The 57,671-nt window shown below is 46.4% G+C and carries 43 protein-coding genes (1 of these 43 cut by a window edge); 19 read left to right on the forward strand and 24 right to left on the reverse strand.

Annotated elements, in window-relative coordinates; genetic code table 11:
- Nucleotides 1–65 precede the first annotated feature (65 nt).
- Together DP923_RS12020 and DP923_RS16725 are read left to right on the forward strand one after the other, a co-directional pair.
- Entirely contained in the window at nt 66–1,565 is a 1,500-nt protein-coding gene (locus tag DP923_RS12020; RefSeq protein WP_165838186.1) for a carboxypeptidase regulatory-like domain-containing protein, read from the forward strand.
- 13 nt (nt 1,566–1,578) lie between these two features.
- Entirely contained in the window at nt 1,579–1,815 is a 237-nt protein-coding gene (locus tag DP923_RS16725; RefSeq protein WP_165838187.1) for a hypothetical protein, read from the forward strand.
- On the opposite strand, the gene DP923_RS12025 is transcribed toward DP923_RS16725, so the two are convergent.
- Nucleotides 1,772–2,992, reverse strand: coding sequence for an MFS transporter (locus tag DP923_RS12025; protein ID WP_165838188.1), 1,221 nt, complete (start codon nt 2,990–2,992; stop codon nt 1,772–1,774). The two genes, DP923_RS16725 and DP923_RS12025, sit on opposite strands and share 44 nt — an antisense overlap.
- 120 nt (nt 2,993–3,112) lie before the next feature.
- On the opposite strand from DP923_RS12025, the gene DP923_RS12030 reads away from it, so the two are divergent.
- Nucleotides 3,113–3,406: an HNH endonuclease family protein gene (locus tag DP923_RS12030; protein WP_112306096.1), complete on the forward strand. Its 294-nt coding sequence runs from the start codon at nt 3,113–3,115 to the stop codon at nt 3,404–3,406.
- A 25-nt stretch (nt 3,407–3,431) separates the two neighbouring features.
- Here DP923_RS12030 and DP923_RS12035 read toward each other — a convergent pair whose 3' ends face one another.
- Nucleotides 3,432–4,919 (reverse strand): nicotinate phosphoribosyltransferase, encoded by a 1,488-nt coding sequence (locus tag DP923_RS12035; protein ID WP_112306097.1) that lies wholly within the window; start codon nt 4,917–4,919, stop codon nt 3,432–3,434.
- 143 nt (nt 4,920–5,062) lie between these two features.
- On the opposite strand from DP923_RS12035, the gene DP923_RS12040 reads away from it, so the two are divergent.
- Complete coding sequence (locus DP923_RS12040; RefSeq protein WP_165838189.1) at nt 5,063–6,124, forward strand: DUF6687 family protein; 1,062 nt, start codon at nt 5,063–5,065, stop codon at nt 6,122–6,124.
- Between the two features lie 67 nt (nt 6,125–6,191).
- Nucleotides 6,192–7,046, forward strand: coding sequence for a universal stress protein (locus DP923_RS12045; RefSeq protein WP_112306098.1), 855 nt, complete (start codon nt 6,192–6,194; stop codon nt 7,044–7,046).
- A gap of 41 nt (nt 7,047–7,087) precedes the next feature.
- Here DP923_RS12045 and DP923_RS12050 read toward each other — a convergent pair whose 3' ends face one another.
- From DP923_RS12050 to DP923_RS12095, 10 genes are all read right to left on the reverse strand, one after another.
- Complete coding sequence (locus tag DP923_RS12050) at nt 7,088–7,495, reverse strand: hypothetical protein (RefSeq protein ID WP_112306099.1); 408 nt, start codon at nt 7,493–7,495, stop codon at nt 7,088–7,090.
- Nucleotides 7,496–7,532: 37 nt separating this feature from the next.
- Nucleotides 7,533–8,372, reverse strand: a complete 840-nt coding sequence (locus DP923_RS12055) for a thermonuclease family protein (protein ID WP_112306100.1) — start codon at nt 8,370–8,372, stop codon at nt 7,533–7,535.
- An 8-nt stretch (nt 8,373–8,380) separates the two neighbouring features.
- Nucleotides 8,381–10,372 carry an ATP-binding protein gene (locus DP923_RS12060; protein WP_112306101.1) on the reverse strand — a complete coding sequence of 664 codons (1,992 nt, stop codon included), beginning with the start codon at nt 10,370–10,372 and terminating at the stop codon, nt 8,381–8,383.
- Between the two features lie 135 nt (nt 10,373–10,507).
- On the reverse strand, nt 10,508–12,406 hold the full coding sequence (locus tag DP923_RS12065) for a tetratricopeptide repeat-containing sensor histidine kinase (protein WP_165838190.1): 1,899 nt from the start codon (nt 12,404–12,406) through the stop codon (nt 10,508–10,510).
- A 444-nt stretch (nt 12,407–12,850) separates the two neighbouring features.
- The gene (locus DP923_RS12070) at nt 12,851–16,498 is read right to left on the reverse strand and encodes an AAA family ATPase (protein ID WP_112306103.1); all 3,648 of its coding nucleotides are present in this window, start codon (nt 16,496–16,498) and stop codon (nt 12,851–12,853) included.
- 32 nt (nt 16,499–16,530) lie between these two features.
- Entirely contained in the window at nt 16,531–17,757 is a 1,227-nt protein-coding gene (locus tag DP923_RS12075) for an exonuclease SbcCD subunit D C-terminal domain-containing protein (RefSeq protein ID WP_112306104.1), read from the reverse strand.
- A gap of 153 nt (nt 17,758–17,910) precedes the next feature.
- Complete coding sequence (locus DP923_RS12080) at nt 17,911–18,312, reverse strand: rhodanese-like domain-containing protein (RefSeq protein WP_112306105.1); 402 nt, start codon at nt 18,310–18,312, stop codon at nt 17,911–17,913.
- Between the two features lie 63 nt (nt 18,313–18,375).
- Entirely contained in the window at nt 18,376–18,681 is a 306-nt protein-coding gene (locus tag DP923_RS12085) for an ArsR/SmtB family transcription factor (protein WP_112306106.1), read from the reverse strand.
- Nucleotides 18,682–18,896: 215 nt separating this feature from the next.
- Entirely contained in the window at nt 18,897–20,408 is a 1,512-nt protein-coding gene (locus DP923_RS12090; RefSeq protein WP_112306107.1) for a catalase, read from the reverse strand.
- Between the two features lie 117 nt (nt 20,409–20,525).
- On the reverse strand, nt 20,526–21,476 hold the full coding sequence (locus DP923_RS12095) for a YeiH family protein (RefSeq protein ID WP_112306108.1): 951 nt from the start codon (nt 21,474–21,476) through the stop codon (nt 20,526–20,528).
- A gap of 11 nt (nt 21,477–21,487) precedes the next feature.
- Here DP923_RS12095 and DP923_RS12100 point away from each other — a divergent pair, with 11 nt between their 5' ends.
- The 6 genes from DP923_RS12100 (at nt 21,488) to DP923_RS12130 (ending at nt 29,867) form a co-directional block, all read left to right on the forward strand.
- Nucleotides 21,488–21,676, forward strand: coding sequence for a hypothetical protein (locus tag DP923_RS12100; RefSeq protein WP_125047717.1), 189 nt, complete (start codon nt 21,488–21,490; stop codon nt 21,674–21,676).
- Between the two features lie 408 nt (nt 21,677–22,084).
- Nucleotides 22,085–25,108: an amidohydrolase family protein gene (locus tag DP923_RS12105; protein ID WP_112306110.1), complete on the forward strand. Its 3,024-nt coding sequence runs from the start codon at nt 22,085–22,087 to the stop codon at nt 25,106–25,108.
- An 83-nt stretch (nt 25,109–25,191) separates the two neighbouring features.
- Nucleotides 25,192–26,511 (forward strand): amidohydrolase family protein, encoded by a 1,320-nt coding sequence (locus DP923_RS12110; RefSeq protein ID WP_112306111.1) that lies wholly within the window; start codon nt 25,192–25,194, stop codon nt 26,509–26,511.
- Nucleotides 26,512–27,261: 750 nt separating this feature from the next.
- Nucleotides 27,262–28,353, forward strand: coding sequence for a flavin-containing monooxygenase (locus DP923_RS12120; protein WP_112306113.1), 1,092 nt, complete (start codon nt 27,262–27,264; stop codon nt 28,351–28,353).
- Between the two features lie 61 nt (nt 28,354–28,414).
- Nucleotides 28,415–29,272, forward strand: a complete 858-nt coding sequence (locus DP923_RS12125; RefSeq protein WP_125047719.1) for a hypothetical protein — start codon at nt 28,415–28,417, stop codon at nt 29,270–29,272.
- 118 nt (nt 29,273–29,390) lie between these two features.
- Nucleotides 29,391–29,867: an META domain-containing protein gene (locus DP923_RS12130; protein WP_112306115.1), complete on the forward strand. Its 477-nt coding sequence runs from the start codon at nt 29,391–29,393 to the stop codon at nt 29,865–29,867.
- A 50-nt stretch (nt 29,868–29,917) separates the two neighbouring features.
- Here the strand turns inward: DP923_RS12130 and DP923_RS12135 are convergent, their stop codons facing one another.
- From DP923_RS12135 to DP923_RS12145, 3 genes are all read right to left on the reverse strand, one after another.
- Nucleotides 29,918–30,325: a hypothetical protein gene (locus DP923_RS12135; RefSeq protein WP_112306116.1), complete on the reverse strand. Its 408-nt coding sequence runs from the start codon at nt 30,323–30,325 to the stop codon at nt 29,918–29,920.
- Between the two features lie 347 nt (nt 30,326–30,672).
- Entirely contained in the window at nt 30,673–32,802 is a 2,130-nt protein-coding gene (glgX, locus tag DP923_RS12140) for a glycogen debranching protein GlgX (protein ID WP_112306117.1), read from the reverse strand.
- A 109-nt stretch (nt 32,803–32,911) separates the two neighbouring features.
- On the reverse strand, nt 32,912–33,190 hold the full coding sequence (locus DP923_RS12145) for a GNAT family N-acetyltransferase (RefSeq protein ID WP_112306260.1): 279 nt from the start codon (nt 33,188–33,190) through the stop codon (nt 32,912–32,914).
- A gap of 227 nt (nt 33,191–33,417) precedes the next feature.
- Here DP923_RS12145 and DP923_RS12150 point away from each other — a divergent pair, with 227 nt between their 5' ends.
- Nucleotides 33,418–33,852 carry a hypothetical protein gene (locus tag DP923_RS12150; RefSeq protein WP_112306118.1) on the forward strand — a complete coding sequence of 145 codons (435 nt, stop codon included), beginning with the start codon at nt 33,418–33,420 and terminating at the stop codon, nt 33,850–33,852.
- A 21-nt stretch (nt 33,853–33,873) separates the two neighbouring features.
- Here the strand turns inward: DP923_RS12150 and DP923_RS12155 are convergent, their stop codons facing one another.
- Complete coding sequence (locus tag DP923_RS12155; protein ID WP_112306119.1) at nt 33,874–34,368, reverse strand: VOC family protein; 495 nt, start codon at nt 34,366–34,368, stop codon at nt 33,874–33,876.
- Nucleotides 34,369–34,573: 205 nt separating this feature from the next.
- Here DP923_RS12155 and coaA point away from each other — a divergent pair, with 205 nt between their 5' ends.
- Complete coding sequence (coaA, locus tag DP923_RS12160; protein ID WP_112306120.1) at nt 34,574–35,533, forward strand: type I pantothenate kinase; 960 nt, start codon at nt 34,574–34,576, stop codon at nt 35,531–35,533.
- A 47-nt stretch (nt 35,534–35,580) separates the two neighbouring features.
- On the opposite strand, the gene DP923_RS12165 is transcribed toward coaA, so the two are convergent.
- Both DP923_RS12165 and DP923_RS12170 read right to left on the reverse strand, forming a co-directional pair.
- Nucleotides 35,581–35,817: a DUF3820 family protein gene (locus DP923_RS12165; protein WP_112306121.1), complete on the reverse strand. Its 237-nt coding sequence runs from the start codon at nt 35,815–35,817 to the stop codon at nt 35,581–35,583.
- A 2-nt stretch (nt 35,818–35,819) separates the two neighbouring features.
- Complete coding sequence (locus DP923_RS12170) at nt 35,820–36,266, reverse strand: GNAT family N-acetyltransferase (protein ID WP_112306122.1); 447 nt, start codon at nt 36,264–36,266, stop codon at nt 35,820–35,822.
- 466 nt (nt 36,267–36,732) lie between these two features.
- On the opposite strand from DP923_RS12170, the gene DP923_RS12175 reads away from it, so the two are divergent.
- Nucleotides 36,733–38,823, forward strand: a complete 2,091-nt coding sequence (locus DP923_RS12175) for a PAS domain-containing sensor histidine kinase (RefSeq protein WP_239021020.1) — start codon at nt 36,733–36,735, stop codon at nt 38,821–38,823.
- A 40-nt stretch (nt 38,824–38,863) separates the two neighbouring features.
- Nucleotides 38,864–39,265, forward strand: coding sequence for a response regulator (locus DP923_RS12180; protein WP_125047721.1), 402 nt, complete (start codon nt 38,864–38,866; stop codon nt 39,263–39,265).
- 163 nt (nt 39,266–39,428) lie between these two features.
- On the opposite strand, the gene DP923_RS12185 is transcribed toward DP923_RS12180, so the two are convergent.
- The 4 genes from DP923_RS12185 to DP923_RS12200 form a co-directional block, all read right to left on the reverse strand.
- Nucleotides 39,429–41,627 (reverse strand): M3 family metallopeptidase, encoded by a 2,199-nt coding sequence (locus DP923_RS12185; RefSeq protein ID WP_112306124.1) that lies wholly within the window; start codon nt 41,625–41,627, stop codon nt 39,429–39,431.
- Nucleotides 41,628–41,831: 204 nt separating this feature from the next.
- Nucleotides 41,832–42,965: a sensor histidine kinase gene (locus DP923_RS12190; RefSeq protein WP_112306125.1), complete on the reverse strand. Its 1,134-nt coding sequence runs from the start codon at nt 42,963–42,965 to the stop codon at nt 41,832–41,834.
- A 185-nt stretch (nt 42,966–43,150) separates the two neighbouring features.
- The gene (locus tag DP923_RS12195) at nt 43,151–43,378 is read right to left on the reverse strand and encodes a hypothetical protein (protein ID WP_112306126.1); all 228 of its coding nucleotides are present in this window, start codon (nt 43,376–43,378) and stop codon (nt 43,151–43,153) included.
- Between the two features lie 121 nt (nt 43,379–43,499).
- The gene (locus tag DP923_RS12200; protein WP_112306127.1) at nt 43,500–43,691 is read right to left on the reverse strand and encodes a cold-shock protein; all 192 of its coding nucleotides are present in this window, start codon (nt 43,689–43,691) and stop codon (nt 43,500–43,502) included.
- A 247-nt stretch (nt 43,692–43,938) separates the two neighbouring features.
- Here DP923_RS12200 and DP923_RS12205 point away from each other — a divergent pair, with 247 nt between their 5' ends.
- Nucleotides 43,939–44,439 carry a hypothetical protein gene (locus DP923_RS12205; protein WP_239021021.1) on the forward strand — a complete coding sequence of 167 codons (501 nt, stop codon included), beginning with the start codon at nt 43,939–43,941 and terminating at the stop codon, nt 44,437–44,439.
- Between the two features lie 140 nt (nt 44,440–44,579).
- Here the strand turns inward: DP923_RS12205 and DP923_RS12210 are convergent, their stop codons facing one another.
- Together DP923_RS12210 and DP923_RS12215 are read right to left on the reverse strand one after the other, a co-directional pair.
- Nucleotides 44,580–47,807: a VPS10 domain-containing protein gene (locus DP923_RS12210; RefSeq protein WP_112306128.1), complete on the reverse strand. Its 3,228-nt coding sequence runs from the start codon at nt 47,805–47,807 to the stop codon at nt 44,580–44,582.
- 173 nt (nt 47,808–47,980) lie between these two features.
- Nucleotides 47,981–51,178 (reverse strand): VPS10 domain-containing protein, encoded by a 3,198-nt coding sequence (locus DP923_RS12215; RefSeq protein ID WP_394341177.1) that lies wholly within the window; start codon nt 51,176–51,178, stop codon nt 47,981–47,983.
- 930 nt (nt 51,179–52,108) lie between these two features.
- On the opposite strand from DP923_RS12215, the gene DP923_RS12220 reads away from it, so the two are divergent.
- The 3 genes from DP923_RS12220 to DP923_RS12230 all read left to right on the forward strand — a co-directional run.
- Nucleotides 52,109–55,114 (forward strand): SusC/RagA family TonB-linked outer membrane protein, encoded by a 3,006-nt coding sequence (locus DP923_RS12220; protein ID WP_112306129.1) that lies wholly within the window; start codon nt 52,109–52,111, stop codon nt 55,112–55,114.
- A gap of 18 nt (nt 55,115–55,132) precedes the next feature.
- The gene (locus DP923_RS12225) at nt 55,133–56,617 is read left to right on the forward strand and encodes a RagB/SusD family nutrient uptake outer membrane protein (RefSeq protein ID WP_112306264.1); all 1,485 of its coding nucleotides are present in this window, start codon (nt 55,133–55,135) and stop codon (nt 56,615–56,617) included.
- Between the two features lie 552 nt (nt 56,618–57,169).
- On the forward strand, nt 57,170–57,671 hold the beginning of the coding sequence (locus DP923_RS12230; RefSeq protein ID WP_112306130.1) for an NACHT domain-containing protein. The gene runs 1,298 nt beyond the window's last position; the window shows 502 of its 1,800 coding nt (coding positions 1–502); its start codon is at nt 57,170–57,172; its stop codon lies beyond the right edge, outside the window.

Genomic DNA, 57,671 nt, shown 5'->3' on the forward strand with positions numbered 1-57,671 from the left:
TATACTTTCTTTGGCTGCCTGATCAGGTTGGCTTTTTTACGATTATGTTCTTTAAACTTTGGCCCATGTTTAAAACAGCTTTGCCTTTCAAGCTTGTTTCTTTTTTATTGCTTTTTGGCATTTTAGTTTCCTGCAACGAAGATACCGTCGAACCGATGGGCGAAGGATCTATAGCCGGAACGGTGATTACCGCAGAAACAGGAGAGCCCATCCCGGCAGCAAGTATAACCACCACACCAGCCACTACAGCCATTGTAACAGATGCTGCCGGTAAATTTTTACTGGATGGCATACCCGGCGGCGACTACAATGTGAGCGCTAAAAAGAATGGCTATAAAACCGAAGCTGTAAGTGTAGCTGTAATGGATGGCAAGCAAAAGCAGATCACGATTGTATTAGGGCGCTCAAAAGATACCAACAGCGTACCAAACCTGCCAGCCAAACCATCGCCGGCAGTAGATGCAACCAACCAGCCAACCACTGTAACGCTTAAGTGGCAAGGCACCGACCCGGACAAAGACCCGCTTACCTACGATGTGTTTTTGTACGAGCCGGGCGCAACGCAAAAAAAAAAATTAGCCGAGGGCCTAACTGATACCAGCTTTGTAGCCACCGACCTGAAGTACGGTACTTTATACTTATGGCAGGTTGTGGCAACAGATGAAATTGGCGGCTTAACTAATGGCCCGGTATGGAGCTTCTCTACTTTGCCGTTGCCAGATACCCGCTACTTATTCGCGCGCGCTGTGGATGGCAACTATGATATTTACAGCTCCACCGGCACCGAGGCTGGTATATTTAAATTAACGTCTTCTTTTGCCCGCGAATGGTGGCCGGTTATCAGCCCGCGCCGCGATAAAATAGCGTATTCATCAAATGTAACCCTGGATCCTCAGATCTGGATCATGAGCCGTAATGGTGCCGATAAGCGCCAGATCACAACGGTACCGGTAGCGGGTTATCACAACTTAGGTATTGGTTTTGCCTGGTCTCCGGATGGTGGCTATCTGGTGTATGCGAACTATGATAACCTGTACCGCATCGATAGCGACGGAGCAAACCTGCGTCTGTTGGCAAAAGCACCTGCCAACCGCCACTTCCGAATGATCGACTGGTCTGCTCAAACTAACAGAATAGTAGTACAAACGATCGGTTCCAACATAAACGATTCTGAAATTTATACGATGAATGCCGATGGCTCTGATATGAAACTGGTGGTAAACAACCTGCCAGGCCGCATCGAAAGCCCGTCTTATTCTATAGATGGAAACAGCATTGTGTACACCCGCGATATTGATGGATTTGAATCAAAGGAAGGACGACAGCTGAATGCGCATATCTTTGTTCAGAAGCTGGATGGCTCCGGTGTAATTGATATTTCGGCTAACAAACCGGCCGGTACCAACGACCTTTACCCACGTTTTTCTCCGGATGGCTCCAAGATTATTTTCGTGAATACCTCAAACGATGGTATCAGCCAAATGGATATCTGGATGGTAGATGCGCTGGATGGCAAGAACCGCGTGAAACTTTTCTCGAACGCCTCGATGCCGGAGTGGAAATAACAACTAACGCATTTTGAAGTATAAAACAGAAAAGCCGCTGGAAAGCGGCTTTTCTGTTTTATACTTCGTTTTATACTTCGTTTTATACTTCGTTTTATACTTCGTTTTATACTTCGTTTTATACTTCGTTTTATACTTCGTTTTATACTTCGTTTTATACTTCGTTTTATACTTCGTTTTATACTTCGTTTTATACTTTTCTGCAGTTATCCTACGGTTTTCAGGTAGCGCACCACCCAGATCGCGATAAGTGTAATACCGCAGGCAATGTAACCCACCCAGTTAAAATGCTGCAATTGCCCGCTGGCAGATTCGGTTACGATAAGGCCGGCAGCAAAAGAACCGATACCCGCACTCAACTGCTGCACCGAAGAGTTGATACTCATGAAACTGCCTCTTAAGCGAGGCGTAACACTGGATGTGATAAGCGACATGGCGGGTACAAAACGCGCCCCAAAAAACACAAAGAACACCGTAGAAACCATCAAAACTATATAATGCTCTATAGCCGGCAGGTTTGTGATAACCAATATGGCCGGAATAGAACCCAGTGCTGCAAAAATAAAGACGCGTTGCTTGCCATACTTATCTGCTAAACGGCCTGCCCATTGCGATGTGAAAACAGTTGCCAAACCACCAAACAGGTAAATGTAACTCAGTTCAGCTTCCGTAAACCCAACGTTGGCAACCATGTACGGGCTCAGAAACGGAATCACGAAAAAGCCAGCCATGGTTAGCGTAATGGTAAGGGTAGAGGCCCACAGCAGGTTTTTATTCTGAAGCATTTCCCGAAGTATAACAAAGCCTTTCTCGCCGGTAGCGCTGGATAAGTGGCCACGCATAGTTGGCAGATATTTGACCGCAAACAGCAACACCAGAAAACTAAGTCCGGCCAGCAGGAAAAACGGTGCATGCCACGAGGTTGTGCTGGCCAGGTATAAACCAATCGGAATGCCGCCAATAGAAGCCACCGAAAAAGCAGCCATAACTTTACCTGTTGCCGCACCGCGCCTGCTTTCCGGAATGGCATCGCCAATCACAGCTAAAACCAGGGCCCCAAGCAAACCACCAAAACCACCGGCAATAATACGGGCCAGCATCAGCAAACCAAACGTAGGCGCCAGGGCACACGCCAGCGTACCCAAACTAAAACCTAAGTATAAAGCCAGCAACGCATGTTTCCTGTCGAAGCGGTCGATGAAAAGGGAGCCGGCAAAGCCAGCAATAGCGGCACTAAACGTATAAGCAGACACCAGCAACCCAAACTCTTTCGGGGTGATGTTGAAAACGCGCATAAGCTGTGGGCCAAGCGGCATCATAATAACAAAGTCCATGACGTGGGTGAAGTTGATGGCTGCCAGCACAAAAATGAGCAGCCCTTCCCGGATCTGTACTTTCGGCACGATTGCATCGTGTTCTATATTCATAAAGAGTAGGTATAAACAATTTGAAGATTGCAAAAGTATAAACTTTATACTTAGCGAAAGGTTTCTTTCTCAGGAAGAAGACAACCGCATTCAGAAAATAAAGGGGCAAATAGTGCAGGTATGGCCAGGCAGAAAACGGATTTAATTTGTGAGTTATGTGGCAGAGAAGTTGATAGCCTGTCGCGCCACCACCTAGTTCCCCGCGAGGAAGGCGGCCGTTATGGTGCCACCGCAGAACTCTGCCAGCCCTGCCATAGCACCATCCATTTAGTGATGACCAACCAGGAACTTGCCACTTTATATAACTCGGTAGATGCGCTGCAAAAAGCGGAGCCGCTCCAGAAATACCTCAGGTGGGTAAAAAATAAACGCCTCGAACGGATTGCCAACCGAAGAGGCAGACGAAACCGTTAAAGTAGCCTGATCCGAAGTATAAATTTTAGAACTCGAAGGTAGTTTTTTGCTGACGCAGCTTTAGTACCAGGTCGGTTTTATACTGTAGCAAGCTTTGCTCCAGGCCGGCAGGGTAGGTATGCGGATTTACAAAACGGCGTATACTTTCGTGCAACTGGCTTATTTCTTCTTTCACTTTCTTTTTTATACTGATCAGGTCCGGCGAAGTATAAACCAACTTTCCAGCTTTAAAAACAGGCACAAGCAAATCAGAATAAGGCATTTGAGCAGCCAGTTTTTTGCGACGTGTAATATCCAGCGGGTCAACGATCTCGAAATCTCCGGTTGGCAATGGCTCTGCTTCGTTAAAGATCATATCTGCTACGGCGGTTCCGTTCTCACTTAAAAAGCGCCTTACCTGCAAAATGCCTGGTGTAGATGTTTTGGCGAGTTGCTCGGAAAGCTTGATCTTATAATCCCAGTTGCCCGCTGCGTTGCGCAAAGCTGCCAGTTTATATACGCCGCCCAAGGCTGGCTGGTCGAAGGCTGTTACCATCTTGGTGCCTACGCCCCATACATTTATTTTAGCGCCTTCTTGTTTCAGGCTCGTGATCAGGTGTTCATCCAGGTCGTTGCTGGCTACAATGTTGGTATAAGTAAAACCGGCTGCATCCAGCAACTTACGGGCTTCAACGCTCAGGTAAGTCAGGTCCCCGGAATCGAGGCGGATGCCGTTCAGTTTGAAACCCGTTTCTTTTAGTTTGATTGCTGTATTGATGGCATGTTGCACGCCCTGCAAGGTATTGTATGTATCCACCAGGAAAACAGAATCCACAGGAAAAGCCTCGCCATAGGCCCTGAATGCTTCTTCTTCGGTGGCAAAAGCCTGTACCCAACTATGCGCGTGTGTTCCTTTAACGGGGATATCATATAACTTGCCGGCGAGCAGATTAGATGTACCCGAAGCGCCACCGATAAACGCTGCGCGCGCAGCCGCCAACGACCCATCTATACCTTGCGCCCTTCGCATTCCGAACTCTACAACAGCATCGCCTTTAGCTGCATCCGTAATGCGGGCCGCTTTGGTAGCGATCAGGGTCTGGAAATTAAGGATGGTAAGCAGCGGTGTTTCGATGAGTTGGGCCTGCAGCAACGGACCGGTAACACGTACAAGCGGTTCGTTCGGGAACACAACGGTACCTTCCGGAATGGCATCTACGGTGCAGCTAAATTCCATTTCGCGGAGATAATCCAGGAACGCTTTTTCAAACAAAGGGCCGTTGTTTGCATCTTTCAGGCTCCCGAGATAAGCAAGGTCTTCTTCCCTGAATCGCAGTTCTTCCAGGTAATCAATTACATGTTCCAGGCCGGCAGCTACCGTATAACCTCCCTGAAATGGATTTTTGCGAAAGTATAAATGGAACACAGCTTCCTGCTCGGCCATGCCTTCGCGCCAATACCCATAGGCCATCGTAAGTTGGTAGAGGTCGGTGAGCAACGAAAGCGAAGTGGCATAAATATCCTGGAGTTTCATAATGCTGATGTAAGTTTCTGGTTACGCGGGCCGGTAAAAGATGGTTAAAAAGTATGGCAAGTATAAGTATAAATCGAGGCACAGATAATAATCGCTTTTAAAACTGGTAAGTGTTTAGCCGTATTTTTACCTTTAGCGCCACTATGAAAAGAAAGTTTATACCTTTTGCTGACATAAAAACTAACAAAGCCATTGTAGTGGATAGTACCCACCCGAATGGTTTTATGCTGTCTCACTGGCGTGGTGCCCCAACTCCGGCTGCCGTCCGCGACGATACCAGTGCTGCCATTGTACTCAACGCCATCCGGTTACAATTACCCGAACTTGAGCTGCCATTTGTAACGGCCAATCATTTTGATATAGATGGTTTTATCGGTGTCTGGAGTTTGCTAAACCCGGAGCTTGCGTTGGAGCACGAAGAAATGTTGCGGCAGATGGCCCTGATCGGCGATTTCAGGGAGCTGGACCTGAACCACCCGCTGGCCGGCGAAGCCCTGAAACTGGTGTGCTGGATCAATGCAAAAGAGCGCGAGTTGTTTTACCCGCCTTTTGGAGCGGAAACGCTGCCCGAAGCCGAAGTTATACTTTGCGCCCAGAAATTCAGTTACTTTTTAAGAGAGTTTAACAACGTACTGCAAGACCCGGATTGGGAACGTGGCGCCTGGGAAGACGAAGTGGCCAGTGTGTTGCTCGGCTACCGCGATATGTACAAACCCGAAACCAAGCTGAGCCGCTTCCCGGAAATTGGCCTGATCGTTATCGAAACGCCGCATCCGCTGCATTATTACGCGTTATTCAGCCGTACGCAGGGTTTTGATATGGTGCTGATGTGTTACGACCAGAACAAGTATGAACTGGAATATAAGTATACCACCTGGGTAGACATTGCCACGCGGCCTACTTTGCCCCGTTTACCCATGGCCCAACTTGCAGCCCGGCTCAACCAACTGGAAACATCCGGCCGTACCTGGACCTTTGAAAACGTAACCGAAACCGGGCCACTGCTGCGCCTGGATGGGGCCAACCTGAACCGGGAAGAAGCCTATAACAACCCGACAGAGCGCGAAATTTATACTTCCTCGATACCAGTTTCCACGTTAAAAGAAATAATTGTAACTTACTACAGGCAGGCCTACCAGCACCTAAAGCCAAAGTATAACTGGACCTGGAAAGAAATTAAAGCGCTCAGCAAAGTGGCTGATTAACGCGTAGGCCAGACTTACAGGTGCTGCCCTTATCACGCTAAATACGACATCACTCAACCTTAAAACCATGAAAAAGATACTTTGCCCTACAGATTTCTCCGATACATCAGAAAAGGCAGTAGCCTATGCCGTTGCGATAGCACAGCAGGCAGGCGCGCACCTTTTATTGCTGCATGTCGTGCACTTACCGATTGTGGATACATCTGAAACGGCACTTGTTGCAAGCGAGCTGTTAAGCGAACAAATGCGCTTCGCAGAAAACAAACTAAGTGCCATGTGCAGCCAGATAAACAGTGTTGTAGGGGCAACTGATTCAGCAGGCTTTACCTGCGACTATGTAGTGAAAGAAGCGCTGTTAACCGATGTGGCCAGGCACCTTACCAAAGAGCAGGGTTATGACCTGATTGTTATGGGAACCACCGGCTGTGATAATACCGTAGAAGAACTGCTAATCGGGAGCAATACCGAGGCAGTGATGGAAGAGGTAAAAAGCCCCGTTTTATCTGTACCGACCACTGCCGTAATGCCTCCCGTTTTTAGAAAGATAATTTACGCTTCAGATTATGACCAGGAAGACAAATTAGCCATTGCTGAAGTAATAAAATTAGGCAGTTTGTTTAACGCCGACATTGATGTGGTACATGTTATAAAAGAAGCGGATGAAACCATAGAGGAAAAGGACGCCGCTGTTTTAAATGACCTTCACGAGTCATTTCCGGGGGTGCCGCTTAGCTTCCAGGTTGTGGTAAACAAACGCCGGGACGATGGCCTGCGCGATTATTACAGCAAAGCCAATGGCAATATGATGGTGGTTTTGAGACGGGAGAAGGGCTTTCTAAAAGAATTGTTCTCTCAGAGCCTGGCCGAAAAATTAACTTACCAAGCAGAGGTTCCGCTTTTGGTTTTGCACGGTAAAAAATAGACGTTACACAAAAAAGCCTCCTGTAGTAAAGGAGGCTTTTTTTATCTCACCATGTTCTCATCAAAAATATGAGCGAGGTCTTTGCTGCAAACATCGCAGTTGTAGCGGCCAAAATATTCGATAGCGCGGTGTATGGATATATTCCGGAAAGTGCCCTTGCCTTTACAGGAAACTAAGTTGGGGCAATCATTCTTTACATGGAACACATCTTCTGTTTTGCTTCCATCACATATCCAGACGCGCTGCTTGTCCAACTCTTCCGGAATGATAAAAAAGACAGGCGCTGGTCTTAATGTTACCGTATCAACTTCAGCCTGAAGCGTATCAGTAATTAATTCCTCCGCATTTTCAGCCTTCAATTCTGATTCCTGATTACAGGAAAACAAAAGTATGGTTAGGCCTAAAAGTATGCGTTGCACTGCAGTAAGTATAGAAAGTCGTTGGTTCATGTAGCAAGTATGATTGGATAGCATCAGCAAGTATACGTTAGCTGCAGGTTTTATCTGCGCGCCTGCTATACTTTTGGATCGCCTGTGCTTCTGTTATAGTGAGGGTATTGGTTTTGCAGCGTTTTAATACGGAGCAGTCCTTTTTTAAATGGTAAACAGTTGAGCCGGTGCTTTCGCATAGATATACCTGGCGTTTGGTTGCGCCGGCAGGTAGTGGTGCATTAGCCCGTTCGGCTTTTTCGGCGGCTGCCTGTTTACCTGAGCGCTTATCTTTGCGGTAATCCCAGGGTGGGGTAGGGTTAGGCTGTTGCCAAAGCCCGCGTTTAAATCTGCGCGCATCCGCCTCCAGGTTTTCCAGGTTCTTGTCTTTGGAGTAGGCTTTGTAGTGCCAGGCATAGCCGTTGCGTATTAATTCTTCGTTCAGGCTTCGGCCATCCTGAAGTATAATCGTGCCAACAGTGCGCCCATACCGATCGGTGTTGTGTGAAATAAGCCTAACAGACTTGCCAAAAACCAGATCAGAAGCGAACTGCTTTGCCTTTTGGCCATAATCCTGCGTTTTTTCGGGCGCATCCACGCCATACAAGCGTACGGTTACTGTTTTGCCTTTTTGCAGAAGTTCAATGGTGTCGCCGTCTTTTACAGCTACAACTTTATCACCGGCTGTGGTAGCGGGCTTTTGATCATCTGATGGAAGCGTAGGCTCAACTGTTTCCGGATCGGTTTCCTGTTCTGCTACAGGTGGTTGGGCTTGCTGCTCAATGGAGCGCTGCCTGTCCCTGAATTGCTCCTGCGCCGATTTCTGGTCTTTCTTTCCGCAGGATAAAACACTTAAAAGTATAAGTATACGTGCAAATTTGCCGGTAAGAAAACGCATACAACGTGTTAGTAAAGTTCAGATTCTAATACAGGTTGAGTTTTGGTAGGCTGATCAACCGCATCAGCAGCTAAAGGTAATGTAAATTTAAACGTACTCCCATTCCTGAATTTACTTTCTACAGAAATAAAGCCCCCATTCTGCTCGATAAATTCTTTACACAAAGCCAGGCCCAGGCCGCTTCCTTTCTCATTGGCGGTGCCGCTACTGCTGTAGTTACGCGCTACAAAAAGCTTATCTATTACATCATGCTGTATGCCAACACCTTCATCTGTAACAGAGAGCTCGAGGTAACCAGGTATACGCACAGAATTTAAAGAAATAGCGCCGCCTGTATAACTAAATTTTATAGCGTTCGAGATCAGGTTCCGGAAAACGATCTTTGTGGTTTCAGGGTCTGCGGTTACTACATCTGCTTCGTCGATGTTATTGTGAAGCGTAATACTTTTTTGCTGTGCCTGTGGCTGCAGCAGGTGTAAAGTTTCCTGCGCCAGGGTATGCGCGGTTACATTTTTAGGCCTGAAAGCAATGCCACGCATCTGGGTTTTTGCCCACACCAGCAGGTTGTCGAGCAGCCAAAGGGCGTTTTGCTGGCTTGTTTCCAGTTTGGCTAGCAGCATCTTAAATTTATCTTCCGGTACAGAGCCGGTTGCGGCAATATGCAAAAGTCCTTTTAACGATACCAGCGGTCCTTTCAAATCGTGGGCTATCACAGAGAACAGCCTGTCTTTTACGGTGTTCAGTTTTTCAAGCTCTTCTTTCTGGTCGTTCAGAAGTTTGGCCTGATCCGTTAACTCGGCTTTCTGCTGGCTCAGAATAACACTGTTGTGCATCAGCAACTGGTTAATGCCATGTAAATGCTGGCGGCTTCTGAAGAATACGAATGCTGCCATACACGCTATTAATAAGAGCGCAAGTATACATACCTGGATAATGGTATTTCGCTCTAACTGCTGGTTTTTAAGGCGGCGTTCTACTTTAAGAAGCTGGTTTTCCTGTTCTGCTTTCTCGTTTCGGTAAGTTAGCTGTAGTTCTGTAATCTTTAAATCAATAGCCGCATTATGAACGCTGTCTTTGTACTGGCTATGTAAGGTAAGGTACTCGTGTGCTTTCCTGTAATCGCCTTTTTCAAGGTAAATATCATTCAGAATCATCGCCGCAATCTGGATCTCATCCTTAGAGTTCAGCTCCTTTAAAATCCGCAGGTTCTCTAAGGCATATTGCAGCGCTTTGTCGTATTGCTTTCCGGTAAAATTGGCAACCGCTAAACCACTCAGCGAATAAGCAACATCCAGGTAATTGTTTGAGTTGGTAGCCAGTTCCAGTGCCCTGTTATGCTGCGTAATCGCTGTTTTCCATTCGCCGCGCTCAGAGTGTATAAAGCCGAGGTTGTTGGCACTCATTACAATGCCCTGCTCATTTTTAACGAGGGTATATAAGCGACTGCCCTCTTTTAAATAAAACAAGGCTTTATCGCTCTGGCCGAGCAATTGATAGGAGCTGCCTAGGTTTATAATCGCACGGGCAACGGAAGCTGTATCTTTTATAGCACGCGCTATTTCCAGAGATTTATTATAGTACTCGATCGATTTAGGAATATCATTTCTGATGTCGAAGATATTGGCGATGTTATTATAGTTGGTACTCATCCCGGTAGAGTCACCGATAGCCTCGCTTATTCTCAGGGATTTATAATAGTAACTGGTTGCTTTGCTATAGTTGCCATACAAATCATATGCTACGCCTATGCTGTTAAACGCCGACGATAAAGCAGTGCTGTCGCCATTTTGCTTGGCGAGCTCTTTTGCTTTTTTAGCATAACCCAATGATTGTTCGAACGAGATATTTCGGTACTCTTTAGACAGCTTGATGTAAAGCTCAATCTGTTCTTCGGGCGTGGTGGCAGTTTTTAACTGAGCTTCCAATCCCTTGATCTTCGGGTTTTGGGCAAGCGCAACGAAAGAAAGAAAAAAGAAACCTAAATAAAGGAAGAATTTCATGTAATGGTTCTATTATTAAAATGCAGCAGTAGCATTTATCCTGATCTTCGTAAAATTTATACTTTGTGACTAAGTATTTTAGCTCAGTGCAAAGTATAAATAGATTTTTGATTGAATTGATCTGTAACAGGCAAATTAAATGAGCTCTGCTGCTACCGCTTCCAATGCAATGGCTTCGTGTGTAAGAGTAAGCGGTAAGGTAAAATAAAAGGTACTGCCAATGCCAGCCTCACTTTCTACCCAGATGGTGCCGCCGTTCTGTTGGACAAACTCTTTACATAGTGTTAAGCCGAGCCCGCTTCCTTTTTCGTTGGCAGTGCCGTTGCTGGAATAGTTTGTATTACTGAAAAGTTTCGCAAGCACTTCTTTTTTTATGCCTATGCCTGTATCCTTTACTGAAACTAACAACATCTCACCCTGTTGCTGGGCAGCCAGTGTTACGCTTTCCCCGGATTTGCAGAACTTGATGGCATTTGAGATCAGGTTCCGGAAGATCAGCTTTACGGTCTCCGTATCAACCAGCACGATTGTATCTTCCGAAATGGTATTAACAAGACTGATGCCTTTTTGCTGCGCTTGAGGCTGTAAAAGTATAATGTTTTCCTGAGCCAGATCGTATAAACTAGATTCGACTGCCACAAACGAAAAGCCCTGCATCTGTGATTTAGCCCAAACCAATAAATTATCTAAAAGCCAAAGCGCATTTTGCTGGCTAGTGGCCAGTGTGCTCATAAAACTTTTGAACTTAGCTTCCGGCACAGCGCCCATAGCAGCTAGTTTTAAAAGACCTTGCAACGAAGCAAGTGGCCCTTTCAGGTCGTGGGCTATAACTGAGAAGAGGCGGTCTTTCACGGCGTGCAGGCGTTCGAGCTCCTGCTTCTGAACCTGTAACAAGGTTGCCTGCTTTGTTAACGCTTCTTTCTGGCTGCTTAACGTATTGCTGTTTTCAAGTAGTAACCTGTTAACCAGATGCAGGCGTTGCTTGCCCCTGAAAAAAACAAAAGCGGCTACAAGCGCAGTTAGTAAAAGAACAATGATGAAGATCTGAATAACTTTATTCCGCTCCAGTTGCTCGTCTTTTAAATTACGCTCGGCCTTTAAAAGTAGGTTCTCTTTCTCGGCATGCGTTTTTTCGTAAGCAAGCTGCAGTTGGTGCATTTCAGCATTGATAGCGCTATTCTGGATGCTGTCTTTGTACTGTAAATGCATTACCAGATAGGTATGTGCTTTTTTAAAATCGCCTATTTTTGTATAAAGTACATTAAGGTTAGTGGCCGCCTGGTTTATTTCGCTCAGTGCATTCAGGTCACTTGCTATTTTAAGCGATCTTTGAGCCAGCGGCAAAGCCTCAGCATAATTCTTCCCATCAATATAAGCCAGTACCAGGTTGTTTAAAGATAGTGCATCATCTAACCCGGATCCGGTTTTTGCAGCTATTTTTAAGGCATGCTGGTGGTAAGGTATGGCTTTCTTCCAATCTCCTTTCAGTCTGTAAATTGTCCCGGTAATGTTCAGTGTATTGAAAAGGGTATTTTCTGCTTTAATTAATTCTTTTAAGGCAATGGACTTTTTTGCAAAGTAAAGCGCATCCTCATACTTTTTTAGTTTCAGGTAGAGCTCACCAAGGTTATGATAAGTACGGGCTATATCTGCTGTGTCGCCGAGTGCTGCAGAAATCCGGATAGATTTATTGTAAAGTTTGATAGCACTCTCCGGGTCGCCGCTTTGGTTCAGAATGATAGCTACGTTGTTGTAACTGGAGCTCATTCCAACAGAATCACCGATCCGTTCTCTCAGGTCGAGGGATTTATAGAGGTACCTGGAGGCTTCACGCATATTGCCGGAAACATGGTAAGCGATGCCCATTCTATTATAAGCCAGCGCCAATCCGTTTTTATTATCGTGCTGCGAAGCCAGCTTCATAGCTTTGATGCTATAGGCTAACGACCGGGTAGGAGAACCTGGAAGAGACGCTTTACTGATATCGCATAAAAGGTTGATCTGCTCTTCCGGATCGGTAGTCCGTTGGAGCATTTTTTGCAATTCTGTTATACGATTGGGTTGAGCGCCGACTTGAAAAACAACAAAAAGACAGCTTATAAACAGCAGGAATTTCATCAACTAAAAATTATACTCAAATATACTGAAAATTGTAGTCTAATTCCTATTAATTTAAATAGAACATGTTGCTAATCACGCACTAAAGAATCTATATTGTAAAACCTGAATTGAATTAAATAGAGATGATAATTGAAGCTTCTTTTTAATGTTATAACAGTAAATTTTAAAGAAATTGCTTTTTTCTAATCTCAGAATAGTAAAAGTTTTATTAAAGAAGGTCGGGAAGCTGCCGGGTATAAATAATGAAGATGGTATATATAGGTTTTTTTGTATGTTTTTAGGTGATACAGGCTGGATTATCTGAAGTTTAGTATAAAATTAAGGCAATTTAAAATTTATGGTTCTGGTAAGGGGCGCTTAAGCTGTAACTACCGTCACTTTACTGATTCCTCCATGAATTTTTTGCACTTTTATTTGTGTGCTTATACGTTCCTTCAGCGCTTCAACGTGCGAAATAATCCCGATCATCTTGCCGCCGGCCTGCAGATTTTCCAAAGTGGAGATGGCAGCATCCAGTGTTTCAGCATCCAGTGTACCAAAGCCTTCATCAATAAACAGCGAATTGATCTGCGTACGGCGACCGGCCAGGTCAGAGAGGCCCAGTGCCAGTGCCAGGCTTACCAGAAAGCTTTCGCCACCTGAGAGGGTATTCATCGGCCGGATCGTTTCAGCCTGGTATGTATCTACCATGGTAAGTTCCAGGTCTTCGGTAGGCGATTTTAAGATGCGGTAACGATCGTTTAGTTTAGCCAGGTGTTTGTTTGCCAGCTCTACCAATCTCGCCAATGTAAGCCCTTGCGCAAACCGACTGAATTTGTTACCATCTGCCGAACCGATCAGGTCTGATAACTGGCTCCAGCGGTTGCAGGTAAGTTGCTGATTTTGCAGTTGCCCGGCCAGTTCCTTGTTTTTTTCGCGTTGCGCTGTGTCTTGTTCCAGTAACTGTTTATAGCGTGCCCGTTGCCCGATCAGTTCGTGTTGCTGCTCTTGTTGGCTTAAGTATAATTTCTGAAGTTCATCGCTTCCAGCGTTGGTCAGGTTTTTGGCCTGGGTTATTTTCAGTTCCTGCTGTACATCCGAAAGGCTTTTGCGCAATTCCGTTAAATTCTTCTCGGTATGGGCTTTCTGGTTTGCCAGGCGGTCGGCTTCGTCGCGTTCCAGCAGCATCATACTGAGCGCCTCTATGGTTTCGATGCCCTGTTGGTTCAGAACAAGCAACAGGCCTTCGGTCAGGTTATCCAGCACCGATTTGTTTTGCTGTTGCGCTGTGCTGCATTCCTGGTGGCGCTGCTTACAGGCTTGTAATTGTTGCTGTTTGCGCAACTGGTTAGCACGCGCTTCTTCGGCCTGTGTTGCCAGAAGCCGGAGTACGTGTTGTGCTGCCTGGCGCTCCTGTTGCGGGTCTTTCTCCCCGAACAAAGTGCTGCGCTCTTCTTTTAATGCAAGCAGTTGGGCATGTGCTGATTTTATACTTTCCTGCTGTGCCTGTAGGGCTTGTTTCTTTTCTTTGAGGTTTATATCCAGGTTTTTAACTTCCTGGTTTAAGGTGATGTATTTTTCGCGCATTTCATCAAGCGCTTGCTGTTTCTGGGTGTAAGCAAGTGCCAGTTGCTCCAGTTGCAGTGGCAGTTGCATACGCTTCTCAGCAGTATAAAGCAGCCCGTAGTTCGCCACAAAAGATGCAGCCATTTCCGAATGATTGCGTTGCTGTTCCTGGTCGTCGCCTAATTTTGCAGCCAGCTTTTGGAGTTGCGTAGCTGTATACTTTTCGGACTGTTGCAATTGGTTATACTTTGCCTGCGCCTGTATTTGCAATTCGCGTAACTCCTGTAACTGTTGGTTTATACTTTCAATTTCTTTGCTGCCTGCACGCGCCTGTTCGAGTGCCTGCATTAATTGCCCGTGCACGTCATTTTGTTGCTGCAACATAGCTGCAAGCATCGCCACATCAGCTATTGTTATACTTTCCGGTAAGCTGATCTGGGTAAAGTTATCCAGTAAAACCGTGCTGCTGGCCTGTGTTTCAGAAAGCGTTTCGGTAGCCAACTGGTGCTTCTGGGTTAGCGTGTTCAGTTGGAGTTGCAGCGCCTGAAATTCCTGTTGCAAGGTTAAGACAAGTTGCTGCTGTGCATCGCGTTTCTGTTCATCCTCCGAAAGTGTCAAAGTATAATTCTCATCAGCATAGGGGTGGTGCTCAGAGCCGCAAAGCGGGCATGGTTCCGAAGGCTTCAGCGTATGGCGTGCCTGTTCAAATTCCTGAATGCGCTGCTGCAAGGTCACCAGTTTCTGCAGATCAATTAATCTTTCTGAAGCTGCATTTAACGTTTGATTATTTATTTCAAGCTGATCCGTAAGCTGGGCTTTTTCCAGATCATACGTTACAAGTTGCTGCTGCAGGGTTTCCTGTTTCTGTTGTAACACGGCGTGCTGCTTTGTCAGATCAAGGGCGCGCTCGGTCCGGGCTACGGCCAGAGGTTGTTCCTGTGCCTGTTGCTGCAATTCGTTAATCGTTCTTGTTGAAAGTATGGTTTGTAATTGCGTTACCTTTTCTTGTTTCTGGCTGGTAAGTAGTGCTTGCTGCAGGTGTTGTTGTTCCTGGTTTTGAGCCAGTTGCTGCAGCGCATTTTTATCTTCCTGACTTTGTGTGTCGAGTTCCTTAATTTCCTGTTGTGTACGTAATATCTGCCCTTCTACTTCCTGAAGGTCGCGTACCATCTGGCGGAACTCAGGTAAATTCTCTTTTAAATCCTGTAGACGCTGGTTGTCGGCAAGCCAGTTTTTAAGTGTGGTAGCCTCCAGTTTTAATGCTTCCAGTTCAGTCTGTTTGCTTTCCAGAAGTTTTTCGTCCTGCTTTATATTTGCCTCAAACGCTACGTAAGCCGTTCTCTCTTTTTGGTAAGTTTCCTGAACAGATTGTTTCTGATGATCGAGTTTAATGACTTTATCAAGCAACGGTTCCAGGTTTTGTACAGCTTCTTCCTGTTGCTGATGTGCTTTTCCGGCTTCTATCGCTATCAGTCCGGCTTGCTCCAGTTCCGTTTCCAGTACCGGTATCTGGTTCGTTAACAAACCTAGCTGGTTTTCTACATCAGAAAGTCTGCCATGCGCGTGCTTTATTTCCGTGAGTTCGGGCACATATTGGTTGGCACGCTCGTGTTGCTGCAGCTTCTGGAAATCAGGTTTTAACTGTTCCAGTTTTTGTTCCTGTTCCTGCAAAGCTGCGGTGTGCTGCCGGGCTTTATCCTGCAGTTGAGCTACCTGTTGCAGCCATTGCATCTGTTCCTGCAAAGCTGTTATTTCCTGCTGAAGTATACTTTCCTGCTGGGTAAGGTCGGTTATACTTTGCTCGTAGGCCAGGCGGTCTTCTTCCGGCAGCAACTTGCAATCCTGAAGCAGACGCGCCAGGTCATCGCGTTTCTGGCGTTCGGCACGGGCTTTTTCGTACGCAAACCGGGATATATCTGAGTAGATACCGGTGTCGGTAATTTTTTCCAGCAGGCTGCTGCGCTCATTGGCATTTGCCTTCAGGAAACGTGCAAAATCGCCCTGCGACAACATCACCGAACGCAAAAACTGGCTGTAATCCAACCCGCAGATCTCGGCTACTTTATCGGGTACCTGGCTTGGTTTCAGGTCGAAGGGTTTGTCATCTTCCAGGTCGCAGAGTTCCATGTGTACAGCCTGCATTTTGCCTTCGGCTTTGCCGCGGCTGCGCCGTATCTGCCACTTGCTGCGGTAGCGTTTGCCATTGGCTTCAAACTCCACTTCCGAAGTACTCTCCGAAGTATGGCGTGTCATCAGTTCCAGTGGTTTTTCGTTGTTATGGCGATGGGCCATGCCGTATAATCCTACCGTTATCGCATCCAGAATGGTGGTTTTACCGGCTCCGGTCGGACCCGTGATCGCAAATAAACCGGCATCGGCCAGCGGACTCTGGTCGAAACGGATTTCATGCTGGCCCTTCAGCGAGTTCAGGTTCTGGAAACGTACGGCGAGGATTTTCATCTTTATACTTTGTGCTTCAACTTTTATACTTTCTAACTTTCTTTTTCCTGCCCCATCAGCTCCATCAGCTCTGCAAACGTAGCCTCCAGTTCACTGTGGTCGCTGTCCGGGAATGTGCTTTGGCAGCGTTTCAGGAACACATCTTTCTCAAGCAAAGTATGGAGGTCAGCCTCGGGTTGCACGTGCTGTTCCAGGGCTTCGCGGGCTGCTTTGATAATGGGCGGACGATGAATAAGCAATTGCAGTTCAGGTTTCAGAGCCAGCAGTTCTTCAAGCTGTCGGTTGAGGTCGGGGAGGGGCGCATCCAATTCTAGTTGCAGTTCGGCCCAGGCAGGCAACGTGTAGGCGCTGTTATCATAGCCGGCAAGCTGTAGTTTTACTTTGTCCAGGTCGCCTTTGAAACGAACTAATTTTCTGCAACACGGTATTTCCAGTTCACGCAGATCAGTCAGTTCGTTTTGCTCGAAATCAAGTATAAACACCACTTTTGTGTCGGTTACTTCGCTAAAGCTAAGCGGAATAGGCGAACCGGAATACCGGATGTGGTGGGTATTGTTTACTTTCTGCGGACGGTGCAAGTGGCCAAGCGCTACATAATCAAACTCCTCCGGAAACTGCGCCGCCCCGATCTGGCCTAAATTGCCCACGTGTATTTCTTTTTCCCAATCGGAGGCAGTGCCGCCGGCTGCAAACAAATGCCCCATCGCCACCACCGGGATCTGCGCTTGTTTATACTTTTGGATGTGCGGCACAAAGGCTGCATAATGGTCTGCAATGCCTTGTTTTATACGGTTCTCGCGCTCTTCCGCACTTTCGCCGGGTATAGATAACCGCACGTCGCGGTCGCGGAGGAAAGGCACGGCGCACACCACCAGTTCCAGTTCACCCTCTTTACTGCGCAGTTCTAAAAGTTCATCCAGAATATCAGGTGTGGCGCCACCAACTACTTTTATGTTAAAGCAATCAAGCAGTTCTTTGGGTGCATTTAAAGTGGAAACAGAATCGTGGTTACCGCCTGTAATAATGATGTGGCGGCAGCAGGTAGCGCATACTTTACGAAGGAAATCATAGTATAATTTAAGCGCGGTATTGGATGGCGCGCCGTTGTCAAACACATCGCCGGCCATCAGCAGCACATCCACTTTTTCGTGTTGGATGGTGTCTAAAAGCCAGTTTAAAAAGTGTTGGTGTTCCTCGGTGCGTTCGAGGTTAACAAGGCGCTGGCCCAGGTGCCAGTCCGAAGTATGAAGTATGCGCATGTCCCGATTCCTTTTCTCCTGTTCCGCACTAAGTTACGGCAGGGCCGGCGCACATTGCAAGTGCTGCCATCAGGTTTTACTAAAAAAATAAAGCGACCGGAAAATCAGGCTCCCAGCCGCTTTAGAAAGTATAAATGTATGGTAAAGCAGGTACTACTGCTTTGTTGCTTTTTCGTGCGGAATACCGGCTTCTTTCAGTTCCTGGTAAGCGCCGATGTTATAGATGTGCTTAAATCCGGCTTCTTTCATAAGTTCGGCTGCTTTGCCGCTTCTGTTGCCGCTGGCGCAATACAGGTAATAGGTTTTGTCTTTGTTCCAGGTCTGGATTTCTTTGGCAAATGCACCGCTCCTGAAATCAGAATTAACAGCGCCATCCAGGTGCCCCTCCGAAAACTCTTCCGGCGTGCGCACATCTACCAGCATGGCTTTCCGGTTCAGTTCTTTTTGTTTAAAAGCAGTGGGCGTAAGTGTTTTAACTGTTGCAGGTTGCTTATCCTGAGCCGTGCAGCTAAGTATAAAAAAGCTGGCCAGTAACGTAAAAAATATGTTTTTCATGGTCTTGTAAGTATAACGAAATCAGAAGTGAAATTTATACTTCAGATGCAAGTATAAGCTACCTTAAAACCGATTGCAACCATTTATGCAATTAATGATATTGGTGATGGTGGTATCGGTAAGGTAATAATGGATGTTTTTGCCGACGCGTTGGGTATCTACAATGCCTTTGTCGCGCATGTTGGTAAGGTGGTGCGATAACAACGATTGCTCGATGGCCAGCACGTGCTGCATTTCGGTAACGGTAAGGCGCTGCTGCTGTTCCAGTAAATCGATAATGCTGATGCGTACCGGGTGGGCCACACACTTTAAAACATACGCTGCCCGCTCCAATTTCTTCTGTTCTACCCGAACGTGTAATGTACCCATCTTGCCTTTTTAATCAATTTTGCATAAACATGAAGACTTATTCATGTGATAGCAACAGTACAATAATTAGGAGCAGGGAGTTCCGGAGAAGTATAAAGTAATCAGTTAAATGTATAACCCTGTAAAAACAAAACGCCGGACTAAGCCGGCGTTCCATCTTGGTTTACTAGGTACTACAGGTATATATAAAAAGAAGCGAAACGTGCTTCAGAAGTTTACATAGTGGCTGCCGGTTGCATGCTGCCGGCATGTGCGCTAATATTTACGCCCAGACCTTGCGCAATTGCCATTCCTAACCCAATATCTGCACGGAAGAAGTGGCATAACTGGCGGTTGATAATTTCGTCGCGTTTCGGACCGGCAATACCGCTCATCGCCCCGATAATATTTGATACAGTTGCAGCTTTTTCGTCAGTAGTCATCAAACGGTACAGGTCGCCGGGCTGCGTGTAGTGGTCGTCTTCGCCGGGTGCATTTCTGTCGTACCAATCAGCTACCACATTGCCTAAGTTCTGAGCCGGCTCTTTGTAAGCTTCATCTGCCCGGATATTATCGAAACTGTTCGGGAAGTAGTTCGGGTTGCTGCCACCATTTCCGTCCATACGCATGGCGCCATCGCGTTGGTAATTGTTCACTGCAAAAGGGCAACGGTTAACCGGAATCTGCTCGTAGTTGGCGCCCAGTCTGTAGCGTTGCGCATCGGTATAACCCAATATGCGGCCCTGCAACATTTTATCCGGCGAAAAACCGATGCCATCCACTAAGTGTGCCGGTGCAAAAGCAGCCTGCTCTACGTGTGCAAAGTAATTATCCGGAATGTGGTTCAGCTCCAGTTCGCCTACTTCGATCAGCGGGAAATCTTTCTGCGACCATACTTTAGTTACATCAAACGGATTCCATTTATAAGTAGCAGCTTCGGCTTCCGTCATGATCTGTACTTTCAGCGTCCATTTCGGGAAATCACCGCGGTCAATCGCTTCCACTAAGTCGCGCTGTGCCTGGTCTGCATCAACGCCTTTCATCTGGCCGGCTTCCGCATCGCTGAAGTTTTTAATGCCCTGCTGCGTTTTAAAGTGGAATTTTACGAAATGCCGCTCGTTGTCTTTGTTGATGAACGCAAACGTGTGGCTGCCAAAACCGTGCATGTGGCGGTAAGAAACCGGCGTACCACGGTCGCTCATCAAAATCATGACCTGGTGCAGGCTTTCCGGGTTCAGCGACCAGAAATCCCACATCATCGTGGCGCTTTTGGTGTTGGTGCGCGGGTCGCGTTTCTGGGTATGAATAAAGTCCGGGAATTTCTTTGGGTCTTTGATAAAGAAAACCGGCGTGTTGTTTCCTACAATATCCCAGTTGCCATCCTCGGTATAAAATTTAAGGGCAAAGCCACGTGGGTCGCGTTCGCTGTCGGCGCTGCCTTTTTCGCCGCCTACCGTAGAGAAACGCAGAAATACATCCGTCTGCTTCCCGATCTCACTAAAAACCTTGGCTTTGGTATACTTGGTAATATCATGTGTTACCGTGAATTTACCGTAAGCGCCTGTTCCTTTGGCATGCACCACGCGCTCTGGTATGCGTTCGCGGTTAAAATGAGCGAGCTTTTCGTGCAGTATAAAATCTTCTAAAAGAATCGGGCCGCGCGGTCCGGCGGTGAGGCTGTTTTCGTGTTCGTAGTATGGTTTGCCGGAGGCAGTAGTCAGTTTCTGGATGTTATTTTGCTCGCTCATGGCTTTTCGTTTTGATTTCTGTTTTAAGATGAATCAAAAGTACAGCAAAGCGTTTTATAGTTCAAATTGATAATTTTTATACTATGATAGCTTTAAACTATAAAGTATACGTATAGCTTATCCGAAGTATAAAACAGCCCCAAGCGAAGCCAAGGAAACGATAATCCAAAGTATAAATCCAAGCCAGAAGGAGGTACTGTTTATACTTTTGATGCTGGCAGCATTTATACTTGCCCCAATCAGAAACAAACTTAACAGCAGTCCTTTTTTAGCCAGCACAAGTATAAAAGGTGCCATTTGCTGCGCCACAGGCAGAAACGTAACCAGCACCGACGCCAGTATAAACAAAAGTATAAACGCCGGGAGCTTAGCCCGGGCCGCATCATTTTTAAACAGGAAACCAGATACAATAACCATCGGCACAATCCAGAGCGCGCGCGTAAGTTTGAGGGTGGTTGCCAGTTGCAAAGCTTCATCGCCGTAACGCGCCGCCGCACCTACCACCGAACTGGTATCGTGTATGGCGATGGCCGCCCAGATACCAAACTGCTCCTGCGACAAATCCAGTGCCTGCCCCACCACCGGGAAAACGAAAAGTGCTACCGCATTCAGAATAAAAACAATGGCCAGCGAAACCGAAATTTCCTGCGGTTCGGCTTTAATGGCCGGCGCCACAGCTGCAATGGCGCTGCCGCCACAAATAGCCGTGCCCGCCGAAATAAGATGTGTAAGTTTTGGCCCGATACCGAGCAACCTGCCAAGTATAAAACCAACTACCAGCGTGCCCACCAGTGAAATCGAAGTATAAGCCAGTCCGCTGAGCCCGGTTTCTGCGGCTTGGTACAGGTTAATGCCAAACCCAAGCCCCACCACCGAAACTTTTAAGCTCAGGCTGGCTGCTTTACCGGTTTGTTTGGTAAATGGGTTGCCCAGCGCCAGGCCTACCACCAAACCCGCCAGCAACGCCATGGCCGAACCAATAAAAGGTATGAAAAGTATACCTGCGATCAGAAGTATGAAAATGATTTTCTGAAAAACCGGCGGAAGATTTAGAAATGAAACTGGCATCCGCCAAAAGTATGGAAAAGGTTTTTAATTTGATGATTGGATTTGCAGGAGTTAATGGTTCGGGGTTGCTGCCAGCATCGTTAATTTTTCAACTCGCCGGCCAGGTCTTATTTTTACTTGCTGAACTTACCACCCCGCCTGCGGCACCCCTCCTTGAAAAAAGGAGGGGAGTTGGTTTAGCCAAAGCTATCTGCTCTTAGTTGAAGTATAATTTATACTTTCTGTAAAGTATAAATCGGCTGATCAAATAAAAAACTTATCCCAGTTCTTGGGTTGAGCGCCTTGTGAGTTTCCGGTGCGCAGCAGCCGTTTTTTAGAGGGCCCCTACCCCCGGCAGGGAATGAACACAGCGCGATGCCCGAGAACGAGTCCCAGCGGACTTGGAGCGAAAAAGCCAACCATACAACTTATACTTTAAAAGTTAAAAAGACATAAGCTACGCGCAAAGTATAACCCCTTATTTATCCTGATTTTCAGCAATATTAAAGTCCAACCTCTAGCGAATATTAGCCAGGTTGATTATATTTGATTTACTGACTAAACCAAACAGGAAATTTCAACTCCAACCGAAACGAAACAATCCCTAAACTAATCTTAATCCCGAACGAATGAAGAAAATCTTAACCATTGCAGCCTGTCTGGCACTTGGTGCAGGCAATGTAATGGCGCAGGAGACTTTTCCGCGCAACGGCGTGTACGACGAACGCTCCGGCCTGGTCGCTTTCACAAACGCCACCATCCACACCGATTATAAAACCACAGTAACCAATGCCACCCTGCTGATCCGCAACGGCAAAGTGGAAGCTGTAGGCAAAAGCGTAAAAATTCCGGCTGGCGCTGTGGTAGTAGATGCCAAAGGCAAACACATTTACCCGGGCCTCGTGGATATGTACACCAGCTACGGCTTACCCGAAGTTAAAGCCGAGCGCGTAGGTTACGGCTCTGCCCCGCAACCGGAAACTGCCAAGCAAGGTGCCTTTAACTGGAACCAGGCCATCCGCCCAGAAACCAATGCAGTAGAGCTTTTCAAGGTAGATAAAAAAGAAGCCGAAGAGTTGCGCAAACTTGGTTTCGGAACGGTACTGGCTGTGCACCGCGATGGCATTGCACGTGGTACGGCATCGTTGGTAACGCTGGCCGGTAAACGCGAAAACGAAGTGGTGCTGAAAGACCGTGCCGCCGCCGCATTATCATTCGACAGAGGGTCATCCAAGCAGGATTACCCGAACTCGCTGATGGGTGCTGTTGCCTTGTTGCGCCAGACGTACCTGGATGCGCAATGGAACGAGAAAAACGCTGCCCGCGAGCAGAATATCTCCCTCAAAGCCTTCACTGAAGCCAATAAATTTCCGCAGATATTTGAAGTAACTGAAAAGCTGAATGTAATGCGTGCCGATAAAGTAGGCGACGAGTTTGGTAAGCAGTATATCATTAAAGGTGCCGGCGACGAGTACCAGATGATCAAGGAAATAAAAGAGACAAAAGCCCCGCTTATAGTAACGGTTAATTATCCGGATGCCTACAATGTAGAAGATCCGTATGATGCGCGCCGTGTATCGTTGGCGGAGATGAAGCACTGGGAAATGGCCCCTGCCAACGCTGCTATGCTGCACAACGCCGGTGTTACATTTGCCTTTTCTTCAGCCGATCTGAAAGATAAAAAAGACTTTTTACCTAACATCCGCAAAGCGATAAAGTATGGCTTGCCGCAGGAAGAAGCCTTAAAAGCCCTGACTGCAACGCCCGCTAAATTACTGCAGGCCGATAACATGGTAGGCAGCCTGAACGAAGGCATGCTGGCCAACTTCATCATCACGTCTGGTAACCTGTTTGCCGATAACAACCTGATTCTGGAAAACTGGGTGCAGGGCGAGCGCTACAAAGTAACCGATGTGCCTGCTGATTACCGCGGTGTTTATACCTTGAAAATCGGGCAGCAGCCGGACCGTAAACTGATGATTGCCGGAACCGCCGAAAAACCGGAGCTGAAAGTAATTGCCCAGGATACCGTGAAAGGAAATATCAGCTTTAAAGGCAACCTGGTAACGCTATCGTTTGCGCAGGATAAAAAGAACAAGCAAAGTATACGCCTGAGCGGTTGGTACGATGCCCAGAAAATGCAGGGCGAAGGCCAGTTGCCGGATGCCACAACCGTTAAATGGTCAGCGGCTTTATCAGAAGCCATGACCGACAAAGCCAAAAAAGACTCTGCTAAAGTTGCCGACAAAATTGCGCTGGGCGAAATGATCTATCCTTTTGCTGCGTACGGCCAGGCGGCCATGCCAAAGCAGGAAGCCATCCTCATCAAAAACGCCACCGTCTGGACAAACGAGAAGGACGGTAAACTGGAGAATGCCGATGTACTTTTAAAGAACGGTAAAATTGCTAAAGTTGGTAAAAACCTGTCGGAGTCCGGGGCACGTGTAATTGACGGAACAGGCAAGCACGTAACGCCAGGTATTATTGATGAACACTCGCATATTGCCCTTGATGGTGTAAATGAAGGCACCCAGGCTGTAACGTCAGAAGTGCGCATGCAGGATGTGGTGAACCACGAAGACATTAATATTTACCGCCAGCTTGCCGGTGGTGTAACTACTTCACAATTATTACACGGTTCTGCTAACCCGGTGGGTGGCCAGTCGGCTATTATTAAATTGCGCTGGGGCAAAAACCCGCAGGAGTTGTTAGTAGAAGGCGCTGACCAGTACATCAAATTTGCCTTAGGCGAAAACGTAAAACACTCTAACCGTAGCAATTTGCACAGCATCCGCTATCCGCAATCCAGAATGGGTGTGGAGCAGGTGTATGTAGATGCCTTTACAAGAGCGAAAGAGTACGACAAAGCCTGGAAAAGCTACAACAAATTATCGAAGCGCCAGCAAGGCAAAACAGCAGCCCCGCGCCGCGACCTGGAGCTGGAAGCACTCGCTGAGATCCTGAACGGAAAACGCTTTATCACTTGCCACTCTTATGTACAGTCAGAGATCAACATGATGATGAAAGTAGCTGACCAGATGGGCTTTAAAGTGAACACGTTCACGCACATCCTGGAAGGATACAAAGTAGCGGACAAAATGAAAGAACACGGTGCCGGCGGCTCAACCTTCGGAGACTGGTGGGCTTACAAAATGGAAGTGAAAGACGCGATTCCGCAGAACGCCAGCATCATGCACGAACAAGGCGTGGTAACCGCCATTAACTCGGATGATGCGGAAATGGCCCGCCGCCTGAACCAGGAAGCTGCCAAAAGCGTGAAGTATGCCGGTATGAGCGAAGAGGAAGCCCTGAAAATGGTAACCCTGAACCCAGCCAAATTACTGCACCTCGATAACCGCATGGGAAGCCTGAAGCCGGGTAAAGATGCCGACGTGGTACTTTGGAACAACCACCCGCTTTCGATTTATGCCAAGCCTGAAAAAACGTTTGTGGATGGCATTGCTTACTACGACCTGGAGCGCGACGAGCAACTGCGCCAGGACATGGAAAAAGAGCGCGTGCGTTTGATCCAGAAGATGCTGACTTCCAAAGCTGGTGGTGCCAGAACGCAGACGCCAGTTACCAGAAGAACCACAGTAGAGCATTGCGAGGAAGTAGAGCACTCTGAAGAAGATGCCTACCTGGCTTACTAAATAATTGTTGGTTGATGATTGCTTGTTGTTGAACACAGTTCACAGAATAAACAGCAATCTCAAGTATAAACTGATTCAAAATCATGAAAATAACAAAAAGATATATTGCCGCTTTTGCCGCCTTGCTTCTGAGCGTACCTGCCTGGGCGCAGGTACCGGCTCCGGCTGCCAAGCAAAGCAAACCGGTGTTGCTGAAAGGTGCTACGTTGCACGTGGGCAATGGCACGGTGGTAGAAAATGCCGCTGTCGGCTTCGATAACGGAAAAATAACCTATGCCGGCCCGCAAAGTGGCGCTAACCTGAACGGCTACGAAGTAGTGGATGTAACAGGACAGCACATTTACCCGGGTCTGATCCATACTAACTCCAGCCTCGGCCTGAACGAAATTGAAAGCGTACGAGCTACTATCGACTGGCGCGAAGTAGGTGATTTTAACCCGAACGTGCGTTCTGTGGTAGCATACAATACGGATTCAGATATCATCCCGACGATACGGGCAAACGGTGTTCTGATGACGCAGCTTACCCCGATCGGTGGTACAGTTTCCGGTTCATCGTCTATCGTACAGCTGGACGCCTGGAACTGGGAAGATGCGATTGTGAAAGCCGACGAAGGCCTGCACCTGAACTGGCCAGCGATGCTTATCGAAACCGGCAATGCTACACCAGACCCAAGGTTAAGAGGCCGTGCTGAAGCTCGTGAAGAGACCCTGAACCAGCTGGCAAAACTACTGCGCGATGGCGCTGTGTACAAAAGTGGCAAACACGACTCCGAAAACCTGAAACTGGCGGCGATGGCTGGTCTGTTTGATGGCACCAAAAAGCTCTACATTCACGCAAATTATGGCAAAGAGATCATCGAAGCTGTTAATTTTGTGAAGCCTTACGGTATAAAGGATATCGTAATTGTAGGTGCCCGTGATGCCATGGCCGTGGTGGATTTCCTGAAAGCGAATAACCTGTCTGTAATCTACTCTGGTGTGCACGCGTTGCCGGGCCGCTCCGAAGACGATGTGGACATGCCATACAAAACGCCTTATTTATTGCACAAAGCGGGCGTGCCGTTTGCACTGGATTATGACCTGAGTATCCACGGTATCCGTAACCTGCCGTTTATTGCCGGTACAGCTGCTGCTTATGGTTTGGATAAAGAACAGGCACTGGCTTCGGTTTCGTTGAACGCCGCTAAAATTCTGGGCATCGAAAAGCAGGCTGGTTCTGTGGAAGTAGGCAAAGATGCTACACTCGTAGTGTCGGCAGGTGACCTGCTGGATATGCGTACCAATAACGTTACGTCCGCTTTTATCCAGGGCCGCAAAATCGACCTGAACAACAAGCAGAAATTCCTGTACGACAAGTTCGATAACAAGTATAAGATCGACACAAAAGGTGTTGTGAACTAGGTTATATACTTTCTTATATTCTAAAAGAGCTGCTCTAACCGGGCAGCTCTTTTTTTTGTGTTTTGTGCAGTGAATCAAAGTATAAACCCAAAGAAAGTTACTGCAGCAAGAAGCTGTATAAGCTTCTAAAGTGAAATTGTTTTGGATGCCCTTGCTGCGTGTTTTCACCAGCAAGCACTAAAAGGTTCATGTATAGTTGCTGATGAAAACACCAACAACGGTGGGTTTTGTTACTATAAGCAAGAAAGCCAGTTAGCTTCTAAGTATAAAAGGATACTTCAATTCATTGAGGGGAAGGAAGCAGAAATGTTAACAGCTTGCATACTTTAACCCGCTCAACAGAAGTATGAATAAAAAAATCCCCCACACCTTTGCAGGCACAGGGGATTCACCAAACACTAACACAACTTATAAATTCTTCATTTTTGCTTCCACACTATCATAATTACCCTGTTGGATATTTACATTTGATAGTAGCAACATTGCAAAACTTGTTACTAAAGTATAAAATCCGGATTTGCTGTGCTAACAATATAGACAGACACCCGAAGTAACTCGACCAAGTTCAGACCTTGCTTTTTAACTGCTCAAAACCCTCGACCAAATGCAGGTAATCCTTACAAAAAGTATAAGATCAACGGTAACTCGCCACCAGATTTCAGAGTTTAAAAGATATAATGGAAGCGCTGCTCTGGGTTTATCGGGAAGCTGATTTAGGTTAACTTTACCTTTAAATTTAACACTGTAACCATGGAAACTGAAGTATATGATGTGCTCGTGATTGGGGGTGGCCAGGCAGGTCTGGCCATGGGCTACCACTTACAGAAAGCAAACTTAAACTTTGTGATTTTAGATGCAGGTAACGCCCTGGGAGAGAGCTGGCGCAAGCGATATGAATCGTTGCGGCTCTTTACGCCATCGCGCTACAATGGCCTGGCCGGTCTGCCTTTTCCGGGCACAAAAGATCGCTTTCCGGGGAAGAACGAAGTAGCCGACTACCTGCAGGAATATGCCCGCCATTTTAACTTACCTGTTTTGCTGCAGCAGCGTGCCGAAGAAGTATACAATGAAGCAGGCCAGCCGGATATTTTTACTGTACGAACAACGGCTAACCTGTTTTACGCCCGGCAGGTAGTAGTGTGCACGGGCGCTTTTCATCAGCCTAAAATACCAGCTTTTGCAGACCGCATAAACCCCGCCGTACAACAACTACACACAAGCCAGTACCAGACCCCGGCGCAATTACAACCCGGAAAAGTGGCTGTGGTGGGAGGAGGCAATTCCGGTGTGCAAGTGGCAGAGGAGCTGGTGCAGGCTGGCCGCGAAGTATACTTCTCTTTCCGGGGAAAACTGAAAAGCCAGGCCAATACCCCATTTTCGATGCAGTTGCTTTTTGCGAGCGGCCTGATGCATGCCGGCAAGTATAGCTGGGTAGGAAGTGCGGTTTACAGAAGGCCGGAAGCCATTATGAGCACTAACCTGAAAAGACTTTTTTCGCAGCCGAATATTAAACAGGTGGGTGCGGCTTTGCAGGTAGTTTCGGGTGGCCTGGTATGCGAAAAAGAGGCGTTAACAGATGTGGCAGCTATCATCTGGGCAACTGGCTTTAAATCTGATTTTAGCTGGATAAAATTGCCGGTAGTGGATATGATGGGCACGCCTGTGCACCAGCGTGGCATTACCAAAGTGCCGGGCTTATACTTTCTGGGTTTACCCTGGTTGCATAGCCGAAGTTCGGGTTTGCTGGGAGGTGTTTCGCGAGATGCTGCTTTCCTGGCTTCAGCAATAAAAAAACAGCACCAACAGCCGTATTCTAAAGCTGGAGTGGCACAGTTTGCCTAACGTTATGGCCTTTTACCCGTTTATAGAGATAGTTTACAATCAGCATATAAAAACTACACCTATGGAAAGAAACGAGCAGTATAACAACGACCAATACAACAGACGAAACCGTAACAGTAACCAAAACGAGGAAATGAACAACGCAAGTGGACGCTACAGATCTGGCGGCAACTACTACGGCATGTCTGATGCCCACGAAGCAAACCACAACGTGCGGCATACCAAAGGAGATAATTACAGCCAGAGCGCACCGGGCCCGGTAGGCGGGTACGGCGCCAGTAGCTACCGTGGCACCGAACAAGGCCAGTCTTACAGCAACCGTAACAGCGATAATTACAATGCCGGCTCGGGCTACTACCAGGGCAACAGCAATCGCCAGCACGAACATTACCGCTATGGCGACCCAAATGCTTACATGCAGGGGCAGCGCAATACACAATCCGGCCGTTCGGGCAACTCTGGTTACGACTACAACGAAGAAAGAGGCTATGGCACCACCGGCCAGCATTACAGTGGCAATTACCAGTCAGGCAACAATTCGGGGAACCAGTCTGACAACCGGTATAGCCGCCAGGACAACAGCTACCAGATGGATGGCGAAGGCCGACGCTACAACGAGTTTGCACGTGATGAGCAGCGCAGCTATAACCCCGGTAACATAGATATGTATCAGGGCCGCGATGATTTTAATTACAGCAGATCGGATAACGACTACGGTAGTAACCGCCGCGATAAGGGCAACCAGTATTTTGAAGGCGGATTTGATAACGATGATATCCGTTATGGTAATGCTGAAATACGCAATAGCAACAGCAGCCGCAATCAGAACCAGAACCGTACTTCCAGCCGCCGTTCCGGCCCGGATTACTCAGCTGATTCTCCGATAAGCGGGTTTGGCCAAAGCGACCTGAGAGGATAAGTATACTTTCTGTATAAATAAGAAAAGCCTGTAGCGTTTGTTACAGGCTTTTCAATTACAGAGAATAAATAGATTCTTTTTTTATCCGTTCAAGTATAAAGACACACAAAACACACTAATGAAAATATCAAGACTATACTTTCTGTTTATGTTGCTGCTGCTCGGTTCGGGATGCACACTTCAAAACAAAACGCTCAGCACAACCAACTCCACCCTTGTAGATTCTTACTGGTTACTGCTCTCGGTGGAAGGTGAAGATTTGCAGGGGCCAACCGATACCCGAACGGCTTACATCAGATTTGAAGCAAACGAGAACGATATTAATGGTTTTACCGGCTGCAACCGCTTTTTCGGGAAGTATGCGCTGACAGATTCAACTGTAAAACTGACTAACATTGGCTCTACCCGGATGGCATGCCCTAACAACCAACTCGAAAGCAAATTCCTGAGTGTATTGGAGCGTGCCACCTCGTATACAACAGCAGGCGATGTACTCACTTTTTACGCAGCGGGCAAAGCAATTGCTACCTTCCGGGCCGGCCAGCAGCAGGACCAGGAAATAATTAACCGCGTAAATCCACCAGGCAACAATTAAGCAGCAAGCAACATCAAACCTAAGCTGGGTTTATACTTTGCAAAGTATACTTAACTGGTTTTCAGGAGGAGTTCGTTAAACTTTTCGAGCAGGGCAATGTACTTGCGTTGCAATAGCACAAGTTCGCTTTCGTGTTCTGCCGGAGAGGATAGTTGCGGTTTTGGCGCTTCGTCCGGTTCGCTGTCGAAAGGCAGCTGCAGGTTGTTGATGACTTGTGCCTGTGGCAACGGCGGTTCTTTTTTTACACTTTTACTCAGATGCGGGAATTCCTGTGAGAAATCGTGGTGAATGACTTCGCCTAGCCGAAGTATAAAACTGTACGGTATACTGGATTCTTTAAATTTATTATAGAGCGTTTTACGGCTAACTCCCACTTTTTCGGCTACAATGCCAATTGCTACGCCACTTGCTTTGATGGCTTCTTTTATAATTTCTCCCCGGTGTGCAGTTGCTTTCATCACGTTACCAGCTTAATTTGTGTAATACTGTTGCAAGTATACAAAATCAGGTAATATACAGGTAGATGTTGTGTATAAATTGCTGCTTTTGTGGATAAATTTTCGGACTGTTTGTAAAGGACGGGCTGCAATTATTACTCAAAAACTGGGAGCTGCACATTTTTTATACTTTGCGCTGCAGTTGACAGGAAATTATACTTCAACCATTATGTGCAAATTGGTGCTAACATGCAGAAAAGCAGCTTAACAAGTCATTTGAAAGTATAAACAGCGTCAAAATCAAAGTATAAAAAAGGCCGCTTACTTAGTTAAAGTAGGCGGCCTTTTTAATTTGAAAGTATAAACCTCTAGCTCTGTAACGGATGGTGCAGCACGACAATGGAGCGACCGCTTACGTTAATGGTTTCGGTATACGGAATGCTCTCTTCTTCAATGCGGTTCTCGCTTGTATCCAAGATCTTGGTCCAGTTGGTGCCATACTTTTTAGGCGGCAGTTTATACTCTAATGGCTCGTGGTAGGCGTTAAAGATCACATAAAAGCTGTCGTCCATGATAGGTTCGCCGGTTGCCGTTTTAGTACGCAGGCCGCGCCCGTTCAGGTAAACAGCCAGCGATTTGGCATAATCGTGGTCCCAGTGTTCATCGGTCATTTCAGTGCCTTCCGGCAAAAACCAGGCAATATCTTCCAGGCCAACGCCTTTTATCGGCAACCCCTGAAACCAGCGGTGACGGCAGAACACCGGATGGTCTTTGCGCAGTTTTATCAGCTTACGGGTAAACTCCAGCAGTTCCTTATCAGCTTCCTCCCAGTTTAACCACGAAATTTCGTTGTCCTGGCAGTAGGCGTTGTTGTTCCCTTTCTGCGTTCTGCTGATCTCGTCTCCGGCTACCAGCATCGGCACGCCCTGCGATAAAAATAAGGTAGTTAGTAAATTACGCTTCTGTTGCTGGCGCAGCTTGTTTATTTCCTCATCATCGGTAGGGCCTTCCACGCCACAGTTCCAAGAGCGGTTATGGCTTTCGCCGTCGTTGTTATCTTCGCCGTTTTCAATATTATGCTTCTCGTTGTACGATACCAGGTCGTTTAGTGTGAAACCGTCGTGCGCAGTGATAAAGTTTATACTTGCGGTCGGCCTTCTGTAGTCGTCTTTATACAGATCTGAGCTTCCGGTGAAGCGCTCGGCAAACTCAGCCAGCATACTATCGGCGCCGCGCCAGTAATCCCGGATACAATCCCGGTACTTGCCGTTCCACTCGGTCCAGCCTGCCGGGAAGTTGCCCACCTGGTAGCCGCCTTCGCCAATATCCCAGGGTTCAGCAATTAATTTTACCTGCGATATAACAGGGTCCTGGTTAATAATATCGAAGAACGATCCCAGTTTATCCACGCCATGCAGCTCGCGGGCAAGTGTAGAAGCCAGATCAAAACGGAAACCATCCACGTGCATCTCCAGGATCCAATAGCGCAAACTATCCATGATCAACCGGAGCACATTGGGCATGGTCGTGTTCAGGGTATTGCCGGTGCCGGTATAATCCATGTAGAAGCGCTTGTCGTCTTCCGTCAGTCTATAATAAGAGGCATTGTCTATCCCTTTAAAAGACAGCGTCGGGCCCATGTGGTTGCCTTCGCCGGTGTGGTTATACACTACATCCAGTATCACTTCGATGCCTGCTTTGTGTAGCGCCTTCACCATTTCCTTGAACTCGGTTACCTGCCCGCCCATGGTACCGCTACTCGAATACCGCACATCCGGCGCAAAAAAGCCAATTGAATTATAGCCCCAGTAATTGGTCAAGCCTTTTTCAACGAGGTAGCGGTCTGTGATAAAATGGTGCACCGGCATCAGCTCGATGGCTGTAATACCCAGTTCTTTTAAATAATTGATCGTAACCGGATGGCCAAGTGCAGCATAGGTTCCCCTGATTTCCTCGGGTATATCCGGGTGTTGTTTGGTGAAGCCTTTTACGTGCGTCTCGTAAATTATACTTTTATGGTAAGGAATTTTAGGCGACGTATCCTGCTGCCAATCAAAGCTCGGATCGATTACGACGGATTTCGGAATATAAGGTGCGCTGTCGGTTTCGCTGAAACTCGAATCTTCGTCTTCGTGGCCTACTTCGTATCCAAAAAGCGAGTCGTGCCAATCTATAGTGCCGGATATGGCTTTGGCATAAGGGTCGAGTAAAAGTTTGTTGGGGTTAAAGCGGTGCCCGTTTTCCGGTTCGTAAGGCCCGTGTACCCGGTAGCCATACAGTTGGCCGGGTTTCATATCAGGGACATAGGCGTGCCATACCTGGTGCGTGCGCTCTGTTAATTTTACACTAACCGAAGCGTTATTTTCCTCTTCAGAAGAAAAAAAACATAGCTCCACATCGGTTGCATTTTCGGCGTGCAGGGCAAAGTTAACACCTTTGCCATCGTATGTAGCGCCTAAAGGGTAGGGGCTGCCTGGGTAAACAGTCATTTTGTTCATAGCGGTTGCCCGGTTATAGCGGGTTTTGAGAAAGTATAAAGCTTAAAATCTTACACGTTTACGTGTAAAAACTAAAAACAGACCAGCCTGCGTACGCGATAAGTATAACTTAAAGCAACAGGTGGTTATGCTGTGGGTTTTTACTCAGGTAATTGGCTGCGGCAGGGCAGGTTGCCTTTACCTTCAGGTTGTTGTCGGATGCGTAACGCATGCCTGCTTCCATTAATACGCCAACCAGGCCTTGCCCGCGTGCCGACTGCGGCACAAAAGTATGCGTAAAGTCGATCTGGTCCGGCGATGGAGTGGCATAGGCCAGTTCAGCTTCTTCGTTATCCAGTTTAATTGTAAACTGCTGATATTTAGTGTCGTGTTCTACGTTATGTGCCATCTTTTTTTTAACTTGAAATACGTAGCGCGCGAAACGATGTTTGCTAGGGCCATCATTCAAAATCCTGTACAGGCTGTTTCGCTTTACGGTCACTGCAAACATCACATAGAACCATAACCGGAAAGTATACTTTTGCTCAATCTGTTAAGTATAAATACATGCCTTAAATAGGTATAACCAATTGTTTGTGAGTTAGGTATAATATCAGTTAGCTAAAACTTAATCCGATGGCAGAACTGCTTGAATTGTCTGTTGTATATGATACCAAATTCATGTCGATGACGTATTGCGAGAACAACAAACTGCTTTGGGGCAAGTGGATCGGCGCTATTCCGAGCGATATCTTAAGAAAGGAAATGCTCCATACCTGCGATTTCTTACTTGAAAAGAAGGTAGAACTCATTCTTACAGATTATTCCAGGTTACAGCCTCCCAATATGTCGGACCAGGTCTGGATTGCAGAAAATACCACCAGGAGATTAATAAACAGCGCCATCAGAAGAATAGCTTCCATTCAATCTTTCGATCTGATACAACAACAGGTAATGGACTCCATTATTACAAGAAGCTACAAAATAGATAGTATTCCCTGGGTTGTTCAGAATTTTATTTCCGTGGAGCCTGCCATCCACTGGCTCCTGACCGGCGAAGATATTTCGTAGCAAACTAATAACTTTATACTTTCATTTCAGTTCGTCCAGCAGGCTTTGCAGGTCCAGGGGGCGGGTATACATTTCCAGGGAGCCATCCGGTTTTTGTGGCCATGCTTCTTTCTGCCTGTCCCAGTATAATTCTACGCCATTCTGATCAGGGTCGGATAGGTAAAGCGCCTCTGAAACGCCGTGGTCTGAGGCGCCATCCAACGGATATTTTGCATCAACAAGGCGCTTAAAAATAACTGCCAGGTCTTTGCGGGTGGGGTAAAGTATAGCAGTATGGAAAAGCCCTGCGCTACGGACCGATGCCGGCTGTGCACCTTTGCTGTACCAGGTATTCAGGCCGATGTGGTGGTGGTAGCCTCCCGCCGAAATAAAAGCGGCATCGGTGCCATACATGGTGGTCAGTTCGAAACCCAGCAGGTCGCAGTAAAAGGCAAGGGCACGGTTAAGATCGGCTACTTTTAAATGCACGTGCCCGATCTGTGTTAAGGCCGGTACGGTATAGGGTGCTTTCTCCATAAAAACAAAGTATAAAAAGTATAAACATCGGGGCATGCTCCGGGGTTATCTACGGTTAAAGTATAAATAGGGTGGTTTTAGCTGCTCTGTCAGCTGTAATGCCACTTTTTATACTTGCTCTGGCTTCTGTTTAAAGTACATTTTTTAAACTTACAGAAGCTGGGATGTACAGGATGGCAGTAATTTAATTAGTTTTGCCGCTTATATGACAAACTTGACCGGACACGGAAAGAAGTATTCGCCTTACATAACCCTTACGCGGGAAGCTTGGGCGGCATACGGAGAAAGTTGGGAAGTGCCAGCCCTAAAGCAGGATATCTGGGAAAGCCACGCACTAAACGAGCCCCTTACCCTGCAGGAGATACAGGAAGTATACCTGCCGCTTTCTCACTTTCTGGATATCTACATTGCCAATGCCCGCAAGCTGCACGAAGAATCGAGCCGGTTCCTGGATAGCAGGGTGCGCAAAATGCCCTACGTTATTGGCATTGCAGGAAGCGTGGCCGCCGGCAAAAGCACCACTGCGCGCGTCTTGCAAAAGCTTTTATCGGAGCTGCCGGGTGCGCCTAAAGTAGAGCTGGTTACAACAGATGGTTTCCTGTTTCCGAACAAAGTGTTGCAGACCAATAACGCCATGAACCGCAAAGGCTTTCCGGAAAGTTATGATATCAGGAGCCTGATCCGTTTCCTGGCCGATCTCAAATCCGGGAAGAAAAAAATTGTAGTGCCTACCTATTCGCATCTAGAGTATGATGTGCTGCCTGGCCAGGGGCAAACCCTCGAATCGCCGGATATTGTAATAGTGGAAGGCGTAAATGTATTGCAGGTGCGGCCAACGCAGGGCCAGAAGGACCCGGCCATTTTCGTTTCTGATTTCTTTGATTTTTCGATCTACGTACACGCCGACGAGCGCCATTTGCAGCAATGGTACATCGAGCGGTTCGAGTCGTTGCGCCAGACGGCGTTTCAGGACCCGCTGTCATACTTCCATCGGTATGCGGCCATGTCAGAAGATGAAACAGTTGCGTTCGCGGTCAAGATCTGGACTGAGATCAACAAGCCCAATCTCGAAAAAAATATACTGCCGACCCGTTACCGCGCCAACCTGATACTGGAAAAAGACGCCAGCCACCAGATCAAAACCATCAGCATCCGGAAAACTTAAGCGCCGGTTTATACTTTAAAAATAGTTCGTTGCGCCCCAAATATAGATTACCGGTTTATACTTCGTTTAAGCGGCGTAAGCAGTTGTTCGAGCCCGTTGATCTTTATTTCGTAGATGGTGGCCAGTTGCATCCCAAGCTTGCCGGCCGGAAAACCCTTCTGACTAAACCACTCCAGGTACGAAACCGGCAGATTGCAAAGCACCGTATCTTTATACTTGCCAAAAGGCATTTTCATGGTAACTAGGCTTTTCAGTATTTCCGGGTCGGGTCTGTTGGCTTCCATGGTTAAGCTTTTAACATCGAGATGTGATCGATGCCGTCTTCATCGTATACTTCGCTGCACTGCTCAAACCCGAACTGCTCGTAAAATTTCTTAGCATACAGCTGCGCACCAATCTTGATCGGGCCTTCCCCGAAAATGCGGTAACATTCGGTTATTGCAAAGGCTACTAATTGCTTGCCTATACCTGTGCCACGCACCGCACCGCTGCTGATAATACGCCCGATGGACATCTGCTCATAGGCCAAACCTGGCGGCACCAAGCGGGCAGTTGCGACAATCCCGTTGTTTTGGTAAAAGGCGATGTGGTAGCATTGCTGGTCTTTGTTATCCAGATCCAGGAAAACACAGGTTTGCTCTACCACAAAAACTTCGCTCCGTAGTCTTAAAATATCGTAAAGTTCGTGGTTCGAGAGTTCTTCAAAGCTTTTGGAAACTATGGTTAAGCTCATAAATGGAGGCGGTAAATAGGGTAAGTAATGAAATAAAGCAAGCTTACAGGTTTTGTAAAGTTACCACGCAGCCTGTAGGTATCAAAACGCAGGCACTTTTTCTGGTTATGAAATTATATCAAACTGTGTTTTAAGAGTAATAACTTAATTATCAGTGCTATACTTGATGTGCAAACTGTGCGTTATACATTACTTGGATAACCTAAAGCCGTTAATACTTTTGTCAGCGACGCTTAAAAGTAGGTATAGTTTGCTCAAGAGCACAGCTTGTTTAAAAGTCTCCGGATAATTCCTGCATAAATTATCTTTAAATTAGTGGACGTATTACGGCAGTATCTTTTGTGCTGGTTTATCGTTACAATTCTACACCTGAAACAGCAGGTTAAATTCACCTCAATTATAAAAAACAGCCACAGGCTTTATGAGTAATTCAAATTTGGCAGCAGCGAGGCCCTCCTCTGATACTGTGTATAGTATTTTGGATGGCGGAGGTGAAATGGGAGCGAGGATGCGTGCTTATGATTGGGATGCTCATCCGTTAGGTTCTCCTGATAACTGGCCGCAAAGTCTTAAAATTAATATCAGGCTCCTGTTAAACTCAGGTTTTCCTATGTTTTTCTGGTGGTCTGAGGATTTGTACATGTTCCACAACGATGCCTATCTGCCTGCGCTTGGCAAAAAGCACCCGAAAGCACTCGGTGCGAAGGCAAACGAGATGTGGGCCGAAGTATGGAACGAACTGGGCTTGCTGGTGGAAAAAGTAATCAAAAATGGCCAGACTGTATATGAAGAGGCATTACGCCTTGTTTTGCAGCGAAAAGGCTTTCTGGAAGAAACCTACTGGACTTTTTCGTACAGCCCGGCTTACAACGATGCCGGAAAAATTGAGGGTGTTTTCTGTGCCTGCTTCGAGGTAACCAAATCGGTAGTTACCCAGCGCAGGTTAAAAACCATGAAGGATATTTCGGATACCATGGCGCAGGTAAAGACGCAGGAACAAGCCTGCGAAACCGCCTGCATCGTTTTACGTGATAACCAGGCGGATATTCCTTTTGGTTTGATCTATCTGCTTAACAGCGATGGGACAGAAGCCAGGCTGATGGGCCAGACGGGTACAAAGTTGCCACCAGCCAATGCCCTTAAAATAGACATCGGCAGTTCCGTAGCAGAGGATATGTGGCAACTGAATAAGGTTTTCATAGAACGCCAGCCTATCCTGCTCGAATCCATGCATACCCGCTATACTTCTGTTTCAGAACACGACGAGAACAATGAAACTGTGGAGCAGGCAGTAATACTTCCCATTCTGAGGCCAGGCCAGAACCAGGTGATCGGCTTTTTTATTGCAGGCTTAAATGCAAATCAGGAATATAATACTGATTATTTAAACTTTTATTCTCTGCTGGTAGGCCAGGTAGCTACCGCCATTACAAACGCACAGGATAAACAGGAAATAGCCCGTCAGCAAATGTTCCTGACAGAGCTGTTTCTGCAGGCACCCGTTGCGATCGGGATTATGAGGGGGCCTTTGCACATTATTGAACTGGCAAACCCCAATATTTGCAGGCTATGGGGTCGCCAGTCCGAAGATGTACTCCGAAAACCGGTAATGGATGCTTTGCCCGAATTGCGGGACCAGGGTATAAAAGAATTACTGGATGGCGTGCTGGCATCAGGTAAACCGTATATCAATAACGAGCTGCCCGTTACGCTCGAGCATGAAGGCGTGCTGCAGCAAATGTATTTTAACATTGTTTACCATCCGCTCCGCGATGCAGAAGGGGTGATTTCCGGGGTAATTGCCATCGCCATTAATGTAACGGAACAGGTAACTACCCGCCACAAAATCGAAAAAATGAATACCGAGTTGCTGGCGACCAACGCCGACCTTGATAATTTCGTTTACTCTGCCTCCCACGACCTGAAAGCGCCTATTTCGAACATCGAAGGGCTGATGAGAGAGTTGGTAGAATACCTGCCGGCCTCAACATTAGAGCAGGAGGTGGTACAAAAGCTATTAGAACTGATCCATTCGTCTGTCGATCGTTTTAAGCGCGCTGTTACCGACCTGACCGAAGTGGCCAAGATACAACGCGAAGCAGGCGAAGATGTAGCTGCTATTAACCTGGCTGATGTGGTAAACGAAGTAATACTAGATTTCGAAACCATTGCTAACACATCAAATGCCGTTATCCATTTAGACATGGAGCCGGGCGTTGCGATTCAGTTTTCAGCAAAAAACAGCAGAAGTATTGTTTATAACCTGATCAGCAATGCGTTAAAGTATAAATCGCCGGACCGACAACCTGAAATTACCGTAAAAACCGAGACCAGGCCTGGCTTTGTAGTTTTAACAGTAGCCGATAATGGACTCGGTATTGACATGGCTGATAAAAATAAAATATTTTCGATGTTCAAACGCCTGCACGATCACGTAGAAGGGTCTGGGATCGGTTTGTATATTGTAAAAAGGATTGTGGAGAACGCAGGCGGTAAAATTGAAGTAGAAAGCGAACTGGGCCACGGTACCACGTTCCGGATATACTTTAAAAGATAACTAGTTGCAAGTGCAAGAGAGAACAATCAGAAGGAGCGACATGAGAAAAATAGCATCTATTTTACTTATAGATGATGATGATGCAACAAACTTCATCAATAAATTACTGATTAACAGGTTAAGTATAACTAATGAGCTTTTAGTGGCTAAAAACGGCAAAGACGCTCTGAAGCTGCTGGAAGATTGTGCCTCAAACAAAAGCCTTATCCCGGATCTTATTCTGCTGGATATAAACATGCCTGTGTTGGATGGTTTCGGTTTTCTGAACGCTTTTCAGGATATGGATTGCCCTGGCAAAGAAGATACCCTGATTGCGGTGCTGAGTACTTCACTTAACCCCAAGGACCTGGAGCGGGTACAAAAGGCCGGTGTCCAGGTTTTCCTGAACAAGCCACTTACCAAAGAATCGCTTATAGACTTAGTAACGACTTATATGGGGTAAGCTCCCGTTTATACTTTCAGGAAGCTGTAGGTATAAGCTATACTTGCAGGTAGGTGTTCGTGAAGTATAAAGTCAGCTCAAACTATAAATTCATACCTTGTACAAAAAGAAAAAGCCCTTGCAACATTAGCTGCAAGGGCTTTTATACTTTAAACCAGCTTTTTTATTTTTTTGAAGCCGGTTTAGGAGCAGCGAAACCACGATCACGCATCAGCGCATCTATTTTGGCGTCGCGGCCACGGAACAGTCTGTAAGCTTCGGCTGGGTCCATGGAGTTGCGTGGCGCAAACAGGTATTTTACCAGGCGGGCTGCCACTTCTTTATCGTAGTAACCGCCCGGCGCTGCTTCAAACGCTTCAGATGCATCCGAAGTAAGCACATCGGCCCACATGTAACCGTAATAAGCGGTAGCATAACCTTCGCCTGAGAACACGTGCCCGAAGTGCGGCGAACGATGGCGCATCACCACTTCTTTTGGCATCTTCATGGCTGCCAGTGTTTCTCTTTCAAACTTATCAGCATCCATGTTCGTTGGGTCAGCTAAATGGAATTTCATATCCATCAGGGCAGAAGCCAGGTATTCTGTTGTTTCGAAGCCCTGGTTAAACGTAGCCGCTTTGTTGATCTTGGCAACCAGTGCAGCCGGCATAACTTCGCCTGTTTTGTGGTGCTTCAGGAACTGGTTGATCACTTTATCAGTCGATAACCAGCGCTCCAGTAACTGGCTCTGGAACTCGGTGTAATCTCTTACGCCACCGTTCAGGGTTGGGTACTTTACGTTAGACGACAGGAAGTGCAGCGCGTGGCCAAACTCATGGAAAAACGTGGTTGCATCATCCCAGGAAACCAGAACAGGCTCGCCCGGAGCAGGCTTCACGAAGTTTGAGTTGTTTGAGGCCAGCACGGTTTTCTTCCCATCAAATGTGGTATGGCTGCGATAGGCATTTGCCCATGCGCCGGAGCGCTTGCCCTGGCGTGCAAACGGATCCAAATACCAAAGCCCGATGTGCTCGCCGGTTGTTTTATCAGTTACTTCCCATACTTTCACATCCTCCTGGTAAACCGGAACCGTACCTTCGGCAACCGGCGTGAATTTAAAGTTGAACAACTCGCCTGCTGTATAGAACATGGCCTGTGTCAGGTTGCCCAGTTCCAGGTACTGTTTTACTTCATCAGAGTTGAGATCATACTTTTGCTTGCGTACTTTCTCGGCATAATAGCGGTAATCCCAGGGTTCGATCGTGATCTTGGTTTTACTGGTAGCGTTCGCAATTTTCTGCATATCGGCTACTTCCTCTTTTACGCGGGCCGTAGCGGCGGGCCAAACGGCCATCATCAGCTCCATGGCAGCTTCCGGGGTTTTAGCCATACGGTTTTGCAAACGCCATTCCGCATAGTTTTTATAGCCCATCAGCTTCACGCGCTCGTTGCGCAGCTGCAGTATTTTGGCAATGTTGGCATTATTATCATGCTCATCGCCGTTATCGCCGCGCGAGTAATAGGTTTTCCATACTTTCTCACGCAGCGCACGCTCATCCGAATAGATCAGGAACTGGTCCATGCTGGAGCGCGTGTTGGTTACGGCGTACTTGCCTTCCTGGCCACGGTCTGCAGCAGCTTTGGCGGCCGCTTTTACAAAAGACTCCGGCAAACCGCTCAGCTGGTCTTTGGTCAGGTAGGTTACATATTTTTCTTCATCTGCTAAGGTGTTGTTACCGAAGGCAGTGTACAGCGACGAAAGCTCTTTGTTGATAGCGGCATAGCGTTGTTTGGCAGCAGCATCCAGATCAGCGCCTTCCATGGCAAAGCCTTCGTATACCAGTTGCACCACGCGTTGCTGATCGGCTGGCAACGGGTTTTTCTGGGAGTTTTCGTAAACGGTTTTGATGCGCTGGAATAACTTTTCGTTCTGGTTTATTTTAGAAGAGAACTCAGATATCTTAGGTGCCATCTCTGCCTGAATTGCTCTGAACTCAGGTGTAGACATGTTGCTGCCCCATATACCGTAGTAAGTAAACGCTCTGCCCAGTTCTTCGCCTGCTTTTTCCATCGCCTCTATCGTGTTTTCGAATGTAGCAGGAGCCGGGTTGTTGGCAATTGCTTCAATCTCGGCCAGGTTCATGGCCATCCCTTTTTCCATCGCTGGTTTCAGGTCGGCGAGGTTCATTTTATCGAAAGCAGGAACGCCTCCGTATGGGCCGGTCCACTCAGCCAGCAACAGGTTATCTATCTTTTTTTCTGTCTGCATGGCAGTTTCTGTCTGGGTAGGAGTTTGTGTGGGCTGCACCGAAGTACAGCTTGCCAAAGCCAGTACCATCAGGATACCTGATTTTTTGCCGGCTTTTATCATCTGATCTTTCATAAATAGGGTTAAATAATTAAAAAGATACCGCTTTATGTAATTGGTAGCCCAAGATACTAAAAAATAGGTAAACCGGATTTTGGTACCTTGCTGGTAAGGTATAAAGTTGCTGACTTATACTATAAAACAAGTATGTCTGAAGTATAAAAAACAAAACCCCTGCAAATACGATCTGCAAGGGTTTAAAAGAAGCCCGGAACAGGCTTATGTCGTTTGTTTGGCTTTAACTGTTTTGGTTCTCAGGTATACCTGGAACTCAGAGCCTTTGCCTGGTTTGCTGGTTACTTTTATTTTGCCGCCCGCATTCTCGATAATCTTCTTTACCAGGTATAAACCGATGCCGGTGCCTTCCACCTCTTTTTTGTAGCGGGTGTAGGGCGTAAAGATCGCTTCTTTCTTTTCGGGTGCGATGCCTATGCCGTTATCTTTTACAGAGATCAGCACGTAGCCTTTCTTATGCTCGGTTTTGATAAAGATTTCCGGTGCGCGGTCAGGTGATTTATAATTGATGGCGTTGATGAGCAGGTTATAAAGTATACTTCGCAGGTTTTTGCGCGAGAACTTAATTTCAGGTACGCCAATACTTATATCGATAACAGCTTTGGATTGGTTGATCTTATCCTTTACGGTCATCTCAACTTCTTTAAAGATGTTCTCGAAAACAACTACCTCCTGCACATCTTTATAATTGCCTTCTATCTTGGCTATATCCGAGAGTTCATCAATTATTTTCCGCATCGATTTTACGGAATCGCCCAGCATCGCGGCAATTTCCTTGTGTTCATCATCGTAAACGCCATGCTTTTCTGTAAGGTCTTCTGCTGTTTTTACCAGCAAAGTCACCAGGCCTTCGATGTTGGCGAGGGGGGCTTTCAGGTCATGGGAAACCGAATAAATAAATGTTTCGTGCGAGGCATTTAGTTTTTCCAGTTCCCGCAGGTTTTTCATGCGGCCCGAAATATCGATAAAGGTGATGATAACGCCGTTGGTGCGGTTTTCCTTTTTGATGATATAAGGAATGATGTTCATTTGAAACCACCTTTTATCATCTGTCTGGATTTCTTTTTCGAAGATCTCGCCTGCTTTTATTACTTCCTTTATATTCTCGAGAATGGTGGAGTAGCGGATGTGATCAACCATCTCGGCCATGTGTTTGCCCACATCCGATGGCGAGAAGCTGAACTGCTTCATGGCCGGAGGAGTAAACTTGCGGAGAATCAGGTCAGCATCAACAAAAAGCTGTGGAATAATAGTATTTGTAAAATAGTTTTCCAGCTCATCATTCAACTCAATAAGTTTTGTAATTTGCTGTATACTTCCTTTTTCTGGCTGAGCCATTTTAGAGCGGTCGAACGGTGAAAATATGACGCTTTATACTTTACTTGCTGCTGCCTGGCCAGAGGTTTTATACTTTATAAAAGTAAACCTGAGCAAATTTCGGAAATGGTAGCGGTAAGCAGCGTTCGGGCTTGGTTATTTTGGTAGTTGCCGGTTAAGGGCGCAGTCAAAACAGGTTCTGGCGCTTAGTAACGGAACAGGATGTTAGTGCCGTTGCGGATCCACTTTTCAAAAAAAGCGTTATCGTTAAACTCACCTGTCAGTAACTCAAAGCCTGGCTGTTTTTCGTTTTCGCGTGATCCCATAAAAGTTTGCAGCGAATCCTGGTTGTTAGGCTCCCAATCCATTCCTTTTTTAAGCGCGATACATAAATATTCGTGTGTGGTGGTATCTACTATGTATTTTCTGTTCATCTTATTGCTGCTGTACTGGTTAATTTAAAATTTATACTTGGAGCCCTTTCAGGATGGGCTATACACAACTAAAAAAGCCTTACAAAAAGTAAGGCTTTTTTAGTATGCTGGTATATTAAAACTAAGAGCGCTTTACATTAACGGCGTTTAGTCCTTTTTTGCCTTCCTGCAAATCAAACGTTACTTCGTCGTTTTCTCTGATCTCGTCTACTAGGCCAGAAGCGTGTACGAAATATTCCTGATCTGAATTTGTTTCTTTGATAAAACCGAACCCTTTCAGGTCGTTAAAGAATTTTACTGTTCCGTTATTCATGTTGTTTTGTTTATTATACACCTACTACATATGTGTAGGGGTATTTGTTCCTTATTTTTTACAATATACAATTAAAATTTTACAAAAATGCTTTTAAATTGATTCAGCTATGATTTAGCTGAAGTATAAATCCCTACTTTTAGATGGCTGCTTACTTTTTTCCGGAGAGCTGACTTTAGGCATTGAAATTGCAGCAGGCAATTGGCAAAGGCAGTTGTCTATATAAAATAGTTTTATACTATACCTGTTGGCAGCATCTGCATTAAGCTTATTTTTTACATTTATTTCGATCCGGTTTATGGAGACACGCAACACCCGAGACAAGCAAAGTATACAGCACCTCATTAACCAGATACTCCCGGCGCTGGCACAAACTGTACACCAGCATATACAACCTGTTATCCCGATGTTCGAGAATTTTGTGCTGGAGCAAGTAGTGGATACCTGGACCAAAGACCCTGCCTCGGATTTAGACGATGAGATAAGTATAGAAAAAGGAAACGTACAACAGGTTGGGCTGCGCCTGAAGCTGGAAAGCTTTAATAAACCGGGCGCTGAACCTTTTGATGTAACTAAAAATATGCTCTTTAAACTGGAGTACAGCAGCTACACCGTAGGGCCCGATAAAAATTCGCCGTGGCTCGAAAAGGTATACCAGCAACGCTGGGAAAAGTATGAGTACGAAGAAATTGCTGAACAATGGACCGAAGAACTGATCGACTCCATTTCGGCGCAATTGGTAAAGTAAGCACTGTTATACTTGCTGTGGCTTTAATATATAATTTTGCCTCACTTCCTTTTTATAAAGAAGCCCTGTAAGAAAAATCTTACAGGGCTTCTTGTTTTAAGTTACTTATACTAATTAATCATTCAGGATAAACTACCCTGTTATTTTACAGCAGCTGTCGGGTTTGCCTGCATCATAACAGAGATCTTCTCGATGTTAGCCTGCTTTGCCAGTTGGTTGTAGCGGGCAATATCGTTGTTGATCAGGTTGGTCATTTTTGCTTTGGACTTTTGCCATGCTGCTGTTAACTCCGCTAATCTTTCCTGCTGCGATCTGGTAACGTAAGGAATATCAGTGTCCAAATCATCTTTCAGGTACAGGAAGTGGGCACTCAGTTTACTTTCGAAGTTCAGGAAATCGTTATTTGATTTCGATCTGTTTTGTACCAGTTCCTCTTCCCAGGCAGTTAGCTTTTTGATCAGATCTTTACCGGCTATTGTTAAGCTAGCCTTTGTTTTATCTTCTTCAATCAGCTCCACAAGGGCACTTACCTGGTCTTTTACTTTGCGCATGTGCAATACAGAATTATGAATATCGCGCACACCATCTTCGAGCGCGATCAGCACTTTTTCCTGCTCTGCAAAATCTGCAGGGGTTGCTTTTAAACGTGGGTCGGCTAGTGTTTTAAACGAAACCAGTTTTTCCGTATTTCCAGCTTTCAGACGTGCCTGGTAGGTGCCCGGTGCTGCTTTATGGCCGTTGTAACTGTTTGGCATAAAGGCCGTCGGAACGCCCGGTAACGTAGCATAGCGCATATCCCACACAAAGCGGTTCAGGCCGGCTCTGGTGCTCAGGACCGGGTCAGGAGAGGGGCTGCCAGGATAAGCTGTGAATTTTGGGTCTGGCTTGCTGCTATACTTCCGGATTACATTTCCTTTCTGGTCCAGTATTTCCAGCGTTACCAAGCTATCTTTTGGTGTACCGGCCGGCAACTGGTAATACAGGACAATACCCGTGGATGGATTGGTGCCGGGCTGGTCCGGTTTTTTATCTTCCGGATCTTCTATTCTATCCAGTGCACTGCCTCCTGAAACACGGTAGCCATCTTCCGGCTGGAACAACACCAGGTCTTTAGGATTGAGCTTTTCGTTGTAACCACGCACCATATTCAAGTCATCCAGAATCCAGAAAGAGCGGCCCTGGGTGGCTGCAATCAGGTCACCCTGGTGTACTTTTAAATCCGCGATTGGCGTGATCGGCAGGTTCAACTGGAAATTGGTCCAGTCCTTACCACCGTTATAAGAGATGTACAAGCCCGTTTCGGTGCCCGCATAAAGCAAATCTTTGCGCTGCGTATCTTCGCGCACTACTCTTGTAAAGGCATCAGCCGGAATACCATTTGTTATTTTTTTCCAGGATTTGCCATAGTCGGTTGTTTTGTAAATGGATGGCCTGAAGTCGTTGAATTTATAACGGGTGGTGGCAATGTACGCAGTAGCCTTATCGTGCGGCGAAACCTCGATGCTGTTCACCAGCGTTTCTTCCATACCTTTTGGTGTAACATTGGTCCAGGTTTTGCCGCCGTCGCGTGTAATGTGAACCAGGCCATCATCGCTACCGGTCCACAAAACACCTTTTTCAAGTGTAGATTCTATCATATAGGCAATGGTGCCATAGTTTTCGCCACCGGCTCCTTCGTTTGTGAAAGGTGCACCACTGATCACCATTTTAGATGAATCCTGGCGGGTGAGGTCTTTTGAAAGTACGGCCCAGGTTTTGCCAAGATCGTTGGTCTTGAAAACGACGTTGCCACCGTGGTAAAAGGTATTAGGTTCGTGGGCGGAATAGATGATCGGGGCATTCCAGTTGAAGCGGTACTTCATATTCTTAGGCGTCATGCCCAGGTATAAAACCGGCGATACCATGATAGACTTGCGCAGGTTGGTTTGCGTATCGTGCATATCGATGTTGCCCTGGTAGCTGCCACCCACTACAATGCGCGGATCATCCGGATTAAAAGCCAGGAATGCACTTTCGCCGCCTGCAGTTTCGCCCCAGTTACGTTCATCTATACTTCTGCCGCCCGTGTTTCTGCTGGCAATCCGTACGGTTGTATTATCCTGCTGACCAGCGTACAAATTATAAGGGAACAGGTTATCGGCATTTACACGATAGAATTGCGCGGTAGGCTGGTTGTTCTGGGTGGTCCAGGAGGAGCTGCCATTAAAGCTGATCGCTGCGCCACCATCATTCGCCACCACCATGTTTTCGCTGTTTTTCGGGTTAATCCACAGCTCGTGGTAATCGCCGTGCGTACCCGAAATCTCCTTCCATGTTTTACCACCGTCTGTCGATTTTAAGCCGGGCGCATTGAGTACGTACACGGTGTTTTCGTTTTGCGGATCAGCGAAAACCTCGATGTAATACCAGGCGCGTTGCGTGAGCCGGTGGTCTTTACTGACGCGGTTCCATTTTTCGCCGCCGTCTTCGCTTACAAAAAGACCGCCCTGCTCTTTGTATGTATCACTTTCGATAACAGCGTATACTTTGTTTGAGTTGGCCCTTGATACGGAAACACCAATTTTACCGAGTTCTTTCGGCAAGCCTTTCTCCAGCTTTTTCCAGGTCTCGCCACCATCCGTGGATTTGTATAAACCGCTTCCTTTGCCGCCACTGATCACCTGCCACGGCGTGCGGCGGTGGTCCCACATACTGGCATACAGAATGCGCGGGTTGTTCATATCCATTTTAATATCCGCGCAGCCGGTATTCTCATCTACATACAGCGTATTTTTCCAGGTTTTACCGCCGTCCGTAGATTTGTAAACGCCGCGCTCTTTGGAGGGCCCGTGCAAGGCACCCTGGGCAGCTACGTATACAATGTCCGGGTTCTGGGGATGTATGTTGATGCCCGCAATGTGGCGCGTCATATCCAGGCCAAGTTTGTTCCAGGTTTTGCCTGCATCCGTAGATTTGTACACGCCATCGCCATGCGAGGTCATCACGCCGCGCGGCGCATGTTCGCCCATGCCTACGTACACCATATTGGGGTCAGATTCTGAGACGGCTACTGCGCCAACCGAACTGGTTTTAAAGTATGAATCCGAAATATTGAACCAGCTTTGGCCGGCATCTTCTGTTTTCCAGACACCGCCGCCCACTGTACCCATGTAATAGATAAGCGGATTGCCTACCACACCGGTGGCCGTTACAGATCGCCCGCCTCTGGATGGCCCTACATTACGCCACTTTACCGGGCTTAAATACTTGTCCGGGCTGTTTACCTGCTCTGATTTGGCAACAGCTTGTTTTCCTGTATTTCTCTTCTGAGCCACAGCGCCACCCGAAACTGACAGGGCGAATAACAGAAAGTATAAAGGTCTTTTCATATGATGAAGGATTATTAAATCGTAAGACGTTGGGAGAAGTAGGCAACAATGAAACAGTTATCAGCTGCTGGAAAGCAGAGATGTATACTTTGTAAAGTATGTTTTCAGGGAAGAGGAGCAAAAAAGAAAAAAGCCTGTTATACTTAAAAAGTATAACAGGCTGTGGTTTAAAGTTAGTTTACAGAGGAAGTAGCATTTGATTGGGGTTTTGACTCTTTTAAAGTAATGGCGTCAATGCCCTTCTCTTTTACTTTCTTGTTCAACTGCGGTACATCCTGGGCTTTAACTTGCTTTAACAAGTTCAGCTGCTCATCAATTTTACCGGTTACTTCGTTCTTGAACTCCACTGATTGTGTGGTTGGTCTGTAGTCGCCGGCGCTTACCTGCGAGGCCAGGTTAGCCAGTTTGTTGTTCAAGCGGATCGGGAAGTTAAGCGGATCCTGGCCACTGCGGTTCTTGGTCTGATATAAGGCTTCCTCAATCGAAGTGATCTTTTTATCAATTGCATTAGCCGTTTCTATAACATCCTTGTGGTTATCCTGGCCTTTCAGGTTGCTTTTCAACGTGTTGATCTGGCTGCGGATGGTACGGATTTCCTTGATAGCATCGTGCGTTTCGGTTAGTTTATCGCGCGTCTCCATCAGGAAGGTGAACTGTGCCTGCAGATCTTCCGGCGTAGAAGAGGAGCGAGGATCTTTCAGGATAGCGAAACTGGTTTCCTGGCTGTCTTTGCCAACGGTCAGTTTCGCTTTGTAATTACCAGGTAAAGCTCGCGGGCCTCTCGTGTTTCCACCCCACATAATCAGGCCATCAAACGTGCTTGCTTCCGGATAGTACATATCCCACACAAAACGGTTCATTCCTTTTTTTACATCCAGCTTTGTTTTTCTGTCTTTTGAGTTGCTGGCGTAGCTGCGGATCAGTTTACCGCTCTGGTCCATGATCTCGAGCGTAACATTGGTGGTAGTGTCTGGCTTTTGCTGCATGTAGTAATGCACCATCACGCCACCCGGATGGTTCTGGCCTTCCAGTTTCATGTTAGGTCCGCCCCATCCGCTTGGTGCGCCCATTTTGTACGAATCCATTGGCTTGTACAAATGGAATTTACTTTCGGCGGCAGCTTTGTTTAACTGGTGCAGCGGAGTCAGGTCATCAATAATCCAGAAGCTACGGCCCTGCGTGGCTGCGATCAGGTTATCGTTTTTAATGGTCAGGTCTGTGATAGGCGTAATCGGCAGGTTCATCTGGAACGGTTGCCAGTTTTTGCCATCGTTAAACGATACATACATGCCATACTCGGTACCTGCATACAGCAGGCCGTTACGCTTAGGGTCTACACGCACGACGCGGGTAAAATGGTTCTCCGGAATGCCGTCTGTTATTTTATCCCAGGTTTTGCCATAGTCGGTTGTCTTGTATAAGTATGGCCTGAAATCACCGGATTTATACATGGTTGCCGCCACATACGCCGTGCCTTTTATACTTGGGTGCGCGTCGATGCTGTTGATCATCATCCATTCCGGCATCTTCTTCGGCGTTACGTTTGTCCAGTTCTTGCCGCCATCGCGGGTTACGTGGATTAAACCGTCATCAGATCCGGTCCAGATAACGCCAGCTTCCGCAGGAGACTCGTTGATGGCGAAGATTGTTCCGTAATATTCCACACTGGTGTTATCCTGTGTGATCGGTCCACCTGAAGAGCCTAATTTAGACTTATCGTTGCGGGTCAGGTCCGGGCTGATGGTTTGCCAGGAGTGGCCGTTGTTGGTTGTAAAGTGAACGTGGTTAGATGTTGTGTACAGCTTCTTCGGATCGTGCGGGGAATACATGATCGGGAAGTTCCACTGGAATCTATACTTCATGCTTTCGGCACCGGCACCCATCGGGTTATCAGGCCATACGTTTACGGTGCGTTGCTGTCCGGTTTTGTGATTCACACTTTCCAGGAAGCCGCCATAGTTGCCACCAAATACCAGGTCCGGGTCTTCAGGGCTAACAGCTATGTGCGCACTCTCGGAACCTGCTGTTACTTCCCAGTCGCGTTCGCCTATACTTCTGCCGTCGGTACGGTGCGCTATTCTTACTGTGGTGTTATCCTGCTGCGCGCCGTAAATACGGTACGGGAAATGGTTATCTGTTACAACGCGGTAAAACTGGGCAGTTGGCTGGTTCATGTAGGTGCTCCAGTTCATGCCGCCGTCCGTACTTACCTGGGCACCACCATCATCGGCAATTACCATGCGGTTCGGGTCTTCGGGTGCAATCCAGAGGTCGTGGTGGTCGCCGTGCGGAGCGTTAAAGGTTTCGAATGTTTTGCCGCCATCCTTGCTGCGGTGGTAGGCTACGTTCATCACGTATACCTGGTCTTCGTTTTTCGGATCGGCATAAATACGGGTATAGTACCAGGCGCGCTGGCGCAGGTTGCGGTCGTCGTTTATTTTCTGCCAGCTTACGCCACCGTTATCAGACCGGAACAAGCCGCCGTCTTCTGCTTCCACCATCGCAAAAACACGCTCAGAATTAACAGGCGAAACTGTTACACCGATAATACCCAGCGTGCCTTTTGGCAAGCCTTCGTTGCGTGATATTTCTTTCCAGTTATCGCCGCCATCCGTACTTTTCCAGAGGCCGGAACCCGGGCCACCCGAAGAGAAACTATAAGGCGTGCGTCGTGCATTCCAGGTGCTGGCAAATAAAACACGTGAATTGGATGGGTCGATGATCAGATCAACCGCGCCGGCATCTTTGTTGGCAAATAAGGTGCGTTTCCACGTTTTACCGCCGTCTGTACTTTTAAATACACCGCGCTCTTCCCCTGATTTATAAATATCACCGATGGCGGCAACATATACAATGTCCGGGTTTTTGGAGTCGATGCGGATGCGGCCAATGTGTTTGGAATCTTTCAGACCAACGTGTTGCCAGGTTTTACCGGCATCCACTGATTTCCAGATTCCGAAGCCAGAAGATACGTTGCCGCGCAGGGTTTGCTCGCCTTCGCCTACATATATAATATTAGGGTCTGATTCGCTTACGGCAATGGCTCCGATCGAACCGCCGAAATAGCCATCCGAGATATTCTCCCAGGTAGCGCCGCCATCTGTTGTGCGCCAGACGCCGCCGCCGGTCGCACCCATATAATAGAGGTTGGGTTTACCGGGTACACCTGTCGCACTACCAGCGCGCCCGCCCCTGAACGGACCAATAGATCGCCAGTTTAGGCCATTATACAGTTCAGGTGAATAAGCATGTTCAGCCTTTTTGCTTTTAGCTTTTTGCTGTGCTTCACTAGGCGGGCCTGCCAGTAAGAGTGCGAGCCCTAAGCCTAGCATAAATGTTGGCTTCAGAGTGCCTGGTAAATTTTTCATCATGAAGTGTTCGTTAAAAAGGTGAAGAATTTTGATTGCTATTCCTTACTCTTTGAAAGTATAAAAGCGAAGAGTTTCGTTGAATAATTAAAAAATTTTAATCTGATTTACTAATTATATATAGTAAATGCAAATGCCTCTATAAATATTTTTTCAGAATTAATTGGAGTTTATAAATAATTATCTATGTATAAACCAATATTATCCGGGAGTAGGAAGTAGGTTATTTATTTTTTATAATTATTCAATCATAGCGGATGGATAATCGATGTCTGACCTTTGATTGAGTTCTCTTGTTTAAAAGTATAGATTAAATGCTGGCTTCCGGTTGAGAAGTTCAGCCAGTTCGTAAAGCCGTTTTAAAAAGTAAAAGGAGCCCGACGATTATTGGATAGTGATGCCCCTGGTGCAAATCACGCCAGAATCGATTTTAAGTTTTAACTGACTGATAGTAAGTTGCTGCCAAGTTTCGTGTCACTGGATGAAAGTATGAAGGCAAATGTTTTATACTTTTTATTTGTGAATGATAAAGATAAGTAGCGTGTTTTTGCACTTATATATAAAGTATACATACAGCTTAGAATAAGATTACCCATACGCCTGGCTTACATATTTGCTTGCCTGTTTATATATTTTTGAAGCTGAATCAGTGTAGTGCTTATTAAATAAATATTGTATTTATTTAATAACAGAGAAGGTGTGCCCAACCTTTGTTGATAGCGTTTTTTGTGTTTTAGCGGTTTTTTATGGCAATGTGTTCGTGTGTCATACTTCTGTCTGGCAGTTTATAAGCATTGCTTACCGGCCGTTTTTTTAGGATCTGATTTTTTAAGTGCATAAGCAGTTGGGTCTGAAAAGTCCAATTAACAGAAACCAGTCTTTGCCTTTTAGATTTCGTCAAAATCTTCTTTTAACCTTACAACATGTTGTTTTATGAAGCACACTTTACTACTCTTTTTCCTCTGCTGCTCCACTTTAGCCAATGTGATGGCGCAGGGGCGCACTATCTCCGGTAAGGTAACAGGCAGCGAGGACAATTCGGCCCTCGTAGGCGTAAGTGTTATCCTGAAAGGTACTACTACCGGTATAACAACTGGCGTAGATGGTGACTTTCAACTGAACGTGCCTGCAGAAGGAGGAACACTGATGTTTAAGTATATCGGTTATCAGCCATTGGAACTGCCCATCGGAAACCAGACCGTGATTAATGCACGCATGGTGCTGGACACAAAAACGCTGCAGGAAGTGGTTATAACGGGCTACGGCGAACAGGACAGAAAAACCCTGACCAGTGCGCAGACTTCAGTTAGCGCAAAAGCGATTGAGAACCTGCCTACTGCCGGCACCGATCAGCTGCTGCAAGGCAGGGCTTCGGGTGTGCAGGTAAGCTCCAACTCAGGTACGCCGGGTGGTGGGGTTAGCGTGCGTATCCGGGGTACATCTTCCATTAACGGCTCCAGCGACCCTTTGTATGTAGTGGATGGTATTCCGATCCAGGCAAATAACTTATCCGGCGTAGGCGTTGGGGGCGGTACAACCAGCCCGATTGCAGACATTAACCCGGCCGATATCGAGTCGATGGAAATTCTGAAAGATGCCTCGGCTACCGCTATTTACGGTGCGCGGGCTGCGAACGGTGTCGTACTGATCACAACCAAGCGGGGTGGCAACAGAAAGGCCAAGATCAACTTTGGTTATTATTACGGAACACAGGAAGCGGCCAGGCTGCCCGATGTAGTAGATGGTCCTACCAACGAATTACTGCAGAACGAAGCAGCAACCAATAACTGGATAGATTCTTACGGAAGTATAACCGCGCTTAACCCCAAAGGCGAGCCTTTTAAATTGCCGTATGCCAACCCGGCAGCGGCAATTAATACTGATTGGTCGGATGCTATTTTCCGGACAGGTATCATCCAGAATTATGACATAGGTGTAAGCGGCGGCAATGAAAACATACAGTACCTCGTTTCTGCCAATAACTTCGATCAGGAAGGTATCCTGAAAGCTATCGACTTTAACAGGAAGACGGCACGTATCAACCTCGATTTTTTCCCGGTTGATAAGTTAAAAGTTGGGACCAGTATGTTGTATGCGAATACAAAACGTAACCGCCTGCGTAACGATGACTCTATTTTCGGAGCTGTTCCGGGTGCGTTCTCTATCCCGACCAACCTGCCTTACTATAACCCGGATGGGTCTTATACCAAGTTCAGTATTTTCGAGAACCCGCTTGCCGCTGTTGAGCAAGGCTACCATAAGATGAATACAGACCGCTTTTTAGGAAGCGTTTATGGAGAGTATGAAATTTTACAGGGCCTGCGTTTACGCTCCAGTTTTAGCATCGACTTTACGAACCTCCGCGAAAACCTGTATGATAATTCATTTCTGAATAATGGTGTCGGCACCAATGGGTACGGCCAATCCATATCAGCGACAGATAATAACTGGATCCAGGAAAACGTGCTAAGCTACCAGTTCGGAAATGAAAGCCATGATTTTAACGTACTGGTTGGTACTACCCTGCAGGAATCTGTTTTTGACAGAACGATCGCTACTGGTACCCAATTCCCTAGCAACGATTTTAAGAAAGTAATTTCGGCTGCGGTGCAGAATGCAAGCGCTGAAGCCACAAGCTGGGGTATTGCGTCATTGTTTACACGTATAAATTATGACTACAAAGACCGTTATGTAGCCACTGTCAATGTCCGCAGAGATGCTTCCTCACGCTTCAGTGAAGATAACCGATGGGGCACTTTCCCTTCGCTGGCCTTAGGTTGGGTTGTTTCAGAAGAACCTTTCTTTAAAGGAATGGAATCAAGAGTTAACAGTCTGAAAGTACGTGCCAGCTACGGCTTAACCGGTAACCAGAGTGGTATCGCTAACTTCCAGTCGTTGGGTACCTGGTCTGCTACGTCGTACGCTGACCTGCCAGGCATAAGCCCGTTTCAATTGGCAAATCCAGATCTGAAATGGGAAACAACGGCCCAGTTTAACGTAGGGGTAGATGTAGGCTTGTTCAAGGATAGGTTAAGCATCACAGCAGATTATTATACGAAGAATACAACTGACCTTTTGTTAGCAGTTCCGCTTCCGAAGACCTCTGGTTTCAGCTCGCAGGTGCAGAACTTTGGCGAACTGCAAAATAAAGGGGTAGAGCTGGGTATTAATGTAGCAGCTATCCAGAAAGAGGATTTCAACTGGAATATCAACTTTAATATTGCCGGCAACCGAAACAAAATGACCAAGCTTGCCGCGCCATTCAACGTGTACAACCGCGATATTTTCAGGTACGAAGAAGGTTACCCGATGTACTCTTTCTACTTCCATGAGCAGACTGGTGTAGACCCGCAAACAGGTGCTCCGATCTTTGCGGATGTGAACGGAGACGATACATTTGACCCGAACGTAGACCGTAAAATTGTAGGCGATGCCAATCCGGATTTCTTTGGAGGTTTAACCAACACGATCAACTATAAGAACTTCGACCTTTCGTTCTTCTTCCAGTATTCTTACGGAAACGAGCAGCTAAACTGGAACCGCTTTTTCGGAGAGCACGGTGGCACTCGTAACTTCGGATTTATGGGCAGCCAGCTGGACAGATGGCAGAAACCAGGTGATAACACCATGATCCCTAGAATGAGCCAGGCTAACTATGCCGCCAACCTGCGCCCATCCCGCTTCCTGGAAGATGGCTCTTATGCCAGGTTAAAGAATATTACCTTAGGCTACACACTTCCTTCTTCTATCATCAGCAAAGTAGGGCTTTCGTCAGTTAGGGTTTATTTGTCCGGCCAGAATGTGCTGACCTTCACGGATTACTCAGGTCTTGATCCGGAAATTACAGCTACCGCTTCTAACGCTTTAACACAAGGCATCGAGTTTTACAGCGTGCCGCAGCCGAGAGTGTTTATGGGTGGTTTTAATGTTACGTTCTAATTTTAAATGCTGAATATCATGAAAAAACATATATATAAGCCCGCAGCAGTAAAGAACAGGTTATCACTGCGTCGTGTCCTGGATGCCTTGCAGGTTAAAAAAGGGTTAGCGTATACGTTGCTGGCCGGCTCGCTGCTTTTTGCAACCAGTTGTGATTTAGTCCTTGACCAGGAACCTCAAACTGAAGTGAAGGAAGAAATAGCCATAACAGATATTAAAGGTGCACAGGCAGCACTTGCCGGTATGTTTAACCAGTTGCAGTCAGGCGATTATTACGGGCGTAACATCCAGATTATGTCTGATATATCTTCGGACCAGGCGCAAAGCGTTGGCACCTGGGATTTTTACCGCGAAATGGATACGTATGTGATTGACAAGGGTAATATCGAGAATGGTAACTTATGGTTGCGGGCATACCAGGCCATCAATATTGCGAACCATATCATCGAAAAAGTACCGGCCATTGCCAGTATAAATCAGGCGGATAAAGATAATATTGTAGGGCAGGCACATTTTATAAGAGGACTGGTATACTTTGACCTGGCTAAAGTATATGGCGGCGTACCGGGTGTGGTTGGTACACTGGGTGTTCCGCTTGTGTTACAACCTTCCAAGGTCGTAAATGAATCTTTTTTCCCAGCGAGAGCTACATTAGATGCCACTTATGCGCAGGCAGAAACTGATATATTAGAGGGCTTGCGCCTGATGCCGGAAACACAGAAATCAGGATCTGCTACCATATCTCAGGGTGTAAAAGGGTCGGCCAGAGCACTGTTATCCAGGTTATACTTATTTACAAATAAACCTGCCGAAGTTATAAAGTATGCCGATGAGGTTATTGTAGATAACAAGTATAAACTTGTTGGAAGTTACAGCAGTATTTTCGCAAACGATTTTACATCAGAAGCCATATTGGAGCTCGATTTTAACAATGTAGACCAGAGTGGTATTCGTAACTGGTATTTTCCGTCTACGAGTGGTGGCAGGGGAGATGTGGCAGCGCATACGCCTTTTTACCAGGAAATTTCTGCTAACCCGAATGATGAGCGCGGTAAAATGTTTGCGCTTAACGCTACATCCAATGTGTATTATCCTTTAAAGTATAGCAGGGCAGGTAATATTGATAACATCCAGATTATCCGGTTAGGGGAAATATACCTGAACCGTGCCGAAGCGAAAGCGCTGACAAATGACCTGAGCGGTGCGCTCGAAGACCTGAACACGATAAGAGTGCGTGCCGGTATAGAAGCGATTACTACCCTGCCTGGCAAGAATGAGTTGTTACAGCTTATCTGGAAAGAGCGCAGCTTTGAGCTTGCGTATGAGGGCCACAGCTTCTTCGACCTTGTACGAACCGGACAGGCGTTAACCAAACTTACTAACCTGGTCCGCAGAAATGGCCCTACGATTAGCCTTCAAAACCCTGGCCGCCAGGTTTTCCCGATACCGGCTTTTGATATTGATGCCAACAAAAACCTGGAGCAGAACGAAGCTTACAGGTAAAAATTAGAAAATGGTAGTGTACTACTAATTAATGGATTGTTTGTTTTATAGGTGTGTGTTTAAAAGAACCGGGATTATTCCCGGTTTTTTTATGCGGTAACGGGAAGGGTAGAAGTATGAATTTTATACTTTGGGGTGATGGGATATGAGGTGAAAAGAGATGCGTTTTTATCGGAGGAGTTAGTAGAGAAAGAACAGATTTGTTGGAGGGAATCAGGAATATTAGATTCAATAGACTACTTCCTCTTATACCTTAATTGTAATGAATACTCAGCCATATTTAATCTAGAAGAGTTTTAAATGAAAGAACCGGGTAACACTGGTTTTTTCATTTATTTACTTCCAATATAAAAATAGTTAGTATATTATTCCCCTTATATTTGAGACCTTTATCAACACTCTCTATTCTGACTAGAAGAGATGTAAAATGCATATTGTTTTTTACAAAAAATGAACTCTTTGAAAACAGAGAATCTAATCATTATAACTAACAGTTTCCTTAAGCTGAATAGCTTAATTGAATCAATGATAATGCGAAAATAAAAGCTAGACATGAGTATAACTCCGAATTTTGAAGTAACAAGTTTAATCAAACCACTAGTAGATGGGTTTAAAGCTATTAATAATGAATGGAATAATTTTTTTGAAATAGGTCTAACCGACTATTTGCATTCACAGACAGGTAAATATTATTTAACAAATACCTTTTTACATAGAAATGAAAAAGTAAAGTTCAAAGATATTTATTATCCGATTAAAGCTACCTACAAGAAGTTGACAACGGATTTTCACGAATTAGAGGACTTATTTGAAGAATATAGTAATATAACAATTATTGGTTCAGCAGGAAGTGGTAAAACTACCCTAACAAAACACATCTTCTTGCAAACAATTTATGATAAGAATAGAATTCCTATTCTTATTGAACTCAGAAACCTAAATGAGTATCAAGGTGATTTTGAAAAATTAATTTCTGAAAAGATATTGAAGTCCAAGGTTAAACCAAGCGACACAATTTTCAAAAGAACACTGGAAAGTGGCAAGTTTTTATTTT

The organism is Pontibacter arcticus (assembly GCF_003284895.1).
Classification (GTDB): Bacteria; Bacteroidota; Bacteroidia; order Cytophagales; family Hymenobacteraceae; genus Pontibacter; species Pontibacter arcticus.

Coding starts and splice junctions, on each gene's coding strand:
- DP923_RS12135 (WP_112306116.1), bottom strand. CDS start 30,325: ATGAAAGCAACTGCACACCGGGGAGAAATTATAAAAGAAGCCATCAAA.
- DP923_RS12055 (WP_112306100.1), bottom strand. CDS start 8,372: ATGCGTTTTCTTACCGGCAAATTTGCACGTATACTTATACTTTTAAGT.
- DP923_RS12065 (WP_165838190.1), bottom strand. CDS start 12,406: ATGCTCCAACGGACTACCGATCCGGAAGAGCAGATCAACCTTTTATGC.
- DP923_RS12035 (WP_112306097.1), bottom strand. CDS start 4,919: ATGAAACTCCAGGATATTTATGCCACTTCGCTTTCGTTGCTCACCGAC.
- DP923_RS12150 (WP_112306118.1), top strand. CDS start 33,418: ATGGCAGAACTGCTTGAATTGTCTGTTGTATATGATACCAAATTCATG.
- DP923_RS12025 (WP_165838188.1), bottom strand. CDS start 2,992: ATGAATATAGAACACGATGCAATCGTGCCGAAAGTACAGATCCGGGAA.
- DP923_RS12120 (WP_112306113.1), top strand. CDS start 27,262: ATGGAAACTGAAGTATATGATGTGCTCGTGATTGGGGGTGGCCAGGCA.
- DP923_RS12075 (WP_112306104.1), bottom strand. CDS start 17,757: ATGCGCATACTTCATACTTCGGACTGGCACCTGGGCCAGCGCCTTGTT.
- DP923_RS12040 (WP_165838189.1), top strand. CDS start 5,063: ATGAAAAGAAAGTTTATACCTTTTGCTGACATAAAAACTAACAAAGCC.
- DP923_RS12045 (WP_112306098.1), top strand. CDS start 6,192: ATGAAAAAGATACTTTGCCCTACAGATTTCTCCGATACATCAGAAAAG.
- DP923_RS12155 (WP_112306119.1), bottom strand. CDS start 34,368: ATGGAGAAAGCACCCTATACCGTACCGGCCTTAACACAGATCGGGCAC.
- DP923_RS12070 (WP_112306103.1), bottom strand. CDS start 16,498: ATGAAAATCCTCGCCGTACGTTTCCAGAACCTGAACTCGCTGAAGGGC.
- DP923_RS12180 (WP_125047721.1), top strand. CDS start 38,864: ATGAGAAAAATAGCATCTATTTTACTTATAGATGATGATGATGCAACA.
- DP923_RS12190 (WP_112306125.1), bottom strand. CDS start 42,965: ATGGCTCAGCCAGAAAAAGGAAGTATACAGCAAATTACAAAACTTATT.
- DP923_RS12105 (WP_112306110.1), top strand. CDS start 22,085: ATGAAGAAAATCTTAACCATTGCAGCCTGTCTGGCACTTGGTGCAGGC.
- DP923_RS12060 (WP_112306101.1), bottom strand. CDS start 10,372: ATGAAATTCTTCCTTTATTTAGGTTTCTTTTTTCTTTCTTTCGTTGCG.
- DP923_RS12085 (WP_112306106.1), bottom strand. CDS start 18,681: ATGGGTACATTACACGTTCGGGTAGAACAGAAGAAATTGGAGCGGGCA.
- DP923_RS12095 (WP_112306108.1), bottom strand. CDS start 21,476: ATGCCAGTTTCATTTCTAAATCTTCCGCCGGTTTTTCAGAAAATCATT.
- DP923_RS12080 (WP_112306105.1), bottom strand. CDS start 18,312: ATGAAAAACATATTTTTTACGTTACTGGCCAGCTTTTTTATACTTAGC.
- DP923_RS12020 (WP_165838186.1), top strand. CDS start 66: ATGTTTAAAACAGCTTTGCCTTTCAAGCTTGTTTCTTTTTTATTGCTT.
- DP923_RS12130 (WP_112306115.1), top strand. CDS start 29,391: ATGAAAATATCAAGACTATACTTTCTGTTTATGTTGCTGCTGCTCGGT.
- DP923_RS12165 (WP_112306121.1), bottom strand. CDS start 35,817: ATGGAAGCCAACAGACCCGACCCGGAAATACTGAAAAGCCTAGTTACC.
- DP923_RS12185 (WP_112306124.1), bottom strand. CDS start 41,627: ATGAAAGATCAGATGATAAAAGCCGGCAAAAAATCAGGTATCCTGATG.
- DP923_RS12125 (WP_125047719.1), top strand. CDS start 28,415: ATGGAAAGAAACGAGCAGTATAACAACGACCAATACAACAGACGAAAC.
- coaA (WP_112306120.1), top strand. CDS start 34,574: ATGACAAACTTGACCGGACACGGAAAGAAGTATTCGCCTTACATAACC.
- DP923_RS12195 (WP_112306126.1), bottom strand. CDS start 43,378: ATGAACAGAAAATACATAGTAGATACCACCACACACGAATATTTATGT.
- DP923_RS12100 (WP_125047717.1), top strand. CDS start 21,488: ATGGAAAAGGTTTTTAATTTGATGATTGGATTTGCAGGAGTTAATGGT.
- DP923_RS12225 (WP_112306264.1), top strand. CDS start 55,133: ATGAAAAAACATATATATAAGCCCGCAGCAGTAAAGAACAGGTTATCA.
- DP923_RS12220 (WP_112306129.1), top strand. CDS start 52,109: ATGAAGCACACTTTACTACTCTTTTTCCTCTGCTGCTCCACTTTAGCC.
- DP923_RS12110 (WP_112306111.1), top strand. CDS start 25,192: ATGAAAATAACAAAAAGATATATTGCCGCTTTTGCCGCCTTGCTTCTG.
- DP923_RS12215 (WP_394341177.1), bottom strand. CDS start 51,178: ATGATGAAAAATTTACCAGGCACTCTGAAGCCAACATTTATGCTAGGC.
- DP923_RS12170 (WP_112306122.1), bottom strand. CDS start 36,266: ATGAGCTTAACCATAGTTTCCAAAAGCTTTGAAGAACTCTCGAACCAC.
- glgX (WP_112306117.1), bottom strand. CDS start 32,802: ATGAACAAAATGACTGTTTACCCAGGCAGCCCCTACCCTTTAGGCGCT.
- DP923_RS12145 (WP_112306260.1), bottom strand. CDS start 33,190: ATGGCACATAACGTAGAACACGACACTAAATATCAGCAGTTTACAATT.
- DP923_RS12090 (WP_112306107.1), bottom strand. CDS start 20,408: ATGAGCGAGCAAAATAACATCCAGAAACTGACTACTGCCTCCGGCAAA.
- DP923_RS12200 (WP_112306127.1), bottom strand. CDS start 43,691: ATGAATAACGGAACAGTAAAATTCTTTAACGACCTGAAAGGGTTCGGT.
- DP923_RS12210 (WP_112306128.1), bottom strand. CDS start 47,807: ATGAAAAGACCTTTATACTTTCTGTTATTCGCCCTGTCAGTTTCGGGT.
- DP923_RS12050 (WP_112306099.1), bottom strand. CDS start 7,495: ATGAACCAACGACTTTCTATACTTACTGCAGTGCAACGCATACTTTTA.
- DP923_RS12030 (WP_112306096.1), top strand. CDS start 3,113: ATGGCCAGGCAGAAAACGGATTTAATTTGTGAGTTATGTGGCAGAGAA.